Raw genomic sequence first — 57198 nt, forward strand, 5'->3', positions numbered from 1 at the left:
ATGCCGGTGGAGAACACGGCCTCGCCGAAGGTCTCCCCCACAGCGCCGTAGGCGCGGCCCCGGAAGATCCGACCGTCCTCCAGGACGAGAACGGCAGGACTGAGGCTCGTGTGGGTCGTGCGGCTCGGGCGTACGGACGTGGCCATCGTTGCGTTCCTTCCGTCGGGTTCAGGCGGCCATTCGGACGCGGGGGGAAGCGCAAACGTCGGCGAGACGGGTCCGGGGATCGCGGTCGAGCGCGGCCATCACGCGTGCGGCGTCGTCGATCTCCGCCTCGGTGACGTCGTCGACGAACTCTGTGCGGCCGATCCCCGTCAGCAGCGTCAGGTACTGGTGGTTGTCGCGGTGGCGCATGGTGTCGGTCAGGGCCTGCCGCATCACGGCGGGTTCGCCGAACATGGGATGGGACGGTGCCAGGCCGATCCGCCTGACCGTGTTCACGATCCGCTCCAGGTCCCGCAGCCGGAGCCGCCCGCGATGGTGGGCCAGGACCGCGCTGAACACGCAGTCCATCGCCACCGCCTCGCCGTGGCAGAGCTCCGGCCGGGCGGTCATCTCGACGACGGGCGAGAAGGTGTGCCCGTAGTCGACGATCCGCTTCAGATCGGTCTCCCACAGGTTCTTCTGCAGTTCCTCGGCCATCCCCGCTATCGCCCGGTGCATCACCATGCGGCCCGGCTGGAGCGCCCGGGTGTCAGGACCCGAGTCCTGGAGCCGTTCGGCGACCAGCGTGGGGCCGTACTCCTCCAGCAGCTCGAACAACTCCGCGTCCTTGATCAGCGCCATCTTCAGCGCCTCGCCGAGCCCGCTGCGCACCTGCCGGTCGGGCACCGAGGCGATCAGGCTGCGATCGATGAGGGTGAGCGGAGGCGGGGCGAAGGTCCCGAGGCGGTTGCGGCAGCCCTCGTAGTTCACGCCCGTCTTGGCGGACACGCTGCCGTCTATCTGACAGAGCGGGGTGGTGGGTACCCGGACGTACGGGATTCCCCGCCGGTAGAGGCTGGCGGCCATTCCGACCACGTCCTGGACCACGCCGCCGCCGATGGCGATCGGCGGTGTGCCGCGCCGGTTCGTCCCGATGGCGGTGAGGCGGGATGCGATGCGCAGCACCTGTTCGAACGTCTTGTGGGCGTCGCCGCCCGGCACGGTCAGGTAGTCGACGGCGGTTCCGTTCTGCGCGAAGTAGTGGCGGATCCGCTGGCCGTAGATCTCCTCGACCGTCTCGTCCATCACCACGAGGCGGGTGCCTCCGTGATCTGCGTGGTCTCCGCCGTCCCCGCTGTCGTCGGGAAGTCTGCCCAGTTCCGGATTGTCCGGGTCGAACAGGTGTGTGGTCTCGACGATCTCGTAGTCGTAGCGCCTCGTCGCATTCATGGTCCAGCGGTACGGCTCGGTCATGTTCCGCTCCATCCTGTGGGGGAGGGGCCCTCGGGCGGCCACCTCCGTCACGTCTGGACGTGAGTCTGTTGCCGGTGCCGGTCCCGTGTTGTCGACCGAACGGACCAACCGGGGAACTACATCCGCGTTTCACCCCGCCCTTGATGTCCGACGTCCGATGCCGGACGTCCGGCGCCGGACGTCCGGCATCGGACGCCCGACGGCCCGCGCAGCACGGGCGAGGCGCCACGCATGGCCGTCGGGAGCAGCTTGTGCAGTGCCCCTGGTGGCGCGTGGTGGGTACTCCGCCGGCGGCGCGGGCGTCACCGCGTCCGAGCGGGCCCCGACGCGTCGAAGAGGGTCCGCAGTTCCGCGAGCGTCCGGTCCTTCGTCTCCGGCACGTACCGGCGCAGCAGCACCAGGATCACCAGGGTGACCACCGCGAAGAGCAGGAAGGCTCCCGCGAGCCGGCCGGGAGCGGCGGGGGTGCCGACGAGCACCGGGAACAGCAGCGCGATCGCGAGGTTCACCGCCCAGGTTCCCGCGAGCGCCCCGCCCGAGACCCGGGCCCGCAGCTCCGGGGGCAGCACGTCGGCGAACAGCACCCAGCTCAGCGGACCGGCCGAGAAGGCGTAGCAGGCGATGTAGCCGAGCACGGCCGCGACGGTCAGCGCCCCGGCAGCCGCCACGTCCACCAGCTGGAAGCAGGCTGCGGCACCCAAGGCCGCGATCATCCCGGCCAAACCCGCCGACAGCAGCGGCCGCCGTCCGTGGCGCCGGATGAGGCGCAGCGCCACGAAGGACATCACCACGTTCACGATGCCGACGGTCAGACTGGCGGTCCTCGCCCCGGTCCCGCCCGGCAGCCCGGCCGAGGAGAACACGAGGGTCGAGTAGTAGACCACGGCCCCGATCCCGACGATCGGGTTCATCAGCGCCGCCCCGACCGCGATGGCCAGGGGCCGGCGCAGTACGGGGTCGGCCGCACACCGCAGGACGGACCGGTGCGGTGTCCGGCGCGCGCCGGACAGCACGGCGAGCTCGGCGGCCGCCTCCTCGGGGTCGCGCGTGCTGCGCAGGACGGCCAAGGCCTGCGGCGTCCGCCCCCGCGCCACGAGGTCCCCGGGGGCGTCGGGAACCCGTAGGGCCGCCAGGCACAGGGCGACGCAGGGCAAGGCGTTCACGGCGAAGAGCACCCGCCAGCCGCCGTGGCCCATGGGGCCCATGCCCAGGCCGAGCGCGGCCAGCATGGCCACGGCGATCGAGACCTGGTAGGCGGTGACGACGGAGCCGCGGGTGCGCGCCGGGGCCAGGTCCGCCACCAGTACGGGACCGACGGCCGAGGCCACCCCCATGGCCAGGCCGATGAGGAACCGTCCGCCGACGAGCACCGCCGCGCTCGGGGCAGCGGCGCAGAGCACGGCGGACACCGCGCCGAGAGCCCCGGCGAGGCAGAGGATGCGGCGCCTGCCGATGCGTCCGGTGATCACACCCGAGCACAGGCTGCCCACGAGCGCCCCGACCAGCAGGGCACTGACCACGATCCCCTCGTGGAGCGGGGACAGGCCGAACTGCGCGGCGATGTCGGTCAGGCTCTCGTTCATGGTGGAGATCGACACGCCGATCAGCGCGCCCGCGGACACGGCGACCGCGAGCGTACGGCGCTGCGCGCGACGGAGTGCGCGCGGTGGCCGCCCGGTGTCCGGTGCGGTGAGCTTCTCGGCCCGCCGGGCGCGCACGGCCACGGGCCCGTTCACGGGGTGAGCACCAGCTTCACCGCGTCGCCGGACAGGGCGCGCAGCGCCTCGTCGGCCCGTTCCCGGGGGTAGGTGCGGGTGATCAGGCGGTCGAGCGGCAGATCCGGGCGGGAGAGCAGGGCCATCGCCTCGGCGTACGACCGGGGAGGGTTGAAGCTCACGCCGAGCAGCCGCACGTTGCGCTGGCACACGTCGGCGGCCGGATCGACGGGCACCGTCGTTCCGTCCGAGACGATGTTGCCGACCTCGACGACGGTGCCGAGGCGCCGGACCAGCGACATCGCCTCGCTGAACGCGGTGGGGCCGGACGCGGCGTCGACCACGAGGTCCGCGCCGCGTCCGTGGGTCCGGTCGAGGACGATCGCGCGGCGTTCCGCCGGGTCGAGTGTGCCCGTGTCGAGGACCGTGTCGAACCCGAGGTCCCGCGCGGCTGCGAGCCGTGCGGGCCGCGATCCCGTGCCGATGACGGTCCCGATGCCCGCCTGGCGCAGGACGAGCCCGGTCAGCAGGCCGACGGCGCCGAGTCCGAGGACCACGGCGGTGGAGTCGGCGGTCAGGACCTCGTCCCAGGTTCCGGTCGCCGTACGGGCGACGGTGACCGAGCGGACGGCGACGGCGAGGGGGTCGAGCAGGGAGGCGACCGGGTCGCTGACGCCGTCCGGGACCTTCCACAGGTAGGTCCCGGCCCGGACGGCGAGGTGGTCGCCGAAACCGCCGGTGAGTGTGGGCGGCCCGTGCCCGGCGGCGGCGGGGGGCAGGCCGATGGCCTCGGGAGGGATGCCGTAGACGAAGGCGTCCGTGCAGGTCGTCGCCCCGGGGCCGAAGCGCCGGCAGCCCCAGCAGCGGCCGCAGGGGAGCCAGGGGAAGAGCGCCACCCGGTCCCCGGTCCGCAGCGGCCGGCCGTCGGCGTCGGTGCCCGGGTGCCCGGGGCCGAAGGCCAGGATCCGGCCGACGATCTCGTGGCCGAGGACCAGCGGTGCGGTGGGCCGCAGGCCCAGGAAGTGGACGTCGGTGCCGCAGATCCCGTTGGCCGTGACCTCCAGCAGCATCCCGCCCGGCGGCGGGTCCGGCACGGGCAGCCGCGTCAGCTCCAGCCGGCCGCGGTCGACCCACACGTTGGCCCGGGTCGTCTCACCCGCCCGCCCCGATCCGGTCACCGACCCGGTCGCCGACCCGGTCACCGATCCCTTCTGTGATCCGTTCACCGGTCCTCTCGCCGGTCCCTTCACCGAGCCGCTCATACGGGCGGCTCCACGGGCCACAGGGAGGGGAAACCGCGGCCGTCGCGGTGGGCCGCGCCGCCGTCGTCCATCACGATGGGCTGCGGGACGGGACTGACGAATTCCAGACGCACGCCGTGGAGGTCGTCCTTGTCCGTGAACCAGAGCAGCGTCTTGCCGTCCTCGTCCAGGGCGATGCCGTTGCAGCGCATTCCGGCGGCCTCCAGATCCTGCCGCCGCCCCTCCACGTCGGGGTGGTCCATGAATCCCAGGTGGTGGATTCCTTCGCCGTGCGAGGCGGAATGCGTGCCCTGCCCGTGGAATTCCATGAGCTCGATGTAGGGAGGACCTTCCTTGGAGAAGGAGATCCGCGCGTCGTGCGGGTGCGGGTGAGGCGCGCTGTCGTCGGCGTAGGTGTCGGTGCGGTAGCGGCCTATTTCGCTGAATCGGTAGCCGGTGGCCTTCTCCCACTGCACGATCGCGGCTTCGAGATCGGCCACGAGGAATCCGATGTGGTGGATGAGTTCTGGCACGGTGCGTGGTCCTTTCGTACAAGCGGCACGGAGTGCGACGTCGGACGTCGGACGTCGGACGTCGGACCTCCGAGGTCCGGCGTACGGCGGCGTGCGGGCTGCGCGCACCGGGGCGTCTTTCGCCGACGGCGCCGGGATGTGCCAGGACTCTAGGACGGCCGTGATGCCGCCCGTGTCATCCCTTTGGTCCGGGGTGCGGAGGAAAGGGATGCCGGGGGAGGCCGGACTTCGCCCGCCGCGCGGACCTGTCCTCCGGGCTCTCGTCCGCACGGAGGAACCGGCGGTCCGGGGCCGTACCTACGGTGATTGCGCCAGTGGCGCCACGATGCGTTCCGGTGCCCGGATCGACGGCTCCCCGTCGGCCACGTCCACCACGCAAAGAGAGAAATCCATGCTGATCTGTGGAATCAAGATGACCCATGACGGCGGGGTCGCCGTCATCGACGGAAACCGCCTCGCATTCAGCGTCGAGATGGAGAAGATAGGCAATCGGCCGCGCTACAGCCCGCTGGACGACGTGGCGCGCGTGGAGGAGATCCTGACGGCCGAAGGGGTCGACCTCGCGAGCGTCGACCGGTTCGTCATCGACGGCTGGTTCGAGGACCCGGTCACGGGGCGTGCGGAAGTCCCCGTCCGGGACGGTGGCTGCACACTGCGCCTCCCCGTCGCCTCGTACGCCGACGAGATGGTCGCAGGCGGCTTCCGAGGCGAGAACCCGCTCCTGCGCCGCCACCTCACGGACCACAGCTTCTCCCGGGGCGCCGACGGGTACTCCAGCTACCACCACTCCACCGGGCACGTGCTCGGTTCGTACTGCGCCAGCCCGTTCGCCGCCCGGGGGGAGGAAGCCCTCGTCCTGACCTGGGACGGCGGGGCGACCAGCCGCCTCTACCACGTCGCGCCGAACCCGCCGAAGGTCACCCAGGTCGGCGTGGTCCTCCCGTTCTCGGGCCACATGTTCTCGATCCTCTGTTCCGCCCTGGAGCCGTTCCAGATCAAGAACGCCTCCCTGATCGTGGACGACCCGAACGACCCCGATGTACAGCTCGGCATCCTCTCGGTCGCCGGAAAGGCCATGGCCTACGCGGCCCTGGGCACGGTCGACGAAGCCGCGTTCGGCACCTTCGACGACCTCCTCTCGGGCATCACCCCGACGAACGACGCCGTCGCGCTCGTCAAGCAGGTCCTGTACATCAGGGAGCGGCTCGTCGCCGAACGCGCCTCGCTCTTCCCGGGAATGACCAGCGCCGGCATCATCGCGACGCTCCAGTCCTACCTCGGGCAGAAGATCCTCGACGAGGTGTCCGTCCAGGTGCGCAAGCACTACCCCGCCTCCAGGCCCAACCTGGCCCTGGCCGGCGGCTGCGCCCTCAACATCAAGTGGAACAGCAAGCTGCGGGCCTCGGGCCTCTTCGGAGAGGTCTGGGCACCGCCCTTCCCCAACGACTCCGGTGCGGCCATCGGTGCCGCCGCCTGCGCGATGTTCGCCGAGTCCGGCCACACCCGACTCGACTGGGACGTGTACAGCGGCCCGCGCCTGACGACGGCCGGGGCGGCACCGGAGGGCTGGCGCGCCTCCCCCTGCGACGAGGCGCAGCTCGCGGAGCTGCTCGCGACGGAGGGGGAACCGGTCGTGTTCCTGGCCGGGCGGGCGGAGATCGGCCCCCGGGCGCTGGGCGGCCGCAGCCTCCTGGCGCCCGCGACGGACGTGCGTACGAAGGAGCGCCTCAACGAGGTGAAGGGCAGAGCCGGTTACCGCCCGGTCGCGCCGATCTGCCTCACGGAGCGGGCGGCGGAGGTCTTCTCGCCGGGCACCCCCGACCCGTACATGCTCTTCGAGCACCGGGTCCGTCCCGAGTGGGGGGACCGCATCCCGGCCGTCGTGCACCTGGACGGGACCGCCCGCCTCCAGACGGTGGACTCCGATGCCGGAACACCCGTCTCCAAGGTGCTGACCGCCTACGAGCGGCTCACCGGCATCCCGGTGCTGTGCAACACGAGCGCCAACATGAACGGTCGCGGCTTCTTCCCCGACGTGGCCACGGCGGCGGAGTGGGGCCGCCTCAACCACATCTGGTGCGACGGCACCCTTTACACGAAGGCCGACCGGGTGTCCGTCACCGACTGAGCCCCGGCGCCGGGGGCACGGGCGGGCCGCCTGGCCGGCCCGTGCCCCCGCATACCCGTCTCCTCCCCGGCCGGCCTGCGCCGGTCACTTGCAAGGGGGCCGAGTCGGCCATCCGGCCCGGGGGCTTCCGTCACGCGTTCGGGTCGAAGGGGATCCCGGCCGGCTTGGCCTTTGCCAGGTGGGAGGCGAACGAGTCGTCGCGCAGCCCGAAGTGCGCGCTGCCGAAGTCGGCCGAGGCGAGCTTGTCCCGCAGGTTCGCCGGGTAGCCCTCCCAGCCGACGAGCGTGGGGAACTGCCAGGTCCCGCGGTGGTTCTCCGGGGGCTCGTCGTTCGTGTTCGCCGCCCGGAAGCAATGGGTGCCGATACCGTCCTTGTGGTAGACGATCTTCGGGTGGGTGCCGTCCCAGCGGATCCGGTCGCGCGCATGGATCTCGAAGTCGCCGTGCGCCGACGTCGACACGTACTTGGCCTCGCCGCCCTGGCTCCACACCACGACGTGCTCCCAGTCGTGGCGGTGCCCACCGAGGCTGACACCGGCGAGAGCCTGGTCCTTCTCGAAGTAGAGCGCGTACACGACCGCGCACCAGCCGTTGTTGCACTTGGCGCGGGAGTAGCCGTTGGTGTTGGCGAGGTCCGAGGCGTCGCGGCAGCTCCCGTTGAGCGCGCCGGTCGGCTTCAGCCCGCCGTTCAGCTCCCCGTTCGAGCCGATGGCGGGTGTCGGGTAGCAGCCGTCCGTGTCGTAGTCGTAGGCGGGCTGGAACGTCGACTCCAGGGCGGAGGCGTTGCCGGGCAGGCCCGGGGGCGGGGCCGCGAAGGCCGCCTGGGGAACGGCGATGACCAGGGCGAGGGCTGCTGCGACGACAGCCGCCGATCTGCTCAGGCGATGACCCGTTCGCATACGAGGTCTCCTCGGGGGGCGCGGGGGAGGGGCGCACCGGCGGTCTGCCGGTGCGCGCCCGCAGCATCATTGGCCAGCCACGACGAGGCGGCAAGAGGCGGACACCACTGGTTCCGCCGCCTACGCGTGTAACCAACTCACTTTTGCCCGAAGGGAGTTGACCGAGGCGCCGACGGGAGCTGCGCCGCGAGGGCCCTGGCGATGTCGTAGGGCAGCGGGCAGCGGGCAGCGGGCGGCAGCGGGGGCCTTTGGGGTGTGTGCCCTTGCGGTCGACGGGGAACCGGACGGCAGCGACGCCCTCGTCGCATGAGGAAACTCCCGGTACTGGAACCAGTACCGGGAGCCGGAGGTGGCGAGCGCTCTTGTCGCGCTACTCCGCGAGCGTGCCGGCGCGGACGGCACCGAACTCGGCGGCGAGGGCAAGGGCGAGCTCTTGGTCGACGGTCATGTCAGGCCTTTCGTTCGTTTCACGGACGGGGTGTCCGTGCTTGATGTCTCCAGTCCACCAGCCTTGTCCGGGTCGAGGTGTCGTCCGTGCGGACGACCGGGGGGATGACACGCGGCACGGCGCGCCGACCGTGGCTCGTGGCGCCCACATACGGTGTCGCGCGGGGCGTCCGCGTCCGCGACCGCGTCCGCGATGAGCCGGGCCGCCGGGTCGGCGTCGTCACCGGTGCTGGCCCGGCCCACGCCCACGCGCAGGGTGCGGCGGGCGTCGGCGGCGTGGCGGCGTGGTGGTCGAGGTGGCGGGGCCGGTCGTTCATGCGGCCGCCCCCGGCGCCCGGGCAGCCTCCGGCACGGGCTCGGCCGTGCTCAGGAAGGGCAGGTGGGCGCGTACGGTGCGGACGAAGTCGGGGAGGCCCAGGAAGCCGTGTGCGCGGAGCGCCGGCATCAGCTCTGCGGGGCCGGTGACCTGCCAGGCAGCGAGGATTCGGGCGCACTGTGCCCGCGTGCGCTGCTGTTCGGCCGCCGAGTCCGCGGAGTCCGCCGCATCCGCCGGGTCGTCCGGGTCGCTCTCCTCGCCGCAGCGGATCAGGGCTGCCGCCGTCGCGGCGAAGGCGGGGTGGTCGCGCAGTGCGGCGACGGCGGGCGTGGCCCAGTCCAGGCGGGACGTGGTCCGCCACAGCCGTGTCGCCAGCAGGGCGCCGGCCTGCTGCCAGGGCAGTTCGCGCTCGTCCGGCCGCAGCAGCTCCGCGTACGACCGGGCCGCGGCCCGGTCGGCCGGCAGGCCCAGCTCCGCCGAGTGCTCCGACAGCGTGGCCGAGAGGGCGGGCCAGCCGGCCCGGGCCGTCAGCGGCGGCGTGCCGTGCGCGGTGGGGAGCACTGCGAGGATCTCGGCGGCGGCGATGTCGCGCAGGGCGTCCGGGAAGCCGTCCCAGGTCAGTGCCAGCGCCTCCAGGACCTGCTCGCCGGAGACCGGGGTGGTGGCCCCGCTGCGGCATGCCTCCGGCAGCGGGGTGCTGCGCCAGGAGCGCAGGAACACGGTCTCGGCCAGGGGAACCGGCGCCCCGAGGTAGGTGAGGCGGCCGCGCGCCGGAACCTCCGCGGCCGGTGGCTGCTCTTTGGTGAGGGCCAGATGGCGCAGGGCCGTGACGGCGTCGCGCCGCTTGATGCGGGGGCCGCCGCGGGCGTACCCGGTACGGAAGGCGTCCAGCTCGTCCGCGTCGGCTCCCTGTGCGCGGGCGGCGGCCAGGACGGTGGCGCTGTCGCGGGCGGTGAAGGGCATGCGGGCGGCGGTGTCGACGATCAGCGCGGCGCAGTCGCTGCCGATGACGCCGGTGCGCTGGGCGTGGCGGACGGCGTGGCGGAGGTCGACCAGGGCCCAGCTCATGGCGCGGTGGTCGGCCTCGGGGCCGGCGTGCAGCAGGGCGACCTCGTCGTCGCCGGTGATCTCCTGGTCGCGGTAGGCGCGGAAGACGCTGCCGATGCCCACCATGCCGAAGGGCGCGAGTTCGGCGGCGCGCAGGGCGCCCATGCTGGACGCTCCGTAGACCTCGACTCCCGCGTCGATCAGCGCGAGGAGCTCCTTGTGGCGGATGGCACGGGAGTGCAGGAAGAGGCCGTCGATGATCAGGAGCCGGTCGCCGGGCCTCAGGTCCCAGCGCAGGACCTGGTCCGCGGCCACGGGCGGGCGGACCTCGGCGCCGGGCAGGACGAGGCGGATCTCGTCGGGCGTGAGGGTGGGCCCCGCGGTGACGACGGTACGGCGGTCCTCAGGGGTGCGGGTCCTCATGTCAGCTGCCCGCCTTGTGCTCGCACCGGGTGCCGGGTACGACGATCCGGACGACCGGTAGCGGGGAGCCCGCGGGCGTCAGGTCCACGCGCAGGACGCGGTGCCCGGTCCCGGTCAGGCGGCCCAGGAGCTCCTCAAGGTCCGCGTCGAGGTCGCGGCCGGCGGCCTCCGCGGCCGGTGGGGCGTGGTGGCGCGCGATCAGGTCGTCGCTGTCCGGGGCGTCGGGGGCGGCCGGCTCGGCGGCCTCGGGGGCGTACGTGATGAACGGGAGGTCGTCGCGGGCTCCGGCGATGGCGGTGAGCCGGGACTGCACCGCCTCGGTGACGGCCCGGGACAGGGCGACGTCGGCGTCGTGGTGGGTGCCGGAGCCCGAGAACCACGAGGGCACGCTCGGCGACCACAGCCGCGCCTCGAACGTCGGCAGCCCCCAGGGGCCGGTGCGGTCCACGGCCTGCACCACCGCGCCGGCCTCCGCGCAGTGGCGCAGTACGGCGGCCGCCGCGCCGTGGCGGCCGGCGCGCAGCGCTGCGGCGTCCGCCCAGGACCCGCCCGCGGCCAGGGCGAGTGCCAGGTCGTGGCGCTCGACGACCTCCTGGAGGGCGTGCAGGGTGGCCTCGGTGAGGGTGTTGCCGCCGGCGATGCCGTTGCTGGTGACGGCCGCGAAGGTGTCGGGGGCCCACCGGGTCCGGACGCGCAGGTCGGTGCGGACGGCGTCCACCGGGAGCCAGGTCGTGCGGCCGTCGGTGAGGTCCTCGGCCGGGCACCAGGTGAGCGGGGTCCGGGGCGACGGCGTGCGGTCGGCGGAGGGGGCCAGCAGGTACGGGTCATAGGTGAGGGCGTCGGCGAGGTCGGCGACGGACGCGGTGACGGCGTCGGGCCGGGGCTGCTCGGAGACGTAGGACTCGTAGGCCTCCATGGCCGCGGACACCCGGGCGAGGCGGTGGGTGAAGCCCTTGCCCTGGGCGACGGACAGGTTGGCCGCGTTCGGCCGTACGGCCTGCCAGACGGGCAGGCCGATGTCGTCGAGCTTCGTCACGTCGGCCACCCGCGTGATCCCGGCCTGCGGGAAGAGCGGTTCCAGGCGGCGCCAGGTCTCCTCCGCCGCGACGGCCCGGTGGGTACCGAGCCGCTCGACGGTCAGGGTGTGGTGCGGCGCCGGACGTGTGGTGGTGGCGGTCATGGGACGGCCGTCCTTCGGATCGTCGTCGGAGGGGGGCGAACCCGTGGAACGGGCTCGTTTCGACGGTAGGGAAGGAGGGGCGGAGACCGTGTCGTCCGTTCGGTCCGTCCCGGCCAGATTTCCGGGCCCCACGGGGTGCTGCGAGGCCTCGGCGGCGCGGGGGAACGGGGGACCGGGGGGAGCGAGCGGGAGCGGCCGCATACCGCGCACGCCCCTCCCGCCGAGGCGAGGCGAGGCGGTGGCGTGGCCGTGGCGAAGGCGCTGCGCTCCCAGCTGCCGGAATGACCGACGCCAGGTGGCCCGGTGGCCCGGTGGGCGCCCGGCTGCGGACGGCGTCGAGCGATCCTCCCCATGAGGCGGCGCGAGCGGCCCTGGCGGACGCTCCCGGCAGGTCACCCTCCGGGCAGGTGCCGGTCGGTGAACTCGTTGCCGAACGTGCCCCGCGGATCCAGGCGCTTGCGCAGCGCGCAGAAGTCCTCCATGCGGCCGTACGTCGCGGCCAGCGCCCGCGGCGGGGTGGAGAACACCTTGCCCCAGTGGGGGCGCGCGTCCAGCGGGGCCAGCGCCTCCTCGATCCGCGCGACCACCGGGGCGACCGCCCCGGGGTCGCGGACCCAGGTGAAGTGCAGTGCCGTGGCGGGCCGCTGCCACGCGGGGCTGAGCCAGCCCTCGTCGGCCGCGACGGTGCGGATCTCCGAGACCTGCAGGACCGGTGCCATCGTGCCGCGCAGCGCGCGCAGGGCCGTGAGGGCCCGGCCGGTGTCCTCGCGGCGCACGAAGTACTCCGACTGCAGTTCGTTCCCCGTGCTGGGGGTGAACTCGGCGCGGAAGTGCGGCAGGCGCAGGTGCCACGGGCCCGGAATGGCCAGCTGCGGAGTGCAGTTGGCGGCGCAGTGCCCGTCGACGGGGTGCACGGGTTCGTCGGCGAGGATCCCGCCGGTCCAGTCCAGGTCCGGAGCCTCGGTGCCCATGCGGTGCTTGACCCAGATCTGGGTGCGCTCACGCCAGTCGGTGAACACGCTGACGCTGTACGCGCTCCCCGTGATGTCCGTGAAGCCGGCGGCCACCGTCTGCCAGGGGACGTCGGTGTAGACGTACTGCTGGACGTCGTAGGCCGGAACGAGGTCCAGGGTCAGGCTCGTGACGACGCCCAGGGCGCCGAGCGAGACCACGACGCCTGGGAAGTCCGGTGCGGTCCGGTCCAGCGAGAGCAGGTCGCCCTCGGCCGTCACCAGCTCCACGGCCGATACGCCGGCGGCGATGACGGGGTTGTCGTCCCCCGAGCCGTGGGTGGCGGTGGCGCAGGCACCGGCCACCGAGATGTGCGGCAGCGACCCGAGGTTGCGCAGCGCCAGGCCGTGCTCATGGAGGCGGGGACCGAGTTCGGCGAAGGTGGTGCCCGCGCTCACCCGCACCGTGCGCCGCGCCCGGTCCACCTCGACGAGGCGCGGGAGGCGGTCCAGGCGCAGCAACTCCCCGCTGGTGTCCGCACCGGAGTTGAAGGAGTGCCCGGTGCCGAGCACGCCGACGCGGCGGTGGCTGCTCACCAGGGTCTGCACGGCCGATACGGACGTGGGGTGGTGGACCCGGGCGGCGCTGAACGTGATGTTGCCAGCCCAGTTCGTCAGAGGCGTCAGAGGCGTCATGGGCGTCATGGGTGATCCCTTCCTGGTGCGGCGGCCGTGGTCACAGGAGCGCGGCGGTCGAGTCCGTGCCCGGGCTCAGAATTCCTCGTGGTCGTCGGGGTCCATGGCGGTCTGCGTTCCCGCCAACGACGCGAGGGCCCGGTGGTCGTCGCGCGTCAGCCGGAAGTCGAAGACGCCCAGGTTCTCCGCGAGGCGCTGGGGGCGCACCGTCTTGGGGATCGGCACCAGCCCGTGGTCGAGGTGCCAGCGCAGCACGACCTGGCCCGGGGTCCTGCCGTGGCGGTCGGCGACGCGCTCCACCGCGGGTTCCCGCAGGAGGGCCCCGCCGTGGCCGAGCGGCCCCCAGGACTGCAGGGCGATGCCCTTGTCCGCGGCGTACCGCTGCCAGGGCGTCTGCGTCAGGCACGGGTTGATCTGGACCTGGTTGACGGCCGGCACGATGCCGGTCTCCCGCTCCAGACGGTCCAGGTGGGCCGGGGTGAAGTTCGATACTCCGATCGACCTGACGAGCCCCTCGGCGACCAGCCGGGCCATCGCCCGCCACGTCTCCACGAACCGGTCGTGGCGCGGCAGCGGCCAGTGGATGAGGTAGAGGTCCAGGCGGTCCAGGCCCATGCGGCGCAGGCTGGCCTCCAGGGCGCGCAGCGTCGCGTCGTGGCCCTGGTCGCGGCCCCGGACCTTGGAGACGACGAACAGCTCCTCGCGCGGCACGCCCGCGGAACGGACGCCTTCGCCGACGCCGCGTTCGTTCCCGTACGAGGCGGCGGTGTCGATGAGTCGGTAGCCGATCCGGGTGGCCCAGCGGACCACCTGCGCGGCGTCCGCGTCGGGTATCTCGTACGTCCCCAGGCCGATCGCCGGCATCGCGGCGCCGGAGTTCAGGCGCACGGTGGGGGTCTGGCTCACGGTGGTCATGGCGTACCCGCTCCGCGCGTCAGCCGACCCAGCCCGATCCTGCGCGCCGTGCCGATGATCCGGATCAGCTGCACGCGCCGCAGCGTCCCCGCCGCGCAGGACGAGGTACTCCACCGGGGTTCCGTTCTCGGCGAAGCAGCGCCGTACGCGACGGCCTGGTCGTGTGCCATGGGGCGGGCCTTTCCGTGGGGTGCGGTCGTGGGGACGCGCTGCGGCGCCGGGTCCTCCGGGCGCCGGGGGTTCGGGTTCCGGAGAACGCTCCTCACGCTAGGAGCGGACCACCTGCCCGCCTGTCGCACGTTCAGTCCGGTCTCATCGCTCCCGTGTCGTCCGACCGGACGACATGCCCCGGGCCGCACCCGTTGTTCCGCAGGGCGGTACCGGACGTCACCACGGCTGCTCAGGGGCCGGGCGGTTCACGCGGGCCGCAGCCGTGGAAATCGTCCGGGTCGGCTTCACGGGCGGCCTTCATCCGCCCGGTCGTCCGCACGGTCGAAGGCGGGCCGGTGCGCCTGCGGCATCCTCGGAGAAGAGACGGAGAACACGACGTCATCGAGGAAGGGAGCGGACCGTGATCCGCGCCGCGAGTGCAGTGACCTACCGCATCAACCGCATCGCCGACCGTTACGAGGTGCGTACGGCCGAAGGGCGCGTGCTCGCCGAGTACCTCTCCCTCGACTCCGCGGAGTGGGCGGTCCGCCACCATCTCACCCCGGTCTCCACCGAGGCCGTACGGCACTTCGTGCCCGCAGGCGCCCCCACCGCCTGATCCCGCCGGCCGCACCCGGCCCGCCGGCGCCGGCCGGACCCTCGGGCCTCCGCGCAACGGGCCCGGCTGCGTCTTCACGATGCAGCCGGGCCCGCGGCCATGACCTCATGACCTCATCACTTCATGACCTCATGACCTCATGAACCCATAAGGCCCCGCGACAGGTCAGCAGTACTTGAAGGAGCTGATCTTGTCGTTGATCCACGACGGAACGGACGGCCACTTCTCCCGGGGACCGATCCTGAACTGCGCACCGCCGTAGCCGTTGTGCTCGTAGAAGCAGATGCTGTTGCCCGTGTTGTTCACCACCGACGACGTCTCGTCCTGCATCCCCGACCACAGGGATCCGTCCCGCTCCAGCTTGCCCATGTCGCTGATGTTCTGGTTCGACGCGATCGAGCCGAACTTGCCCGACGGGGACCCGCTGATGAAATCACCGTCGGCCCACAGGCAGACGTAGTTGTCGGGGCAGGCTCCCGCACCCGTTCCGAGCCCGAGGATGGTCGCGGCGCTCGCGGACGCCGCCGTCGTCATGACCAACCCGGTGACGGCCGCGGCGCACAGTCCGAGCTTCACGATCTTCCGGCGCATGGTTGTCTCCGTTTGTTTCGAGTGTTTCGAGGAAATCGGTCTGGGGTCGGCAGGTCAGCAGTACTTGAAGGAGCTGATCCTGTCGTTGATCCATGAGGGGAGTGAGGGCCACTGCTCCCAGGGGCCGATCCTGAATTCCGCACCGCCGTAACCGTTGTGCTCGTAGAAACAGACGGCGCTTCCGGTGTTGTTCAGCACGGAAGAGGTGACGTCCTGCATTCCCTTGTCGGCACTGGATTCGCGCTTCAGCTTTCCCATGTCGCCGATGTTCTGATTCGAGCCGAACGAGCCGAACTTGGCCTCGTTGGCGAACGTGCCCTGAATGAAGTTGCCCTCGGACCACAGGCAGACGAAGGCGTTGGGGCATGACCCGGCGCCGTGGCCCATGGAGACGACGCTGGCGGCGCTCGCGGAAGTCGCCGTGGTCATGATCAATCCGGTGACCGCCGCGGCGCACAGTGCGAGCCTGGCCGTCTTCCCCGTCGAAAGCTTCATGTTCCGTTCTCTCTCTTCCGGTTCAGCAGTACTTGAAGGAGCTGATCTTGTCGTTGATCCACGAGGGGACGGAGGCCCACTTCTCCCGGGGGCCGATCCTGAATTCCAGCCCGCCGTATCCGACGTGCTCGTAGAAGCAGATGCTGCTCCCGGTGTTGTTCACGACCGAGGAGGCGCGGTCCGGCATTCCCTTCCAGCGCCAGAGCTTGGACTCCAGGACGAACTTCCCCATGTCGGGAACGTTCGCGTCCGAACCCACGGCCCCGTAGTCGGATCCGTCTCCCGGGTTCCCCCTGATGAAGTCGTTCTCGCTCCACAGGCACACCCAGTTGGCGGGGCACTTGCCGGATCCCGTCTGGATGTCCGTGAGGACGGCGGCATGCGCGGTGGTCGTGCTCGCCGTGACCGCGGCGGTCACGGCGGCGGCGCCGACCGCGAGCCTCTGTGCCGTTCTGCGCAGGTTCATCGTGATCTCCCTTGCTTTCCGCTTCCGGGATGCCGCCTGGTGCGGCGTCACCGGTTGAAGTGGTGACGTCACCATGGCAGGAACACCAGTCACCGGTCAAGCCGGTGACGATCCCTCATGTGGAGAAGCCCTGTGCGGGTCCCTGTGCAGCGAATCGCAGGTATTAAGTCATTCGACTGTCGCCCCCGACCGGTGACGCAGCTCATGCTGGGACGGTCGCCCGGGCGCCAGTGCGTGGGCCGGAGGGCATGCTCGGAGGGAGCAGTGGTGACCCGTACGCCCGTCGTCTTCATCCACGGCGCATGGCTGCGTGCCTCGTCGTGGGAGTCATGGGCGGAACGTTTCGCGAGGCGCGGGTTCCGCACCTTCGCGCCGGGCTGGCCCGGAGAGGGCCCCGACGGGGGCCCACCCGTGGTGCCGGACGTGCTCGGCGGCGTGGGGCTGGACGTGCTGACGGAGCATTACGCCGAGGTCGCCCGCTCGCTCGACGCCTCGCCCGTCCTCGTCGGGCACTCGGTCGGCGCACTGGTGGCGCAGCGACTCGTAGGCGCCGACGTCGGCCGGGCCGCGGTGGCCATCGCCCCGGCCCCGGTGGGCGGCGTCCCCCTGCCGCCCGGCGTGGCCCGGCTGTGGACACCGCCGCCGACGGCCGGACCACTCGTGTCCCTGACGGCCCGCCGGTTCCACCGTGTCCTGGCGAACACCGTCGAAGGCCCCGAATCCGACCGGCTCTTCGCGCGCCACGCGATGCCCGCGCCCCGGCGGCTGCTCGCCGACCTCGCGGCGCCCGCACCCCAGGCCGTCGTCGAGGCCGGCGGGACGGCCCGGGGCCCGCTCCTGCTGGTCTCGGGGCAGGAGGACCGGCTCGTGCCCGACTCCGTGACGCGCGCGGTCTACAAGCGGTACGGCGACTGCACGGCCGTGACCGACCTGAAGCAGTTCGCGGACCGCGGCCACTCCCTGGTCCTCGACGGCGGTTGGCGGAGCGTCGCCGACTACGTCCTGACCTGGCTCGACGAGCACGCCATCCGCGCGCAGTCCACTCGCTGAGGCCGAGGTGCGCGTCCTTGTCCTCCGAACCCCCTCAGCCGCTCTGCCGGCCGGGGAGCCTGCCCAGGGCGTCGCGCAGGGCGGCCCGGGACGTGATGCCCAGCTTGGGGAACACCCGGTAGAGGTGCGAGCTGACCGTGCGCGGGGACAGGTGCATCCGTGCGCCGATCTCCTTGTTGGTCAGACCGCCGGCCGCGAGCTCCGCGATCCGGCGCTCCTGCCAGGTCAGGGTGGGCAGTGGGGCCGCGCTCGCGGCTGCCGCGGCCGCCGCGGACGGCCCGGCCGCGCGAAGCTCGGCCCTGGCGCGCTCGGTCCAGGCGGGGGCGCCCAGCTGTTCGAACGCCTCCGCGGCAGCCGTCAGGGACGGCAGGGCCGCCTTCCAGCCCTGAGTGTGCCGCAGGCGGACACCGTGGGCGAGGCGGATGCGGGCCAGTTCGAAGGGGAAGCGGTCGGCGTCCGGATGTCCTGTCGCGCGTGTGTACAGGGCGTCCGCCTGGGCGGCGTCCGGGGCGGTCATGGCCAGGGCGCCGTACGTCAGCAGGGCCAGCCGGGGGGAGAGCTCAGCGAGGCCGGCCTCCTCCGCGGCGAGGGCGTGTCGGCGTGCCTCCTCCGCGCGGCCGGTTCGCAGGGCCGCCTCGACGAGATCGAGCAGGGTGCGCGAGGCCTGATGGACGCAGGGTGCGAAGGTCCCGGGCAGTGTGATGCCGATGGCGTGCAGGTAGGCGGCCTCGTGGTCGCCCTCCCCGAGCGCGGCGGCGGTACCGATCGCGTCGGCGATCTGCGTGAGGAACCCGACCCCGCGCGGACGCGCCCAGGCGTCCACCGTGGCCTGCAGCCCGCGGGCCCGGTCGGCCTCCCCGCGCAGGGCGGCCAGCAGCCCCAGGTAGGCGTGCGTCTGATGGGTGAACAGGTCGTACCCGTGCGAGGTCGTCAGCTCCAGGCAGCGGTGCCCGGTCAGCCGGGCCTCCTGCCACTCGCCGGCCGCGATCTGGTCGAGCATGATCAGGTGCAGCATGGTCATGCCGGTCGCCGCGGCACCCGTCTCCACCTCGCGGTCCACGGCCCGCTGCAGGTGGGGCCGGAACCGGCTGAGCGTGTCCACGTGGTAGGCGGCGACGGACAGCCGGGTGAGGTCCCAGGGTTCGAGGTCGCGCAATCCGGTGAAGGCCCGCTCCAGCCGCTCGCGCGCGCCACCGCCGCGACGTACCACGTCGCTCCACGTGTCCTCGTAGAGGAGGGAGTTCTGCGGAACCAGCCCGTCCAGGGAGCGGAGCAGCCCGTGGGTGCGCCGCCACAGGACTTCGTCCCCGGCGTACTGGCTGATGGCCAGCAGCAGGTTCACCAGGCGGGCGGGCGTCCCGTCCCACTCGGGGGCTCCTGCCTCCGCCCCGTTCCCGCGCAGCTCCTCGATGGCCGCCAGGACCTGGCGGTGCGAGGAGCGCACGTCCCCGTCCTCGTACAGCGCCGTGTAGGCCGACGTGACCACGGAGGCCGGGGACTCGGGCGTGCCGGACGGGGTGCCCGTACGGACCAGCTTGCGGGCGTGGTCGAGGAGCCCGGCGTGCCCCGCGACGAACGCCGCGTCGCCCAGCAGCCTGGACCGCTCCTGCGGGGTCTCGCTCAGTTCGGCGGCCCGGGACAGCCAGGTCACGGCGGTCACCGCGCCGCCCCGCCGGGTCGCGGACTCCGCCGCCGCCTCCAGCGCCGCCGAGGCCCTCGCGTCGGGGTCGACGGTCGCCGCCGCCAGATGCGTGGCGTGCCGTTCCACGTCGTCGAGGTGGACCCGGGCGAGGTCCGCGTGGGCCGCGCGCCGCTCGTTGGGGGTCGCCATCTGGACGACCGTGGACCGCACGAGGGGGTGCCGGAAGACGAAGTCGCCGCTGACCGGGTCGTCGTCCAGCAAGCCGCAGGCCGCGGCCTCGTCGACGTCCCGCATGCGGTAGCGCGAGCCCTGCGGGAGCGCGGTCGCCGTACCGGCTCCCACACCGTCCAGGGCGCCGCGCAGCAGCTCCGCCCGTACGGCGTCACCGAGCGAGGCGATGCGCGTACCGTAGACGTGCTGGAGGCGCAGCGGCAGCTGGACGCCCGTGTACCCGAACAGCTCCTGCGGGGTGCGTCCCGCGCGGCCGGCCCGCACGTGGGGCGGAAGCTCCAGCAGGGCCAGCGGATTGCCCCGGGCCTCGTCCAGGACGAGCCGGCGGATCCGCGGGGCGAGACCGGGATGACGCAGGTCCAGCAGCTCCTCGGACGCCCGGGCCGACAGCGCGGTCACCGCGAGCTCGGGCAGCGCGGCGGAATCGAAGGCGGACCGCACGTCCGAGCGCAGCCCGACCATGAGCTTCGTCGCACTGCCCGTGAGGCGGCGCCCCACGAATCCGCACACTTCCGTGCTCGCGGCGTCCAGCCACTGACCGTCGTCGAGGAGCAGCAGAACGGGCTGCTGCGAGGCCACGAGCGAGAGCAGGTCGAGAACCGCGATGCCGAGCGTCATGACCGAGGGCGGAGTGCCTTCGCTCTTGCCGAAGACGACGTCGAAGGCCTTGCGGTGAACCTCGTCCAGCCGGTCGAGGAAGGGGAGGAGCGGATACAGGAACTGGTGCAGACCGGCGAACGGCAGCTGCGACTCGGCCTCGACACCCGCCGCCCTGATCACCCGGTGCCGCTGCGACGCCAGGTCCGCGACGTGGTCGAGCAGCGCGCTCTTGCCCACCCCCGACTCCCCGCGCAGGACGAGCGCCTGCCCCTCGGGGGCTGCCGCGAACGCGGACAGGTGCTCCCGCTCGCCGTCGCGACCGATTATCGACCGAGCGCTCAACTCCACCGTTCCTCTGCTCCGTTCACCGCCGCCGCGGCGACCTCGGCCGGACTTCGTGATCAAGAGATTAGATGTCCGTCCGGGGTGCCGTCACACGGAGGCCGCGCGGTCGGCGTCCTCACGGTCCACGTGCGCGTACGCCGTTGTGTCGGCGGCGGGGCGGCGGGGGATGGCGCATCACCGTTTTGGTCGGTGACGGAGTGGGTGAAGTCGTGGTGCCGCCGGCAGCCGGCCCTGGGCCGGTCGCTGTGCACGCGTGAGGAAGGGCTTCGTGCTCGGCGGGCGGACGTTCGCTGCAGGGCATCGGGCCACTCGGGGCCGGGCCGGTGGGGGCCGGACGGCTTCCGGGCGTGCGTCGCCCCGGTCAGGGTCCGGCCGGTTCCGGTCAGTGTCCGGCCGGGACCGGCGCCGCCTTCTTGCGGGCGCGGTAGGCCGCTGCCTTGATCTTGTTGCCGCAGGAATCCATGCCGCACCACTGCCGCCGCATCCCGCGGGAGCGGTCGACGTAGACGCGGGTGCACTCCGGGTTCCCGCACTCCTTGAGGAGGGGGGCGTCGGGCCCGCTGAGCAGTTCGACGGTCTGCCGGGCGACGGTCGCCAGGGCCTGCGCGGGCGTCGCGTCGGTGTGCCGGCCCGCCGCGGTGAGCTGGGGGGTCGCCGGGACCTGTCGGGCGGCGGCGTTGAGTACGCCGAGCGCCTGCCGGTCGAAGTCCTCGCCCAGACGCCGGTTGGTGACGAGGGCGTACACGGCCTCGCGCAGCGAGATCGCCTCCCGGACGTCGCCGTCCGTGCCGGGGGTGACCGTGTCCACGAGTCCGGACTCCAGGTACCAGGCGTTGAGCCGGTCGGGAGTCACGAACATCTCGAACCGGGTCGAACGCCGGGCGCGCAGCGTCGCCGCGAAGTCGAGCACCGGGTGCCCGCACACGAAGACATGGTCAAGGTTCACATCACCATCCTGACAGGTGACTGTGGCGGCGTGCAAGGCTGGTCACGGTACGTGCGGGTGCGGGTGCGGGTGCGGAGGCGGCCGGGGCGGGGCGACCGGGGCGGGGGTCCGGACGCGGGTCCCCGCCCCGGGACGGCTCACGCGGCCGACGCTCCCGAGTCCTCCAGCTTCCCGTCGGCCAGCCGCAGCCGGCGGTTCACCCCGATCCCGTCGAGGAACCGCTCGTCATGGCTGACCACCACGAACGCGCCCCGGTAGGAATCGAGCGCGCTCTCCAGCTGGGCCACGCTCACCAGGTCGAGGTTGTTGGTGGGTTCGTCGAGCAGCAGGAGTTGTGGAGCCGGTTCGGCGCACAGGACGCAGGCCAGGGTGGCGCGCAGCCGCTCACCGCCGGAGAGCACGCCGACGGGCAGATGGGCCCGGGACCCGCGGAACAGGAAGCGAGCCAGCAGGTTCATCCGCTCCGCCTCGGGCCGCTCGGGCGCGAACGCGGCGAAGTTCTCCGCCACGGTGCGTTCCAGGTCGAGCAGGTCCAAGCGCTGTGAGAGATGGGCGACGGGGACGTCGCCCCGCTTGATCTCGCCGGTGTCCGGCACGAGTGCGCCGGTGATCAGGCGCATCAGAGTGCTCTTGCCCGCACCGTTGGGTCCGGTCAGGGCGATGCGCTCGGGTCCGCGCACGGACAGGTCGACACCGCCCTCGGCGAACACGTCCCGGCCGTCGTGGCGGACCTGCATCCCCGTACCGAGGAAGAGGTGGCGTCCGGAGGGCACCCGGGTGTCGGGCAGGTCCAGGACGATGCGCTGCTCCTCGCGCAGCGCACGTCCTGCCTCGTCGAGGCGGGCCTTGGCCTCGCCGGCCCGGGCGGAGTGCAGCCGGCCGGCGCGGCCCGCGGACTCCTGGGCGCCGCGCTTCATGTTCCCGGCGAAGATCCGCGGCAGCCCGGCGTTCCCGAGGTTGCGGGCGGCGTTGCTCGCGCGTCGTTCGGCGCGTTCGCGGGCCTGCTGCATCTCGCGCTTCTCCCGCTTGAGCTCCTGCTCGGCGTTGCGGACGTTCTTCTCGGCGACCTCCTGCTCGGCGCGTACGGCCTCCTCGTACGCGGTGAACGTGCCGCCGTACAGCCGCAGCCGGGAGCCGCCGAGCTCGGCGATGCCGTCCATGCGGTCGAGCAGGGCCCGGTCGTGGGCTACGACGAGCAGGAGGCCGGGGAAGTCCGCCAGTACGTCGTACAGCAGGTTCCGGGCGTCCCGGTCGAGGTTGTTGGTCGGCTCGTCGAGCAGGAGCACGTCGGGGCGCTTGAGCAGTTGCGCGGCGAGGCCGAGCTGGACGATCTGGCCGCCGCTGAGCGTGCCGAGGCGGCGGTCGAGGGAGAGGCCGGCCACGCCCACGCGCTCCAGCTGGGCGCGGGTGCGCTCCTCGATGTCCCAGTCGTCGCCGATGGTGGTGAAGTGCTCCTCCCTCACGTCACCGGACTCGACGGCGTCCAGGGCGCGGATCACCCCGGCGACACCGAGTACGTCGGCGACGGTGAGGTTCCCGGTCAGGGGGAGGGACTGCGGAAGGTGGCCGAGCGTCCCGCTGACGGACACCGAACCGGTGGCGGGCCGCAGTTCTCCCGCGATCAGCTTGAGGAGGGTGCTCTTGCCGGACCCGTTGGGCGCGACGAGGCCCGTGCGGCCGGTGGTCAGGGTGAAGGACAGGTCCTGGAAGACGGGGGTGTCGTCGGGCCAGGAGAAGGACAGGCCGGAGCAGACGACGGTGGCGTCGGACATGGATGTGACCTCGAAAGGGCTGGGGGCGCAGACAGCTCCGCCCCGGGCAGACGTGCGGGAAAGGGGTACGACGACGAGGCCACTCCGGCGGCGCTTCTTCAGCACGCCCGGCGGCCGTCAGATCCGGATCTCACCCGGAGATGTCGTCTTCACCCACCACGTCTGCGACTCCTCGCTCCAAGATCAATGTCCCGGTCAGGCTAACAGCCCGTCTCCCCGCCGTCGCGGAGTTTTCGCGACGGCCGTCAGCCGTCGGCCGTCACACCCGCGGCCGACGGAGCCGGGGACGGGGATCCGGTGCCGTGCCGGGGATCCGGTGCCGGACGTGCCGGGGGCAGGTCAGGGGGACCCCGCGTCCGGCCCGTCGAGGAGTTCCATGAGGAAACCGTCCCAGTTCAGCCCACCCCACTCCGCCTCGGCCGGAACCAAGCGGTAGGTGGCTTCCAGCCACGCCGCCAACCGCCGAGTCGGCACCTCGAACAGGGCCTCCACCTCGGAAGCCTCCAGGAGCAGCCAGGACGACGGCCGTTCACGGGGCAACGCGGGCCACATCCGCACCTCACCGCACCCGCTCATCGCGGTGAGCCCACCGTGCAGCAGCTCCCGGCCGATCCGCCGTACGATCCGGCGCCCGCGGTCCGTCGTGAACTCGACCGTGATGACCGACGGCAAGGACGAGTCGAACCGGAAGGTGGCCCGCATCGGCAGCCGGGTGAACTCGTCGAGCATCCGGTCCACGTCCAGGCGCAGCGGCGGCACGGGCTCGGCCTGTGAACGCACCGGCGCGTGCGGCTGATCAGCATGCATGACGAGAGTTCCCCTCCGTAGGACGAAGCCTGCACCGAGAACTCTCCGCCGGGTGCCGGAGCCGCGCATCGGTCACTTGACGGTGGAAGAAGGGCCGAGTCGGCCGCAGTTGTCCCCGCACCCGTGACGGCCGAGCCGCCTCAGCCCCGGTCCGAAGCGAGCATTCCCGCCTGCGGACCACCGCCCCGGCGGCGTGACGTAAGTGATGCAGGCACGATCCCGGCCACGGCCGGTACCGCACCGGATGTCCTTGCCGCTCGCACGCCAGGGGCGCGGCGCGGTGGAAGAATGGCGCCGGTGACGACGCGAACGACTGACATCGAGACGGCGGCGGACGTGCTGCGCGCCGGTGGCCTGGTGGCGCTGCCGACCGAGACCGTCTACGGGCTCGGCGCGAACGCCGAGGACTCCGCAGCGGTGGCGCGCATCTTCGAGGTCAAGGGACGCCCCTCCACCCACCCGCTGATCGTCCACATCGGCGGCGCCGGGCAACTGGACGACTGGGTCGCCGAAGTACCGCCCGCCGCGCGGCTCCTGGCCGAGCGGCTGTGGCCGGGACCGCTGACGCTGGTGCTGCGGCGGGGCTCCCGGGTCCCACTGGAAGCGACCGGCGGGCTGGAGACGGTTGCCGTGCGCGTGCCCGACCATCCCCTGGCGCTCGCATTGCTGTCGGCTTTCGGCGGCGGCGTGACGGCCCCCTCCGCCAACCGCTTCGGATCGGTGAGCCCGACCACCGCGGACCACGTCCGGGCGGAGCTCGGGGACGCCGTCGACTTCGTGCTGGACGGCGGTCCCTGCCAGGTCGGCGTCGAGTCGACGATCGTGGACGTCACAGGCGAAGCCCCGTGCATCCTGCGGCCCGGCGGTGTGACGCGGGAGGACCTGGAAGCGGTACTGGGCCGCCCGCTCGCGGTTCCCGCGAGCAGCCCTGTACGGGTGCCGGGCCAGCACCCCTCGCACTACGCACCGCGTGCCCGGGTCGTCCTGGTGGCGCCCGAAAGGACCGCCGCCGAGGCGGAGCTCGCACAAGGGCTCGGGCACCGGGTGGGCGTCCTGCTTCCCCCCGCCCTCGCCGGTTTCCCGGTGAAGGCGCACGCCGTGGTCGAGGTCCCCGCTTCGCCGAGCGCCTACGCGCGGGCGCTGTACGGCTACCTGCGCGAGCTCGACCGGCGGGAGTGCGACCTCATCGTCGCTTCCCTGCCGGCGGAGGAAGGGCTGGGACTGGCGATCGCCAACCGGCTCCGCCGCGCCGCGGGACCCCGTACCTCCTGAGCGGACGGCCGGGACGCCGTACGGACGCCGTACGGCCCGCCGTGCGGGCGTGCCGTACGGCGGCGCCACATCCGGCCGTCACGTAGCCGCGCCGGCGGCCGCCTCCAGTCCGCGGGTGGTGACCAGGCGGGCCGTGCCGTCGGCGAGCCGGTACGACAGTCCCACGACGGCGGTCCGGCCGGCCTCGACCGCCTCGGCCAGGACGCGGGAGCGCTCCAGCAGCAGATCGACCGTGTGCCTTATGTGCTCCGCGATGTACTGCTCGTCCTCGGTGTGTCCGGCTGCCCGGGAGGCCAGGACGCTGGGGGTGACCCGCTCGATCACGTCCCGCACGTATCCGCTCGCCGCCGCGCCGTTCTCGACGGCGGAGCGTGTGGCCGCGACCGCGCCGCACGCGTCGTGCCCCAGCACCACGACGAGTGGGGCACCGAGCACGCTCACCCCGTACTCGATGCTGCCCAGGACCTCCGGCCCCTGGACGTGTCCGGCGGTGCGGACCACGAACAGGTCGCCCAGCCCGCGGTCGAAGATGATCTCGGCCGCCAGCCGGGAATCGGAGCACCCGAACAGCACCGCGAACGGGTTCTGCGCGGGTACCACCTCGGTGCGGCGCGCGGCGTCCTGGTTCGGGTGCTCGGTCGACCCGGCGACGAACCGCTCGTTTCCGGCCAGCAGCATGGCGAAGGCTTCACGGGGCGCAAGCGCCTGGGCATCGGTCATGGTCATCAGATTAAGGCCGCTCCCCGGCCACGGCTCAGCCGGGCCGGGAGGATGAGGCGGGAGCGGCCGGAGGAAGCGGTCACCAACGGACACGGTGTCCGGGAGGCGCTCTGCCGTATCCGGTGTTCCGGTTCTACCGTTGTTCTTCCGGGTCCGACGGGTCCGACAGGTCCGACAGGGAGGGGTTGCCGTGGCTGGGATGGTGGAGGGCAAGCACCGGTCGCCGATCGGCGACGACGGGCATCAGCCCAACCGGCCTGTCCCCCCGCCCCCGCCTCCGCCCCCACCGCCTCCGCCGCCCACCGGTACCGGCCCGGAGAAGTAGCCCATGCCCGGTACCGCGGATCCGTCGGCCGACCACGCCCAGGTCGGCGGACTCCTCGCGACGGTGGCCGCCCAGCTCGGCCGTCCGCTGCCCGACCGCCTGCGGGATGCCTTCCACCGCGTCCCGCGGCACGGGTTCCTGCCCGACCGGGTCTGGCGGCGCGACGGGGCCGGCGGCTACACCCCGGTCGACCGTACGACGGACCCTTCGTACTGGCTCGCGGCCGCCTACGCGGACGAGCCGCTCGTCACCCGGTTCACCGACGGCCTGCCGTCGTCTTCGGCGTCCATGCCGTCCATGGTCGCCCGCATGCTCCTCCTCGCCGGCCTCACCCGACCCACCGCCCGTGACAGACCTCGGGTACGAGTCCTGGAGCTGGGGGCGGGCACCGGCTTCAACGCGGGTCTGCTGTGCTCGTTGGCGGGCGACGAGCACGTCACCACCCTCGACCTCGACCCCACCCTGACCACCGCCGCGCACGGCAATCTGAAACGGGCCGGGTTCACGCCCGCGGTCGTCACCGGCGACGGCGCTCTCGGCTGGCCGCCGGCCGCCCCCTACGGCCTGGTCCTCGCCACGTTCTCCGTCGACCACATCCCGCCCGCCTGGCCGGCCCAGGTCCGGCCGGGCGGCCGCATCGTGACGCCCTGGACCTCGGCCTGGTGCTCCTACGGCACCCTCGCGCTCACCACCACGGAAGGCGGGCACGCCCGGGGCCGCTTTCATCCCTTCGCCTCCTTCATGCCGATCACCCGCCCCGATGCCGGCGGCTCTGCTGCACCGCCGTTTGTGCGGGAGGGCCGCGCCACCGGTGCCGCGCGCTCGTCGACGCGGCTGTCGCCCTGGGCGGTCGCAGGCGGAGACCTCGATGCCGAATTCCACATCGGGCTCACCGTTCCCGGAGCCTCCTTCGCCTGGGACACCAGCGGCGAACACGCCCACACCCGCCTCGTCATCGAGGACCCCGCCACCGGCTCGTGGGCGAACATCGACTACGACGGGCACACGGCCGCCGACTTCACCGTCACCCAGACAGGGCCCCGGCAGCTGTGGCACGAGGTCAGCGCGGCCTTCCGACGGTGGGAGGACCTGGGTAGGCCGGATGTGGCCCGCCACGGTCTGACCACGTCGCCGAACACCACCACGGCGTGGGTGGACACCCCCGCGACCGTAGTCCGCACCATAGCGGCCCCTTAGCGACCGCCCGCGAGCGTTCACGCCGGACCTCACCCGGCAGTTCGAGATCTCCGACAGCGACGGTGATCACGATCATTACGTGCAGGCCCACTGCGAGCTCGCGTACCGCCTCAGGGCTGCGGCAGCGGCAAGCGGGGGTGCCCACCGGGGCGGGTTCGCCAGAGCCTGGTGGAGGGAGCGGGCTTCGCCGGGCCGAGGACGGACAGGGACTGCGGCAGAGGGGAGTCAGGCGGTGAATCTCCCGGCGTCCAGGGGGTAGGCGGCAGCTGCGCAAGAGCGCACTGTCGGGCGGCGATCCGTTGCAGCCGCTCGATCGCCGTACCCGGTCACCGGCAGTGGGTTCACCGCCCGCGGCACTCGATGCACAGACAGGTGGAGCATGACTCAGACGATCGAAGGAACGGCGCTGGACGGTCAGGACCGGCCGGGCACAGACCTCTGCCAGGAGCGTTCACTGCGGCTCAGACGCAGACTGGAGCGGCTCATCGGGATCGCGGCGACCGAGGGGAACACTCTCGTTCCGCTGCGCAACGGCGATGAGATCTTCGATGCGATGCTCGGTGCGATCCGGCGGGCGGAGCACACCGTGGACATGATGACGTTCGTCTACTGGCGTGGCGACATCGCGCACGCGTTCGCCGCGGCGCTCGCCGAGCGTGCCCGAGCCGGAGTGCGGGTGCGCCTCATGCTGGACGGCTTCGGCAGCCGGCTCATCGAGAAGGACGAGCTGGACCTGATGGACGAGGCCGGTGTGGACGTGGCCTGGTTCCGCAAGCCGCTCTACCTCTCGCCCCTCAAGCAGAACCACCGCTGCCACCGCAAGGTCCTCGTCGTCGACGAGCGAACCGCGTTCACCGGCGGCGTCGGGATAGCGCAGGAGTGGTGCGGCGACGCCCGCAACGAGAACGAGTGGCGCGATACCCACGTCCAGGTCACCGGCCCCGCCGTCGACGGCCTGGCCGCCGCCTTCGCCCAGAACTGGGCCGAGTGCCACGACGAGCTCTTCGACGACCGCGACCGGTTCGTCAGCAGCGAGCAGCACGGCAACTCCGTCGTCCAGGTCGTCCGCGGCTCCGCCTCCTTCGGCTGGCAGGACATGCAGACCCTGATCCGCGTCGTCCTGGAGTCAGCCGAGGAGCGTGTCCGCCTCACCACCGCCTACTTCGCCCCCGACGCCTACTTCACCGGGCTGCTCTGCGACACCGCCCGCCGCGGGGTCGAGGTGGAGATCCTGCTGCCCGGACCACACACCGACAAGCGGGTCTGCCAGTTGGCGGGGCAGCGCTACTACGAGGATCTGACGGCCTGCGGCGTGAAGATCTACCAGTACCAGCCGACGATGATCCATGCCAAGACCCTCACGATCGACAGGGTCGCCTCGTTGGTGGGCTCCACCAACTTCAACCGGCGCTCGCTCGATCACGACGAGGAAGTGATGCTCGCCGTTCTCGACGGCGATTTCACGGCCGCTCTCGATGCGCACTTCGATGAGGACCTGGAGGAGAGCATGCTGATCGAGCCCGGCCGCTGGAAGCGTCGTGACCTTCTGCAGAGGGCCCGGGAAGCGGCCGTCCTGCCGATCCGCCGCTTCTTGTGAGTACCGAGCGGGCACCGCACCGCCCCGGCGGTGCGGAAAATCGGTTGGTCAAGGGCGTGTCCGGCGCGGCAGGATGCTCCGCATGACCTTGCCCACGCCCGAGTTGCGGACTGCCCGCCTGCGGCTCCGGCCGTTCGCCGACGCCGACGCGGCGCCGCTGTACGCGCTGCACAGCAACGCCCACGTGCTGCGATATTGGGACTCTCCGCCGTGGACCGAGCCCGCCCGCGCGCAGCGTTTCCTCGCGACCTGCCGGAGGATCGAGGAGGAAGGCTCGGGAGCGCGGGTGGCCGTCGACCGCGTCTCCGACGGCGCGTTCATCGGCTGGTGTGGCCTGACCAGTTGGAACCCTGACTTCCGCAGCGCGTCCCTGGGCTACGTCTTCGACGCCGCCGCGTGGGGCCACGGCTACGCCACGGAGACCGCGCACGCCGTCCTGGGGTGGGCGTTCGACAGCCTGGACCTGAACCGTGTCCAGGCCGAGACCGACACACGCAACGTGGCGTCCGCGGGGGTTCTGGAGAAGCTCGGCTTCGTCCGCGAAGGCACTCTCCGCGAGGACTGCGTCGTCAACGGCGACGTCTCCGACTCCTGGGTCTTCGGCCTCCTGCGCCGCGAGTGGAACCCGACGGCCACGCCGGTGGCCGGCCGTTAGCACCTGGCGGCCATGCCGCCGGCGAGCCCGACGAGGCGCGCCTGCGGGCCTGGTACGACTCCCGCTGCGTACGGGATGACCGCCTGGATCTTGCCGTGGCGGAGCAGTTGACGCGCGTATTGCGCGACGCACTGCTGTGGGAGGGGGAGCGGGCGGACGCGGTGCCGATGCCGATTCCGGCGCCGGAGTGGTTCCGGCACCGTGGGCGGCCAGAAGCAGCTCGTCCTACGTCAGTCCGACCGTGCCCCGTGGGGCCGGGGACGCGCTCCCGGGCCCTCGGCCGGGCGGACTGCATTGGGCCGGATTGAAACGGCTGGGACCAGGTATCTCGGGGGTGGGACGTGGCGACGGTCGCCGTCACCGGGCACATGCGCATCGAACCGGAGAGGTCGGCCGCCATCGCGGATTCCCTCCGCTCCGTCCTCGCGTCCTCGTCCGCCGGCGGGCTGACCGGTCTCTCCTGCCTGGCCGAGGGGGCCGACGCCCTGTTCGCGGACCTGGTCCTGGAGGCCGGGGGCCGGCTGGAGGTCGTCCTCCCTTCGCACGACTACCGCGCGCGCATGGTGGCCCCGCACTTCGCCGCCGACTTCGACCGCCTGCGCGGCGCCGCCGCCGCGGTGACGGTCATGCCGTACCGGCAGGCCTCCGTACGGGCCTACACAGCCGCCAACCGCGTACTCCTGGGCCGCGCCGACCTGTTGGTGGCGGTGTGGAACGGCCTGCCGGGCCGCCCGGGCGGAACCGCGGACACGGTCGCCGCGGCACGCGCCGCCGGGCTCCCCGTCAAGGTCGTACCGGTGTGACGGGTTGAGCAGAAACAGCCCATGAACCCGACCGTGCGCCGGGTTAACGTCGGCGCATGCGTGCGGAATTGCTGAAAAGGATCGAGTTGCCCGGGCCCACCGGCCAATGCCACTCCGTGCCGGGCGGAGGCTGGCTGCTCGTCATGCGCGGGAGCCCACCGCGGACCACCTTGCTCGACGCCGCCCTCCACGTCGTGGGCGGCACAGGCCGGGCGGTCCCCGCCGGCTCGGGCTGCGCCTGGTACGGCGACGCCCTGGCGGTGGCGGGCCCGGACACCCTCGTGCTCCACCGGGGCGGGGCCCGGCTCTGGTGGCGCGAACAAGGCTCCTGGGACGAGGCGCCGAAGGGTGAGGGCTCCTGCGCCTTCGCCGCCGGTGGCACAGAACTCTGGGCCGTCGTCCGCACCGGCCGCACCGACGACGAAGCGTTCGACGGCGGAGGCGAAGGCGAAGGCGACAACGACAACGACGGACCGGACACGGAGGGGGCGGACCCGGATGCCTCCGAGGTGGAGTGCCAGGTACGGGACGCGAGCACCGGGGCGCTGCTGGCGCGCCGGACGCTGGGCGGCGAGGTCACCCACTCACGCATACTGGCCCACCCCGACGGCCGGCACATGGCCGTCATCACGGACGACGGCCACAGCGTCGACGGCCACTGGATGCGCCGCGCGGGCAACCGCCTGCAAGCCCGCACCCTGGCCCCCGACCCACACCGAGAGCCCTGCGCCCTGGCCCTCTCGCCCTCCGGCGACCAGTACACGCTGCTCGATACCACCGGACTCGTCACGCTGGACTTCCCCACGGGAGAGCCGATCGCCGAACGGGAGGCCCCGGGCCGCAGCGGCACCTCCGCCTTCGACCGATCCCTGGGGTACTGCGCCGAACACCTGCTGCTCGACACCTACGTCGGGGACGACGCACCCCCGCACACCGCGGTGTACCGCACCCCGGTGCTCCGTGGACCGCTGGAGCAGGTGGGGGAGATCCGCTACGACGCGGCCGCGCCTCCCCGCGCCGTGGCCGTGGCCGTGGCCGGGAACGGCACCTGGATCACCGCGGACGACACCGGGGTCAGCCTGTGGGCACTCCGGGACTGAACGCCGACGGGGACGGCGCGAGGGCCTCGGCCAGTTCCCGCCGGTTCGTCACCCCGAGCTTGCGGTAGACCCGCTGCAGCGTGTTGTCGACGGTCCTGACGGAGAGCACCAGCTCGCCCGCGATCTCCTTGCTGGTCATCCTGTGAGCGGCGCGCAGGGCGATCTCGTGCTCGCGGGAGGTGAGTTCGCCCCCTTCCGTCGGCACCGGCAGCAGGTGGGGCGTGTGCGCTCCCTGGAGGTGCTGTCGCTCCCGGACCGCGAGGAGCTCCGCCTGCCGGGCGTGGCGGGGACCACGGGCACGGCGCAGCAGCCGGGCGGCGAGGGCCGCGGCGTCGGCGGCCACCGCGTGCACGCCGAGCTCGGACAGGGTGTGGGCGGCGGCCACGAGGAGCACGTGGTCCTGGCGGGCGACCGCGCGCGCGTACAGAGCGCGGGCCCGGGACAGCGGCCCCTGAACCCCCTCGGCGAGTTCGCGCAGCGCGTCGGCGTGCTCGTGCCCGCCCAGCCGGAGGAGATCGGTGAGCAGCAGCATGTGGGAGCCGTGCTGTCCCGCGCCGCGGGCCTCGCGACAGGCGGTCTCCAGCACGGCGCGGGCTTCGGTGATGCGGCCTTCGACAGCGTGCAGCCAGGCCTCTCCGAGCAGGTCCTCACCGGCCATGAGACCGAGCGCCGGTCGGGTACGGGCGGCGGCCGCGGCGCGCGCCGCGGCCGCCCGGTCGCCCAGCACGGCCAAGGACGCGGCAAGACCGGAGCCGGCCAGGCGCAGGACGCGCGTGTACCCGATCCGCTCGCTGATGGCGATGGCGTCCGCGTAGTGCAGCCGCGCGTCGGCGGCCCGGCCGGCGATCCACGCGCAGCGTCCCCGTCGGAAAGCCAGCCAGGTGTCGCGCAGCGGGGCGGACACGCCGGTCGAGGCCTGCTCGCTCGCTTCGGCCTCGGCCCGTTCCAGGAGGCCCAGTTCGGTCAGCGCGGCCACGTCGAGCACCCCGAGGACCGACGGGTGGAAGATGTACGGCGTGGTGCCCCTGACGAGCCGTTCGCGCAGGCGCTCGGTCTCCTCCAGCGCGTCCTGGGCCCGGCCGCCCGTGATGAGCCCCAGCAGCCGCATGCTGTCGGCGACGAACCGCGAGTGCGGGGTGCTGGGGAGGGCGGCGAGCCTGTCCAGCCAGGAGAAGCCGAGGGACGGGTGGCCCGACAGGAGCAGCACTCCGGCCGTGGTCTCGTCCAGGGCGCGCCGCGCCGTGTCGGACGTCAGCGCCGGGCGTGCCTGCCGGGCCAGCCGGAGGATGTCGCGGATCGGTGCCCCCGACCAGAAGAGGTTGACCATGCCGACCACCACTGCGGTGACGACCGCCTCGGCGTCCTCGGACCGGATGAGCAGCCGGAGCCGGGCGTCCGCGGCCTGCCAGTCGCCGCGGTAGTACAGCGCCTCGGCCCGCAGAAGTTCGCTGGCCGGAGTGGCGAGCGTGGCCGGCAGGGCGTCCAGCAGCGCGAGGACGGCCGTGTGGTCGTTGCCCTTCCGCGCCACCTCGGCCGCCTCCAGGAGCAGGGCCGGTTCGGCGTCGCCGGCCATGGCCCGCAGCCTGGCGGTTGTCAGGAGGTCGCCGCTGCGGCGGGAACCGTGTTGCCGGATGCGGTCGGCCTGACCGCGAAGGATCTCCCTGCGGCGCAGCAGCGGGATGCTCCGGCGCAGGACGTCCGCGAACAGGGGGTGGGCGAGCCGGGCGTCGGCCCGGCGGCCGTGCAGACGTATCTCGATCAGGCCCCGGTCCTCCAGCATCGCGAGGAGGGAGGGACCGTGATCGCCGTCCTCGCCGCGATCTCCGAGACCACGCTGCTCGCCGAGACCACCGTCCTCGCCGAGATCCCCGAGGCCACCGTCCTCGCCGAGGTCATCGAGGTCGCTGACCGAGACGCTGCCGACGAGCGCGAGGACCTCCAGGACCCGCCGCGCCCGCGGGCCGGCGCGGTCGAGGAGGTCCTCCGTCAGGACGGCCAGCCGGGGCGTGAGGACCACGGGGCCGGTGGCGCGCCACAGCTGCCCGTCGTGCTCCAGGTGCCCGGCATGGTGCAGGCCGTCGACCAGCTCCGTGAGGATGCGGACGTTCCCCCGGGCGAGCCGGTCCAGCAGCCGCAGCGTCCCGCTGTCGACGTCCGCCCCCAGCAGCCCGCGCAGCAACAGGGAGGTGTCCTGTGTGTCGAGCGGGGCCAGGTGCAGGTGCAGGATGTCGTCGCGGCGCGCGAGCTCCACGGCGAACGGGGGTCTCCCCTCGCCCTCGCGGACCGTGGCGAGGAGGAAGAGGCCGGGGTGGCGCAGGCCTGCCCGGAGCACGTCCGCGTCCGAGGGCTGGAGGTGCTGGAGCTCGTCGACCAGCAGCACGGTCCGAGGCCGAGGTGCCGTACGGGCCGCCGCTGGGCCCCCGGCGCCCTCCGAGGCTCCGAAGACCTGCGCGAACTCGTCCTGGCCGGGGCCGGAAGCGCTGTGGCCGAGGACGATCCGCGCGGTCGGGTGGCGCCGCTCCGCCGCCAGGCGCACCAGGTGATCGGCCAGCCGGGACGTACCGCTTCCGGAAGCACCCCGGACGACCACCCCCCGGACCCGGGGATCTGCCAGAGCCCTGTCGAACGCCTCGATCTGGGCGAGCCGTCCGATCAGCGGGCGCGCCCACGGCAGGGCGGACCGTACGAGCCGTTCGCCGCTCATGCGGAGCGTCCGCGGGCTGCGGTGCCGTGGGCGGGGAAGATCGGGAGCGCAACGGTACGCGGCATGGGCAGGTTCTTTCGTCGAGCGGTTCCGGTCCCCGGTCCGCAGGAGCGGGTCCGTACGGCACCGGCACCGGCAGCGCCGGCGGTGCACGGGACGGGGCAGGTGAGAGCTGCCCGCCAGCGGTACGGGGGACCGCCGCAACGGTAGGGCGACCCGCCGCCGACCGCTTGAGCAGGACTTACTCCATGGTCGGCGGCGGACCGGCGCCGCACGGCGCCGTGGCCTGCGAGGGGCGGTGCGCTCTCCGTCATGGCGCCACGGTGCCACCGGCCCGGTACCGAACCCGTCATCCGTTCGGGCGAACCGCGGGTGCCACGGCACCGGGATCACGCCGCGGGCGGGCGCCCTGCGGCGGCGTGCTGACGAGGCGCCCGCGGCAGGGGTGGAGCGATCCGAATCCGCTGTCGTCAGGCGGTGCACGCATAGGCGAAGGACACCGAGGCCACCTGCGGCTGCGGATCCGATACCTCCAGCGTCACCTCGGGGCTGAACGTACCGGGGCCGCTGATGCTCCAGGTGGTCTCCAGCGCCGCGCTCCGCTGCCCGGTGGAGAGCCGCTCCTCCAACAGCCCCGACGAGCTTCCGTCGCTGCGCCGCCACCGGTACCGCAGCGTGCCCGGGGCTCCGTTCGTCAGCACGGTCGCTGCGATGCGCACGGTCTCGCCGCAGCGCACGGCCGCGGCGGAGGGCGAGAGGGTCACCCTCGCCACCGACAGGGTGCGTTCCCAGGGCGGGTGTCCGGCGAGGTACGTGACGACCGCCGCCGCGACTGCGCCGAGCACCGCCCAGCCGATGCGCGAGGGGAGTCGGCGTGACGGGGCGGGTGGTGCGGGAGGCACGGGTGACACCCCGGGGCCGAACCGCATGGTCTCGGAGAGAGGAGCGGGCGGAGCGGGCAGGCACGGGAACGTGACGGCTTCCGAGCCGCCGACCGGCGCCGCCGGAACGGGGTGCACCTCGTGCGTCCGCGCTTGCGGATCGACGAGGCCCCATCCGTCGTCGAGGATCGTGGGCACGGTGTGGTCCTGCCACTCCGGTGGGAGCGGCGAGGGGCCGGCGCCGCTCATCGAGGTGTCTCGATGCACCGGGCGGCGGTGGCCCTGCGGAGCCGAGACCGTTCGGACCCGGCTTCCGGCGCGGCGTGGGCGTCGACATCGACGTTCCAGAGCAGGGCATGGCACAGGAGGTTGAACGTGTGGACCGGACGGATCACGTAGTCGGTCCGTCCTTCGAGGACGAACGTCTCGACGGGCCCCTCCGGTTCGGATTGCGCGTCCCCCGCGGTGCTGTACGAGGAGGACCACCGCACGGACACGGTCACGGGGCCGGTGCCGTCGGTGACGACGGTGACGGGCGCGGTCACCCGGCCGTCCTCCGCGACGTCCAGTCGGCCGATGTCCACGCGCACGACCCGTGTCGGTGCGGCGACCACCGGATCAGGCCCCGGATCCGCGGGCACTTCGGGGTCGGGTACGACGGGATCCGGGAGCACGGGGTCGGGTACGACGGGAATCGGGGCCACGGCGTCGGAAAGGACCGGTGGGGCGGCCGCCTGGCTCGGCGCAGGCGGCGCGGGCTGCGGCCGGTCCGGAGCCGGGCTTCCTCCCCGGTTCGGGGACTGCCACACGGCGGGACGCACCGGGCCCGGATCGGCCGACAGAACAGGAGACGGCCCTGCGGCAGCGCCACGGTCGACCGGGGCCGGCGCCGCCGGTGTCGCCGTGGGCGAGGGCGTGGGCGTGGGCAAGCGGATCCCTGGCTCGTCGGCGTCCTTCTCGGGCAGGTCGGGAACGTTCGCGACCGCCTCCCCGACCCGGTTCGCCGAGCCCTGCGAGCCGAAGACCCCGTACGAGGCCATGCCGGCCAGGGCCGCCACCACCGCGGCCGCGCGGCGGCCGCGCAGCGCGGCGGTCCAGCGCACGCCGGCGGACGTCCTCCGGTGCCGCGCCGGGCCCGACAGACGTGTGCTGGCCGCGTCGGAGGGGCCCCCGCCGGAGTCGGAGATCCCGTGGCCGTCGATGAGGACGGCCGCAGCCAGAGCCGCCAGGCGGCGGCGCCCCCGTTCCTCCCAGTCGGTGCCGAAGCACGCCTGCGCGGCGGCCTCCAACGACTCCAGGAACCGCTCCGCGTCCCGGGGACGTGCCCCGGGGTCCTTCGCGAGGCCCCTGAGGATCAGGTCGTGCGCGTAGGCGGGCGCCTTCCCGTAGGGGATGGCCGCGGTGCTGTGCTGTACGGCGAGTTCCATCAGCGTGGGCGCTCCGTAGGGGCGCTCTCCGGTGAGGCACTCGTAGAAGGTGGCCGTCGCGGCGTACACGTCGGCGGCCGGCCCGACGCCGCCTCCGGTCCACTGCTCCGGGGCCATGTAGGACGGCGTACCGGCGGGGGCGGCGTCGGTGCCGTTCGGTACGGCGATGCCGAAGTCGATCAGCTTGGACCGCCCTTCGGGTGTGACGATCACGTTTGCGGGCTTGTAGTCGCGGTGCACGACCCCGACGCGGTGCGCCGCCGACAGCCCGAGCAGGGAGCCCTTGAGGACGAGCAGCGCCGCCTCGCCCGGCAGCCGCCCTTCCCGCTCCAGGAGCGAACTCAGGGAGGCGCCCGCCACGAGTTCCATGACGATCGCCGATCCGCCGGGCTCCTGGACGTACTGGAAGAGGCGCGCCACGTACGGACTGCGCAGGTTCCCCAGGAGCACGGCCTCGGCGCGGAACGACGCGCGGTGGTGCGGCTCGCTGCGGATGCGGTCGCTCAGGTACTTGATGGCGACCTGCTGCCCCGTCTCCAGGTGCAGGGCCCGGACGACCGTGCCGCTGGCGCCGTGGCCGAGGTACTCCAAGGGGCGAAAGCCCGGGAGCGCGCATATCGCGCGGGTTTCCGAGCGGTTTTCTGAGCGGGTGTCTGAAGGGTGCACGACGTTCCCCGTACTGGTCGGTTCAGATCGTCGGCAGTCGCCGCCGACCGATGTGCTCGGAGGCTACGGAGAGCTGTGTGCGAGGGGCAGAGTATTGGCTGCTCAACGGCGCCCGGCGACCTGGGCCGGACCATCAGTACGAATTGCTCGTGACCGCCGCCTCGTCCAACTCCTTTAATCACGTCATCACTTGCAGTTCCAGTCCGCGATGAAAGGACCTGACGTGAACCTTCGATCATGGATGAGGAAAGCGCCCGTCGTCGGAGCGCTCGCGGTAACGGCCGCCACCACAGCGGTCATTGCCGCCCCGGCCGCATCCGCAGCGACCACGCCCGTGTACCACATGAACTGCACGACGGGGATCTCGGGGAACAAGGGCTGGGGCACCTGTTCGGGAACGGGGAGGTGGACGGTCCGGGCGGAATGCGCCTGGAGCCCGCTCTATTCCGTGAGCGGCGGAGGGTGGACCGACGGAACGTACACGAAATGGACGAGTTCCTGCACCTTCGGTGTCGAGTCCGTGTCGATCGTGGAGTACTAGCCGGCGGTCCGAGTCCGGCGCCCGTGAATCGTTCCCTCGTCGGAAGCGGGCACCGGTCCCGCTCCGGGAATCCCTCTCCGGTTCAACCCACAGGAGTCAAAGTGCTACGAACGCGTACGACTGTCGTGGCGGGAATCGCCGCAGTTCTGCTGGCCTGCACCGCGGCCACGGCCTCGGCGGCATCGGATACGCAGGTGCCGCAAGCCTCCGTCTCGGCGCCCTCGGCGCCCTCGGCCGCCGCGCCCTCCGGCGCATCCCTGCAGCAGACGTTCCGGTCCTGGTACGCCGGTTACTACGACTGCGAAGTGGCGGGAATGGCGGGCGTGGTGAGCCGCCAATGGTCGAGCTACACCTGCTTCAACTATCCGCAGTATCCGGGCTGGTGGGCCCTCTGGGCAGCCTGAGCCCCTCCCGGACGGCGCGGAGCGCAGCCTTTGCCGCTCCGCGCCGTCCGGCATGTCCCTGAAACCCGACGACCGAGGGGGTTCCCCATGCCTTTCAGCCCATCGATCAGCCGTTCCCTGCGGGCCGGACTCGCGGTAGGCGCCGTGATCTGCGCACTGTCCTTCGCCGCACCCGCCCAGGCCTCCGCGGGCAAGCTCTGCAGCGGAGCCGTCTCCCTGAACACCACCAGCCTTCGGAACGTGGACGTCAACGTGTGTGTCACGGAACGCGCAGGCCAGGTCAAGACGTCGAGCATCGAGATCACGAACCTGACCGCGAGCAACGTCTTCATCGACGACGTCATCCTGTTGACCACCGTGCTGGGCGGCCAGGTGAACTGTGCGCCTCCGAACACGGACATCACGATCCGACCGGGAACGGCGAACAAGCTCACCTGTGCGAGCAGCCCGGTCAGCGATACCAACGGTGAACTCCTCGCGGAGGGTGCTGCGGCATCGGTCGGCTACTGGGATCCGGGCCAGAGGACCTGGACCTACGCAGCCTTCGTCTCCCCCCTGATCAACTGAACCCGTGCGCCCCCGGGCCGCCGCCGTCAAGGAGGCGGTCCGGGGGCGTCGCGCACGACGTACGGCCCGATCGGGCGTCGAGCGGCGAGGAAGAGGAACGCGGCCGAGCCCGGCGAGCACATCGTGCCCGCCGGGCTCATCGCGCCCCCTCCGTCGTCAGCCGACCGGGGAACTGACGACCGTCCACTGCCAACCGGTGCCGGACCAGTGGTCGAGCGTGGCATGCCCGCGCTCACCAGCCGAGTCCCAGTCGACGAGCCAACTGCCGGCGTCGTAGAGTGCCGCCCCGGGCGCGACCCATCCCTCGGTCGCACCGTTGGCCCCGCCGTCGTCGGTATGGGCATCCGCTTTGACGTACACGTACGCGGTACCGGCGTTCTGCACCCATACCACCCCCCGGGCGCTCTGCCCCGAGCGCTCGATGCAGACGGTGGCCGTCAGGCCCGGGGCGGAGGCCCCGACCGGCACGCCGTAGCTGCAGACCGGGCCCGCGGCATGGGCGGGACCGGCCGCCAGCAGTGGCGCCGCCGCGACGAGGGCCGCTGTCGCCAGCGGCGCCAAGACCCTCGCCCTCCGTCCGGCGGCAGTCAGCGGGCTGACCCGCATGCCGCTCACGACACCCACACCCACGGCGGAGTGCTGCCGGGGAACGAGGTCCAGCCGGAGCACGTCGACTGCGCGGTCTGAGCCGCTCCCGCTCCGCCCGGCATGAGCGCCGAGGAGGCCGGCATCAACGCGGTCGCGCCGGCCAGGTTTCTGATCTTCATTCAGTGCCTCCGTGGTCCTAGCGCAGCTTCCATACCCTGAAGTCGCTCGTGAATTGGGACTCGTCCTGTCCGGCCCATCCGACCGGCCCGAGGGTCTTCCGGGCGATGTGGCCCGAGGTGACTCCGGCTTCGCCGAGCTGCGTGGGGTCGTCGGGTGTGAACACGGTGTGGTTCTCGCCGTCCAGGTCCATGTTCGTCGGAGTCGTCCTCTTGTAACTGACGCTTGAGGTGTCCCCGGAGAGGATGATCGGATCGTTGATCAGGACCTCGGTGGAGCCCGTGAGGATGTCGCTGCCGCTGCAAGAGCCGCTCACGTCCTCGTAGAGGAACTCCCTGATCCTGGACTGCAGCTTGCCCTGTCCGTCGACGAAGAAGATGACGATGGCCTCGGCCCACACCTCTCCGTTCCCGTTGTCGCTGCTGCAACCGCTGATCTGGAATGCGCGGGGACTGGACTGGCTGACGATCCTCGCCGTTTGCGCGCCCCGAGTGTGCGTCATGGTCTCGGAGGATTTGACCGTCGGACCGAAGAGGAGCCCCCACGAGTCGTCGTCGATCACTTGGAGCTTCATTGAATCGATCTGGACCATGTAGACCGCATTGCTGGGGGATGCCTGAGCGATACCCGCGGTGCTGAGCGTCAGAGCCGCTGCAGCCGTGCCGGCCGCCGCGGCAGCGGCCGCATTTCTCCACCTCACTGGCATGGGCGAACCTTTCCACTGCTGATGCCTTCGCCGGTGCACTGCATTTCGCGGGTGCTGCACCGGCCGGGGAATTCGTTTCCCCATGCTCGGCAGTCGAGGCTCGGGCGGAGAGAGCAGCGATTGCTTCATACGATCGCCGAGGCGTCGTGGGCGCCGGACACGACCCTCCCACAACGGCGCCCTCGCCACCACGTCCCCACCAGCGCGCTGTTCGTCGTCTCCGGACTCGTCGCGCTGGTCGGGGGAGGCTGCGCGACGGCACTCGCCGTGATGGGTCGGAGGGGGCCGGGGGGGGGCTACCTGTTCGGAGCTTTCAGCGGCGCGGACGTGATGTGTTCCATGGGCGCACAGCGAACTCGGTAGCGGCCGTTGGGGATCCGTTCGGCCGCGTCGAGCCGCACGGTGAGCGGCCCGGCCCATTCGTAGCCCCGGCGCCGGCCATGGCGCTCCAACCGGTCGGTCAGTTCCTGCCCCACGAGGGTGAGGTGCGGGCCGATCTCGGTGAACACCGCTGGAGGCAGCTCGACCGAGTACACGTTCGGCACCACGATACGGCGGGAGCTACAGACGACGGCCCGCTCGTCGCAGGTTCGCAGCAGCGCCCGGACCACCTCCGCCTCCGCCGCCTCCATGCCGAACAACCTCTCCACCAATGCCCGCTCGGCCTGCTCGATCGCCCGCTCCCAGCCTTTCAGCGTGTCCATGCACCGCGCCTGCCCGGCTTCCGAGACGTCACGCGGGGGCCGGGAGGAGTCACCGACGCGCAACGCCCTTGGCCTGAGCGGACACGGCGGGTCACGCTTGACCGCGGTCCACCGCTCCGCGAGCGTGGTGCTTACGCGCAACCGCAGGCAACCGCGGTCCGGAACGGAGGCCACCCGGGTGGGAGAGAATCAGCGGCGCATGGAGGCGGGGGAGTGGTTCCGCCCCGACGATCCCCAACTCGCGGCCGACACCCTGCGCAGGGTCGAGCTGTGCGCGCGGTACAACGACACGCCGACCGGGCAACCGCGCGAGGAGCGGGACGAGATCCTGCGGGAACTGCTGGGCTCGGTGGGTGCCGGGGTCCGGATCCGAGCCCCGTTCCACTGCGACTTCGGCCGGAACATCCGGATCGGCGCGGGTACGTTCGTCAACTTCGGCGCGGTCTTCCTCGACACCGCGCCGATCACCATCGGCGCGGACGTCCAGATCGGTCCCAACGTCCAGTTGCTCACCCCCACGCACCCTCTGGACCCCTCGGCCAGGCGCGCGGGCTGGGAGCGCGGACTGCCGGTGACCCTCGGCGACAACGTGTGGCTCGGCGGCGGCACCATCGTCTGCCCCGGCGTGACCATTGGCCCCGACACCGTGGTCGGTGCCGGCTCCGTGGTCGTCAAGGACCTCCCCGCGGGCGTCCTCGCCGTCGGCAACCCGGCTCGTGTCGTCCGCTCCCTCGGTCCGGCCGAAGCGGGCCCCGGCCAGCCGGACGACGAGGTTCCGCAGACCCCGTAGCACGGGGGCGCAGGCGGTACGGACGCCGCCGGAGGCGTTCACCGGCGGCGGACCGGTCTCTAGCCGGTCACCAGTGGGGCCCCTACTGTGAGGGCATGGCGACGCGGAGGCCGGGGATGCCCGGCGAGGTGGAGCGGGGAGCTGCGGGGACGACCGATGTGGTGCTGCGGGAGGGCGGGGGTTCCTGGCTGACGCTGCCGCGTTCGGTGGGCCGCGCCGCGACGACCGGCCTGTTGGCGGGGCTGGCCGGGCTCGTTCTCGCTGTGCCGACGGCGGCCGTCGTCCTCCTCTCCGGCAGGGGATGGGCGGCGGTGTGGGTGGTGGTGTCGTGGATGGAGTCGGCAGCGGTGGCGCTGGGCTTCACGGGCGCGCTTGCCGCGGCCTGTTTCCGGGTGTACCGGATCACGTTCTCGCCTTCCTCCGACGGCCCCCTCATGGTGCGGGTCGTGCGGGGCCTTCGGGCCGGCCCGTGGAGGGTGGGGGAGGGGCCGATCCGGGTGCGTCTGGAACGGGTGATCGAGGAACCGTGCGGCGACGATCCCAATCCGGCCACCACTGTCGTGAGCTTGCGGGTGATCCGGGACGACAGCGACATCGGCCGGTCGGTTCTCCCGCCGGGCACCGACATACCCCGGCTCGGAGCGGCTTTGGAAGAGGCGCTGGGATCGTCCGTCGTCATCGAACTCCACGTCAGGCGCAAGACCCGCCCCAGGGTCACGCGCCGAGCGAACCGCGGCGGATTCACCGGCATCAGCGGCGCCGGGGGATACAGCTGCGGGGGCGGCAGCGGCGGAGGCTAGGCCGTGTCCGGCCGTGTCTCTCGGATCAGGGCGGGTCGGCGCACACGGGCCCGGGAGTCACCGGCCTGAGGATCACGCCGTTTTCGTCGCGGAACGCTCTGCGGTCCTGCTCCTGCCGGTCCCCGGGCTCTTGCGGCTGGTTTTGGCGGCGGCAGTGCTCTTGCGCCGCGGGGTCGTCTCCTTGTCCGCGACGGCGCGGGGCGCAGACGTCCGGAGCCGCGTGACCGGCCACTTGAGCTCGATCTCCAGCTCGATCCGGCCGTCACTCACCTCGACCTCGATCTCACTGTGCAGGTCGTCGGGGATCCGCAGGCTCAGGGTCCCGGAACCGAGTTCCAGTTCGCCGTCCCCGCCCTCTCTCAGCACTGCCGCCAGTGCCGTGAGCTGGTCGGCCGCTTCAAAACGCGACAGCGAACGCTTCTGTTCAAACTTGAGGTCGGCCATGCTCGTTTCCCATCAGGGCGAGAAGGTGCACAACGTCCATTTTGAGGCCATGAGGGGCATCGGACATCCTCATGGTGCTGCACCCGGCCCCTGAGCGCCCGTCCGCGGGCGCCGGAGTCGGCGGCGCCCGGTCAGCGGATGTTTACGGAACGTGAGCCGAGGCGTGTCGGCGGCGGGCCCCGTTCTCCCCGGTCTACGGTGGATCCGAGGTCCGGCGTCACCCTTCGAGGAGCAGCAGATGAACCCGACGACAAGGACGCCCGGCGCCATCAGCGCCTCCCGGCACCGGACGACCTTGACGGCACATGCGATCTGAGCTGCGACCGGACCCGGGGAGCGGTCGGTCGTGACCGGACAGAACCCTTCCGGCGCGGACCGGACGAGCCCGCAGGCGCCGGGGCGGAAATCCGCCGTCCACACCGAGAGCCGCTGGCCGATGGCCGCAGCGGTCATCGCTTCCGCGGTGCTCACCCTGCTTCTGCCCGACGACCTGCGTCTCGGGCCCCGATGGGCGCTACCCCTCGCCGAAGCCCTGCTGCTGGTGGTGCTGATCTCGGGAGACCCCGGCCGGATCAGCCGCCGCTCCACCGCCTTGCGCTCAGTGGCGATCGCCCTGGTCGTCGTCCTCGTGGGCAGCTCCATCTGGTCGACCCTCCAACTGATCGACGACCTCATCCACGGAGGCCACGAGACCAACTCCGCCAATGCCCTCCTTCTGGCCGGCGGCAGCGTCTGGGCCACCACCGTTCTGGCCTTCTCCCTCCTGTACTTCGAACTGGACAGCGGTGGGCCGGCGGCACGGGCCCACCACATGCCCCCCACTCCGGCGCTCGCCTTCCCCCAACACCTCAGCCCGGAACTGAACGCCCGGCACTGGCGCCCCCACTACATCGACTACCTGTACCTCGGGTTCACCAATTCCACCGCGCTGAGCCCCACCGATGTCATGCCGCTCGCCCCCTGGGCCAAGAGCGTCATGACGCTCCAGTCGATCCTTTCCCTCATGATCCTGGGACTCGTCGTCGCCCGGGCCGTGAACGTCCTGGCGTGAGACGAGGAGGCTCCCGGCGCCGCCCTTCCCTCGGAGGCAGGGCCGCTCACTTCACCGAGCCCGCCATCACGCCTTGGACGAAGTGCCGCTGGAAGGCGAAGAAGACGACGAGCGGGACCACCAGGGAAAGGAAGGCACCCGGCGCGAGGACGCCGATGTTGCTTCCGAACTGCCTCATCTGGGACTGCAGTGCGACCGTGAGGGGTTGCGACCCGCTGTCTGCGAACAGCAGGGCCACGAGCATGTCGTTCCAGACCCAGAGGAACTGGAAGATGGCCAGACTCGCGATGGCCGGGCGGCCGAGCGGCAGCACGAGCCGGAAGAAGATCCGCCACTCGCTGCCGCCGTCCATCCGGGCGGCTTCCAGCATCTCGCCCGGGATCTCGGCGAAGTAGTTGCGCAGCAGGAACACCGCGAACGGCAGCCCGTAGGCCACGTGGAACAGGACGACGCCGGCGATCGTGCCGAACAGCCCCACCGCCCCGAAGAGTTTGGCCACGGGCAACAGCCCGATCTGTACGGGTACCACCAGCAGCCCGACGACGACCAGGAAGATGCCGTCGCGGCCGGGGAAGTCGAGCCAGGCGAAGGCGTAGCCGGCGAGTGCCGCGATGCCGACGACCAAGGCGGTGGTGGGAACCGAGATCAGGACGGTGTTCCCGAAGGCCTCCGCGATGCCCGAGTCCTTCAGCAGGGCGCTGTAGTTGTCGAGGGACAGCTGCGACGGATCGGCCAGAGCCGTCCACCACCCGTCGGAGGCGTTGTCCCGCTCGGAACGCATCGAGGAGAGGAACAGGCCCGCGAGCGGCGTGATCCATACGAGGGCGACCAGGACCAGCAGCCCCTGGACGACCGAACTGCCCAACAGGCGGGACGTGCGGCGCCGTTCGACGGCGCTGTGGCTGCTCATGCTCCGCTCCTTCGGAAACGCCGGATGTTGAAGACCATGGCCGGGACGACCAGCAGGAGGAGCACCACGCTCAGCGCGCTGCCGAGCCCCTGGTCGTTGCCGCCTCCGAAGGAGACCAGCCACATCCGGGTGGCCAGTACGTTCGCCTCTTCCTGGACCGGCCCCGGAGCGATGATGTAGACGAGGTCGAAGACCTTCATCACGTTGATGACGAGGGTCACGAACACCACCGTGAGCACGGGCGCGAGCAGGGGGACGGTGATCCTGCGGAAGATCTGGCCCTCACTGGCCCCGTCCATCCGGGCCGCCTCCAGCGCGTCGCGGGGGATCGCCGCGAGTCCGGCGCCGATCAAGACCATCGCGAAACCGGTCCACACCCACAGGTAGGCGCCGATGATGGCGGGCGTCACCAGCGCCGGGCCGAGCCAGTTCACGCCCTGGTACGGGGCGGCGAAGTTGGCCGCGGGCAGCCGTACGGTGTACTCGCCGTCGGCCAGCCCGGTGAAACGGAACGACCCGTCGTCGGCGGCGGTCGCGGTTGCGGCCACCCGGCCGTCCCGTACGGCCTCGACCGTCATGCCGGGCAGGCCCTTCTCACCCGGATCCACCCTGCCCGGTGTACCGGCGCCACCGGGGGCGAAGTCGAGGTACACGACGCCCCCGATCCCGTCCGCCGCCGCCGGGGCCGCCGCGGCAGCGGCCTTCGCGCCGGCGGGTATCGCGTCCGGCGCCACCCCGACGAAGCCGAGACTGACCGAGCCCCCGGTCCGTACGGTCTTCTCGGTGCTGTACGGGCCGCCCGCCCCGCCCGTCAGGCCCTGGCCCTCCCGGATGCGGGCCGTCGGATAGGCGGGGTCGTCGACGAAGGCGTCGTGGACGCCGACGACGGCCGCGTTGAGCACGCCCCGGTTCGGGTCCTGCTCGTAGGCGAGGCGGAAGACGATGCCCGCGGCGAGGAACGAAACGGCCATCGGCAGGAAGAGCACCAGCTTGAACGCGGTCGCCCAGCGCACCTTCTCCGTGAGCACGGCCAGCATCAGCCCGAGCCCGGTCAGCAGGAGGGGGGCGACGACGACCCAGATGGTGCTGTTGCGGATCGCCTTGAGGGTGGCGGGGTCGTGGGCGATCGCCGCATAGTTGCCGACCCCCACGAACCGGTCGCCGTCGGCGTCGAAGAGGCTGCGGCCGACGGAGAAGACGACCGGGTAGACGACCAGCGCACCGAGCAGCAGCAGGGCGGGCAGTACGAAGACGATCGCGAGGCGGCGCCTTCTCCGCCGGGCCAGGCGCCGCGGATCCGCGGGGCGGCAGGCGGCGCGGGCGCCGGCGGTGGTGCTGCTCTTGGCAGTCCCGCCGCCGGCGGCAAGAGTCTCAGCCATGGCGGACCGCCTCAGTTCCCGTACGCCTTGGCGGCTTCGGCCTCAAGTTTCGCTGCCGTGCCCTGCGGGTCCGACGGGTCGCGCAGGAAGTCCTGGAGGAGCTTCCACTCGCCCGCGCCCTTGGTGCCGCCGAACGCGGCCGGGGCCTGGTCCGACATGTCGAAGCGGACCGAATCGCCCGCAGCGATGAGGGACTTGGCGGTACTGCGCGTGGTGTCGTCGCCGTACGCCGCGAGATCGACCTTGGTGTTGGGGGACAGGAAGCCTCCCGCGCCGGCCCAGACCTCGGCCGCGTCGGGGCCGGCCAGGAATTCGACGAGCTTCATGCCGGCTTCGGCGTTCTTGCCGTTCTTGAGGACGACGGCCGCGTCACCGCCGCTGACGACCGGCGCGGTACCGCCGTCGACTGCGGGGAACGGGAAGAACTTTGCGTCCGTCCCCGGCTTCTTGCCGAACTGGTCCTTGGCGATCCCGCCCACGAAGTCGCCCTCGTAGACCATGCCCGCTTTGGGCTCGGGGCCGAAGACCTGCTCGACCGAGGAGGGGAAGTCGGTGCCGAGGGCCGCCTGGGAGCCGCCGGCCACGAGCTGCTTGTCCTTGAACAGTTCACCGAGCGTGGTCAGCGCCTTGACGACGCTGTCGTCGGTCCAGTTGAGCTTGTGCTGGGCGAGCTGGTCGTACTTCTGCGGCCCCGCCTGCGAGAGGTAGACGTTCTCGAACCAGTCGGTGAGGGTCCAGCCGTCCTCGCCGGCCACGGCGAAGGCCGGCCGGCCCGAGTCGGCGAGGTTTCGGCCCGCCTTCAGCAGGTCGGCGTAGCTCTTCGGCTCGGCGGCGACGCCGGCCTGCGCGAAGGCCTGGGGGGCGTACCAGACGGTCGACTTGTGGGCTGCCTTGAAGTAGAGGCCGTAGTACGTGCCGTCGACGCTGCCGTAGTCCTTCCACACCGGGGCGAGGGAGGAGCCGGCCGTCCGGGCGGCCCCCTCGGACAGGGGCTTGAGCCAGCCCTCCTTGGCGAACTGCCTCAGCACGCCCACCTGGGGGACCATCACCACGTCGGGGGCGTTGCCGCCCTCGATCTTGCTGCCGACGAAGGTGGACACGTTGTCGCCGGAGGGGACGAAGACGGTCTTGGCGCCGGTCTTCGCGGTGAAGGCGTCCAGGACCTTCTTGAAGTTCTTCTGCTCGCTGCCGGTCCAGACACCGGCGACGGTGACGGTCTGGCCGCTCAGTTCGCCGCCGCTCGCGGGGCCGGTCGTGGTTCCGCAGGCGGTGGCGCCGAGCGTGAGGGCGAGGGCCGCCGAAGCGGTGGCCGCGGTACGCCGGGTCGTCTTGCCGGTTCGTCGCATGATGAAGTCCTTTTCGTGCGGGAAGGCGTCGGGAGGGGGCAGGGGCAGACGGACGGGTTCGTCGCGGCCGCCCGGGTGGTCAGGGCGCCGGGCACGCCGCCGTCCACCAGGCGGCGGTCGCCGCGGGGAGCACCCCGTCGGGGCAGGGGCCGCTGGCGAGCAGCGGGGTACCGGCGACGGGGGCGGGCACCGGCTCCGTACCGAAGTTGACCGCGCAGACCAGTCCGTCACCGCGGGTCATCGCGAGTACCTGCGCGGGCGCGTCCAGCCAGCGCAGGGTGCCCTCGCCGAGCTGCGGCAGACTGCGCCGCAGCTGGAGGCCCTCGCGGTAGAGGTGCCAGAAGGAACGGGTGTCGGCCAGGGCCCGGTCGGTGGAGTGCTCGGCGAACCACTCGGGCTGCGGCAGCCACGGTCTCGCACCGGGCACGCCCTGGCTGAAGCCGAACGGGGAGGCGTGCCCCGACCAGGGCAGCGGCACGCGGCAGCCGTCCCTGATGTGCTTGCGGCTGCCGGTGCGGTGGAAGATCGGATCGGTGAGGACCTCGTCGGGGAGGTCGAGGACCTCGGGCAGTCCGAGCTCCTCGCCCTGGTAGACGTAGGCGGCACCGGGCAGCGCGAGCATCAGCAGGGCGGCGGCGCGGGCGCGGGCCGCTCCCAGCCCGCTGCCCTCCACCCCGGGCTCGCCCGCGTAGCGGGTGACCGTACGGACCTGGTCGTGGTTGTTGAGCACCCAGGTGACGGTGGAGCCGGTACCGGCGATGTCGCGTATCGCGTCGGTGATCGTCGCGCGGAACGAGTCGGCGTCCCAGGGCGCGCTGAGCAGGTCGAAGAAGAAGGCCTGGTGCAGTTCGTCGGGACGGACGTACGCGGCGTGCTCGCGCGCGGTCGGCACCGACACCTCGCCGACCAGCAGCCGCTCCCGGCCGTCCCGCACGCCGTACTCCTCGCACACCGCGCGCCAGCGGCGCCACACGTCGTGCACCTCGGGCCGGTTCCAGGCCAGTTGGTTGACGGCGTCGCGGGCGCGCTCGTCCGCTCCGGGGTCTTCGGAGTCGGGCAGATCGGGATGCTTGAACAGTCCCGCGGCCACGTCGATGCGGAAGCCGTCGACGCCGCGGTCCAGCCAGAAGCGCAGCACCCGCTCGAACTCGTCGCCGACGGCCGGGTCGCGCCAGTTCAGGTCGGGCTGTTCCGGCGTGAACAGGTGCAGGTACCACTCGCCGGGGGTGCCGTCGGGTTCCGGGACGCGGCTCCAGGCGGGACCGCCAAACATCGCGCGCCAGTTGTTGGGCGGCTCGGCGCCGGACGGTCCGCGTCCGGGAGCGAAGTGGAACCGGGAGCGCTGCTCGCTGCCGGGCTCCCCGGCGAGCGCGGCGCGGAACCACGGGTGCTCGCTCGAACAGTGGTTGGGGACGATGTCGAGCAGCAGCTTGAGACCGAGCCGGTGGACGTCCGCGACCAGCCGGTCGAACTCGGCGAGGTCGCCGTACACGGGGTCGACGCCGCAGTGGTCGGCGACGTCGTAGCCGTGGTCGTGTTGCGGGGACGGATAGAACGGGCTGAGCCAGATGCCGTCGACGCCCAGCTTGCGCAGGTAGGGGAGTCCGGCCCGGACGCCCGCCAGGTCGCCGATGCCGTCGCCGGTGCTGTCGAGGAAGCTGCGGACGTAGACCTGGTAGATCACCGCGTCGCGCCACCAAGGGGCCGGTGCGGGGGCGGTGCGGGAGGGCTGGCCGGAGTCGGCCGGAAGGGTGCTGAGCATCTCGCGTCGACCTGTTCTGCTGAATGCGAGGGCGCCCCAGAGCGGGTGCGCTGTTATGCATGCATGTTAAGTAGCAGCGACTGGAAGGTGTCAACGGTGTGTCCAGAAACAGCGAGAGACTGGGGTGATTTGTGCATGTATCTGCCCGTGCACGACGAAGGGCCTCTACTTAACATGTAAGTAGAGGCCCTTCGGAATGGCCGCGAAGCGGGGGCGGTCAGTCCCTGCGGGAGAGCGGCCCGAGCTCGCGCGCGAGCCGCGCCACGCCCTGCTCCGGCGTCTGGCGCAGCGCCATCACGTCCTGTGCCACGGCCTGCACGGTCAGGCTCACCTGGTCGTAGAGCGGACTCTTGGGGCGCGGAACCGCCGCCAGCACGCTCTGGCGGAGCGTGGGCAGGTAGGGGTGCGAGCGGACCAGCTCGGGGTCCTCGTACAGCGCGGCGCGCACCGGTGGCAGTGAGCCCTTGGTCAGCACCTGCCGCTGGACCCGTTCACTGGTGAGGTAGGAGATGAGATCGGCCGCGGAGGCGGGATGCCGCGTATGGCTGCTCACGGCGAGGTTCGAGCCCCCCAGCACGCTGGTGCCGGGCCCGGCGCGTCCGGGCAGCGGTACGGCGCCGAACCTGCCCGCCACGTTCGAGCCGCTCGCCCCGGCGTCCGCGTACACGTAGGGCCAGTTCCGCAGGAAGAGCAGCCGGCCGTCCTGGAAGGCCTGCCGCGACTCCTCCTCCTTGTAGCCGAGCGCGTCACGGGGGATCCAGCCCTCCCGTACGCCGTCCGCGAGGAAGCGCAGTCCGGAGCGCGCCGCGTCCGAGTCCACCGTCACCCGTGCCCCGTCGTCGCGCAGGATCGAACCGCCCGCCGAGTGCACGGCCTCGGTGACGTTGACGGTGAGGCCCTCGTACGGGAGGAACTGGCCGGCGTACCCGTCCAGGCCGTACTTCGGGGCGATCGTCCGCGCCTGACGAGCCAGCTCGTCCCATGTGCGCGGCGGCTGCTCGCCCTCGCGGTCCAGGATGTCCTTGCGGTAGTAGAGCAGTCCCGCGTTGGTGACGTACGGGACCGCGTACAGACGGCCGTCGAACGTCGCGGTGTCGACGACCGGGCGCAGGAAGGCGTCCAGGGGGAACCGGCCGCGGTCGAGCGGGGCGATCCAGCCGGCCGCGGCGAACTCCGAAGTCCAGGCGACGTCGATGTTCAGCACGTCGAACCGGTCGCGGCCCGATCGCAGTTCGCTGATCATCTGCGCCCGGCTCTCGTCGGCCGAGTCGGGCAGCTCGACGAGCGTGACGCGCTCGCTCGCGTGGGCGGCGTTCCAGTCGTCCAGGAGCGGGGAGAGGTAGTGGGTGAGATCGCCCGCCGTCACGAGGGTGAGGGGGCCGCGGCTCGCGGAGGCCGCGCCCGCGTCGGAGCGGACGCCGAAGCCGGCATGGCCCGCCAGTACCACCGCCGCCACCAGGAGAGCTCTACCCGCGGCACGTGTCCACCGCATAGATTCCTCCCAGCGCACCACTCAGAGCACGATCCGGCTGCGCCGCCGACCGCAGTGGCCTATATATACCCGTTAGGCATGGGCGATACTAGACGTCCAGGCAGACGGGACGGGCGACGGCGCATTCGGCCCGCTGCCGAGTGAACCGTTGACTACGGAGCGGGAAGGGGGAGGGCGAGTGCGACTGGCGCTCCTTGCGCTCCTCACCCGTAGCCCCGCGCACGGTTACGAGCTGAAGCAGGACCTTGAGAAGCTCTTGGGCGCCGCGTACCCTCAGCCCAACGTCGGCCAGATCTACGTCACCCTCGGCCGACTCGAGAAGAGCGGCCTCATCGAAGGCGAGGACGTCGAGCAGTCGGGCCGGCCCAACAAGCGTACGTACAGGCTGACGGACGCCGGGCGCGAGGCCGTGCTGGCCTGGTTCGAGGAAACCGCCGAGGAACCCCGGGTACGGGACGAGTTCTTCATGAAGCTGGCACTCGCACCGCGGTCCGGCCTCGCGGACCCCATCGCCCTGATCAACAGGCAGCGGCGGCAGTACCTCAACACCATGCGGGACCTGTCCAAGCTGGCCGCGGCCGAGGACCGCGACAACAAGATCTCCCAACTGCTGATCGAGGGAGCCATGCTGCACTTGCAGGCCGACCTCGACTGGCTGGAACGCTGTCAGGAGGAGCTGGAATGAGCGACGATGCCGCCACGGCTCCGGTCGTGTCCGCCGATATCGTCGCCGCCGGTGGTGCGGTGCCCATCGTGCGCGCCGAAGGCCTGACCAAGACCCATCACGGCGAAGGCCTGCCGGTGCAGGCCGTGCGCGGGGTGGACCTGTCCGTCCGGCCGGGCGAGTTCGTCGCGGTCACCGGACCTTCGGGAGCGGGCAAATCCACCCTGCTGCACCTGATCGGCGGCCTCCAGCGGCCCGACAGCGGGAAGCTGTGGCTCGCCGGAGAGCGGGTCGATCAGTACCGCGAGGCCCGGTGGGCGGTCCTCAGGCGCCGCAGCATCGGCGTCGTCTTCCAGTTCTTCAACCTGGTCTCCAACCTCACCATCGCCGACAACGTCGAGCTGCCCGCCCTGCTCGCCGGCGCCTCCCCGAAAGCCGCCCGGGCATCCCGCGCCGAACTGCTCGCGGAACTGGGACTGGAAGGCCGCGAGCGGTCGATGCCCGGCGAGCTGTCCGGAGGCGAACAGCAGCGGGTCGCGCTCGCCCGCGCACTCGTCAACCACCCCGCGCTCCTGCTCGCCGACGAACCGGCCGGCAGCCTCGACAGCAAGGGCACCCGCGAGGTGTTGCGGCTGCTCTCCCGGTTCCACCAGCGCGGCCAGACCATCATGATGGTCACCCACGACGCCCGGATGGCCAGTGCCGCCGACCGCGTCATCAGCTTCTTCGACGGGCGCATAGCCGACGACGCACACCTCGACGGCGGACGGCGCGGGCCCCTCCGCGGCGTCTCCGGGGTACTGGACCTGGAACCGGGTCCCGAGCGGTGACCGTGCGGGCCACCCTGCGCTGGGCACACGCCGACTTCCGCGCGCACCGGGGCGAAGCACTCTTCGTCGTCCTCGCCAGCGCCGGGATCATCGCGTCGCTCCTGTTGGCCGGCGCACTCTTCGGCTACGCCGCCAACCCCTGGCAGCGGATCTTCAACCGGTCCCACGGCGCACACATCTGGCTGCACACCCGCGCCGGGGCGGACACGGACGCCCTGGCCGGCCTCGACGGGGTCGCGGCGGTTTCCGGGCCCTACCGCACGACGGCGACGACGGTCGAGGCGCACGGCGCGCGGGCCGGGGTCACGCTGCGCGCGGCATCGGCCTCGCCCCCGGAGACGGGCCGGCCGCTCGTGACCGCCGGCAGCTGGCTCACCCGTCCGGAGGGCGGTACCCGTCCGGGCGCGGGCGCTGGAGCGGAGACCGGCGCCGGTGCGAAGGCCGGTGCCGGAGCCGTCGTACTGGAGGACTCGGTCGCGCGGGCGCTCTGGATCGAGCCGGGCGACACCGTACGGGTCACCGGGGCGGACGGCGCCCCGCACGCACTGCGGGTGAGCGGCATCGCCGAGGCGGCCGAACCCCGCTACCACCCGGGTGGCGCGCCCGGCACGGGCTGGGTGCTCGACACGGCCCTCGACGAGATCGCCCACGGGGCCACCGGGCAGAGCGTGGGCCTGCGCCTGGCGGATCCCGACGACACCGACTTCATCGTCCAGCGCGCCGTGACCGTACTCGGCGCCGACCGGGTGGCCCAGGTCACCAAGTGGCAGCAGGCACGCGCCGAGGCGGGCGGCGACGACCGGCTCCTCGGGCAGGTGTTCGGCGTCTTCGGGCTCGGAGCACTGCTCGCGGCGGCTCTCGCCGCCGCCGGCGCCATCGGCGCCCGCATCCGCGGCCAGCTGCGCGACATCGCGATCCTCAAGGCCGTCGGCTTCACCCCCGGCCAGGTGGCCCGCGGATTCCTCGTACAGCACCTGGCCTTCGCCCTCCTCGGCGTGACCCTCGGCACGACGGCGATCGCCCTGCTCGGCGCCCGGATACCGGGGCGCATCGGTGAGGCGGCGGCGCTGTCGCAGGACCTCCCCGGTCACACCGGACTCATGATCGCAGTGCCCTGCGGTGCGCTGCTGCTGATCGCGACCGCCACCGGTCTGTCGGCCTGGCGGGCCGGACGGGTGCCTCCCGTTCCGGTGGCCCATGCCGCCCTGTCGTCCGCCGCGCCGATGACCGCGCTCGGCAGGCGGGCCCTCGGAATGCGGGTGCCTCCCGCGCTGGTGCTGGGATGGCGCGCCGCCTTTCCGCGCCGAGGCCGGACGCTCGTACCCGTGGCCCGCCTCGCCCTGCCCCTGGTGCTGATCACCGTCGCGCTCGTCGCCTGGTCGACACTGGACCAGTTCCGCAGCCGGCCCGCACTGATGGGGTTGCCCGCAGCACTGACCGTACGCGCCGAACAGCCCGCCGGAGCCTCCGACGCGGAAGTGGAGAAGCTCCTCGGGGCCAACCCGGACGTCGCGGAGGTCCATCCCGGCGTCGAGGTGGCGGCGCTCGTACCGGGCCAGACCGGCACCATCACGCTGCGCGGGCTGGGCACGGCCGGTTCCCCGTACCCCTCGGCGGTGGTGGAAGGGCGCGCGCTCGCAGGCCCGGACGAGGCGGTGGCCGGCCAAGGGCTGCTCGATCTCCTCGGGGTGCGCGTCGGTGCCTGGGTGCGGATGACCGTGGAGGGACGGCCGCAGATCCTGCATCTGGTCGGCCGCTCCATCGAACCCGAATCCGGGGGCCGGGTGATCACCACGACGCTCGACGCACTGCGCGAGCGCGATCCGGCGCTGCGGCCCGGCTTCCACGCCCTGGTGCTGCGCGAGGGCGCGGACCCCCGGGCGGTCAGCGCCGCGCTCGCCACAGCGGCGGGCGGGACGCTGGAAATCCGGCAGACCGCCAATCCGGCCGACCGGCTGGAGCCCGCGCGAGCGGTGATCGCCGCCCTGATCGCCGTGCTGGCGCTGATCGGACTGACGGAACTGCTGACCCTGATCGGCACGGGCGTTCGCGAGCGGGGCCGGGACCTGCTCGCACTGAAGGCGATCGGACTGACGCCCCGGCAGATCGGCTCGACGATCGTGACTGCCGCCGGACTGACCGCGCTGGCCTCGGCCGTGGTGGGGACGGTGCTGGGAGTGCTGTCCGGCGGCTGGCTGGTGGACGCGCAGGGCGCATCGAACGGGATCGGCGCGGGCATCGCCCGGTTCCCCTCAGTGACCGTGCTGTCGGTGGTGGTCGCCGCAGCGGTGCTCGGAGCGGTGGCGGCGGCGCTCGTACCGGCGACCCGGACCGCCCGGCGCAGGCTGGCGGACTCACTGAGCGAGACCCTCTGACGGACGGGCACGGCGGTCCCTGACCTCGCGGCAGCCCGCCGGTCGGGCACGGCGGCGTGCGCGCCGATCCGCCGGGGAGGAACGCGGCCCCGCGCGGCCCGGCGGCCCGGGCGGGGTGGGACCTTCACCATTTCACGGCGATTTCATCGCTCCCCCGTAGCGTCCGGTCGACGTGTTCGCGGCGCCGCGAACCTGCCGTGAACTGCCCAGCTGAGTGGAGTATGGCGTGAGCGAACCGCTGCCCCGACCCGTTCCCGAGGCCGATACCGGGCCGCCCGGCCGTCAGATCCGGGTGGTGCTGGGCGCCGGGCTCCTCGGGACGGTGCTGCTGGCCGCCTCGCTGGTGATCGACCTCTCGGGGGCCAACGACGTGAGCGTCCCGCGGCTGCCCTCGCTGCCGACCGTGCTCCCGAACGGCTCCCCGACAGGGCTCCCGTCGGGCTTCCCGACGGATCGTCCGACGGGCTTCCCCACGGGCTTCCCCACGGGATTCCCCACGAACTTCCCCACCGGCTTCCCCACGAACTTGCCGACGAACTTCCCGAGCGACCTACCCGGGCTCCCCACGTCCTTGCCCAGCTTGCCCGTCGTGCCGGGAGGCGGCTCGTGAACGGACGCGTTTTCCAAGACCTCCGGGACGACCGGGCCGCCACGGCGAAGGCGCTGCTGATCGCCCGCGGCGCCGTCGCGCTGTACGTGGTCGAGCTACTGGGAAACCTGACGCGGACCCGGCTGCTGCCCGACGAACCGGCCCTGTCGATCTTCTACGAGCTGCCGTCCGACCTCGCCGGCATGCCGGGATTCCCGGGCTCGCTCGACCGCCTGCTGTCCATGCCGCGCGCCGTCTTCTGGGGCGTGCTGGCCGGCATCGTGGCGGGCGTGCTGATCCAGGTGTTCATCGCCGTCACCCGGCAGCCCGACCGGCGGGCCGCGGTACTGACATGGGTGACGCTGGGGCTCCTGCTGCTGCCGTTCGGGCTGATCCCGCTGATGGTGCTGGTCGAGTACTTCCCGGTGACACTGGCCTGTCTGCCGAGCACCGTGTTCGTGCTGCTCCTGCTGCGCGCCGGGGTACGGTTCGCCCGCGTGCCGCTCGCGGCGCTGCTGGCCGCGTTCGGTTGGGGCGCGCTGATCGTCTTCGGCCTCGGCCGCGCCTACACCGGCCTCGCGTTCGCCACCATCAGCGGCCACCTGGGCAGCAGTCCCGGTGGCGACCTCGGCCAGTTCACCAGGAACCAGTTCCGCACCATCGACCTGGTGATCGTGCACCTGGGCGTCGTCAACGCCCTCGTCGTCGCGGCCGGCGTGCTGCTGCTCCTCGTGCTGTTCCGGTACCGCGTGACCGACGCGGTCACCGGCCTGACCCTCGGAGCCGCGGTCGGGCTGGGATACAGCTTCGTGGAGAGCATCCTGTTCATCAAGATCTACGGCTCGCTCGGCTCCTTCTTCGGGACGACCGGCGGCTTCGAGTACTGGATCAGGCAGTCGATCGGCCTGCTCGGAGGGCAGGTGGCCTTCGGCGCGCTGCTGGGAGCAGGTCTCGCGCTTGCGACCCGGGCGCGGCGTCGCGCTGCGGTCGCCGCGGCAGCCCTGGCCGCGGGCGCCGGCGGGGCGACGGCGGCCGAGGTGCTGTCCGGGTGGCTGTCTTCCCGGCTGCGGGGCCAGGTCGAAACCGGCAGCACGCTTGACACCCTGGTGGTCTCACCCCTGCTCTGGCTGCTGCCGCAATTGCCGTTCATCGCCCTGGCCGTGGTGCTCCTCGTACTCGGACTGCGCGAGCGCGGTCAGGCCCTGCGGGCCGCGACGGCCGCAGAGGCCGCGACCGGCCACCCGGCCGTCACGAGGGCGGAGGAGACCGTGCTGGTCTCGCCCGCGCTGCGGTTCTGGGCGTTGGCGCGCACCAGCCGCCGGTACGGACGGCGGGCGGCCCTGCGGCTGCACCGCCTGCAGACCGCCCAGTTGGACCTCGTCAGCCGGTGGGTGCGGGAAGACCCGGACCTCGAACCACAAGGAGACGTGTTGCGCGCGCGAATACTGCGGCTGAAAGGCGGACGGTCGGAGGCCGGCTCATGACGGGCCGCCGCACCGCCGCCGTGGTTGCCGCACGGATCACCGGGGCCGCCGCCCTGCTCGCCTGCAGCATGCTGCTGTCGGCCCCGTCCGCCTCGGCCTGTGTGGTCGGCATCGGATACAAGCCGTCCCTGGACATCGGGGGGCCGAGCCGCCACAGCAGCTGTTCGACGGGCACCTCGCTCGCAGGAGCCGGCGGGGTCGCCGTCCTGGTGCTCGGAGCGCTCGGCGTGGCGGGCCGCCGCGCCTACCGGCGGGGGGAGGAGGCCATGGGTTCGGACCCGGCGCTGACCGGATACCTGGAGGCCGCGGGTGTGGTCCCGCCGGAGGAGGGAGACGGCCATGCCGGGCAGTAGCGCCGGCCCGCCGGGGGCGGGCCGCCGGAGCCGCACCGTGCGCGCCGTGGTCCTGGCCGTCGCACTGCTGATCGCCGGTCTGCCGGTGCCCGCGGCGGTGCCGGCGGCGGTGGCCGCGCCCACGCCGTCTCCCGGCCAGTCCGAGGTGGCGGGGGAGTTCGCGGACATCGCGCGCGAACTCCTGAAGAACCCGATCAGCCGGGCCGGGATCGAAGCCCACGACAAGCTCAAGATGACGGACGGAGCCCGCAACCTTGCCGTCATCTGGTTCGACCTGACCGGCTTCCGGCCGTT

The 57198-nt window shown here is 72.3% G+C and carries 51 protein-coding genes and 1 pseudogene (1 of these 52 only partly in view); 21 read left to right on the top strand and 31 right to left on the bottom strand.

The window, feature by feature from the left end; genetic code table 11:
* The 5 genes and pseudogenes from ACFYXV_RS28170 to ACFYXV_RS28190 form a co-directional block, all read right to left on the bottom strand.
* A pseudogene (locus ACFYXV_RS28170) lies at positions 1-146 on the bottom strand (carbamoyl phosphate synthase small subunit); the annotation flags it as partial.
* A 22-nt stretch (positions 147-168) separates the two neighbouring features.
* Positions 169-1398, bottom strand: coding sequence for a sedoheptulose 7-phosphate cyclase (locus ACFYXV_RS28175; RefSeq protein WP_385474351.1), 1230 nt, complete (start codon positions 1396-1398; stop codon positions 169-171).
* Positions 1399-1700: 302 nt separating this feature from the next.
* The gene (locus ACFYXV_RS28180; RefSeq protein ID WP_385474349.1) at positions 1701-3134 is read right to left on the bottom strand and encodes an MFS transporter; all 1434 of its coding nucleotides are present in this window, start codon (positions 3132-3134) and stop codon (positions 1701-1703) included.
* Entirely contained in the window at positions 3131-4339 is a 1209-nt protein-coding gene (locus tag ACFYXV_RS28185; protein WP_389384335.1) for a zinc-binding dehydrogenase, read from the bottom strand. The genes ACFYXV_RS28180 and ACFYXV_RS28185 overlap by 4 nt, the downstream gene beginning before the upstream one ends.
* 32 nt (positions 4340-4371) lie before the next feature.
* Positions 4372-4887, bottom strand: coding sequence for a VOC family protein (locus ACFYXV_RS28190; RefSeq protein ID WP_385474345.1), 516 nt, complete (start codon positions 4885-4887; stop codon positions 4372-4374).
* A gap of 391 nt (positions 4888-5278) precedes the next feature.
* Here ACFYXV_RS28190 and ACFYXV_RS28195 point away from each other — a divergent pair, with 391 nt between their 5' ends.
* Entirely contained in the window at positions 5279-7015 is a 1737-nt protein-coding gene (locus ACFYXV_RS28195) for a carbamoyltransferase N-terminal domain-containing protein (RefSeq protein WP_389384336.1), read from the top strand.
* Positions 7016-7145: 130 nt separating this feature from the next.
* Here ACFYXV_RS28195 and ACFYXV_RS28200 read toward each other — a convergent pair whose 3' ends face one another.
* From ACFYXV_RS28200 to ACFYXV_RS28220, 5 genes are all read right to left on the bottom strand, one after another.
* Entirely contained in the window at positions 7146-7913 is a 768-nt protein-coding gene (locus ACFYXV_RS28200) for an NPP1 family protein (RefSeq protein WP_385474341.1), read from the bottom strand.
* 760 nt (positions 7914-8673) lie between these two features.
* Entirely contained in the window at positions 8674-10146 is a 1473-nt protein-coding gene (locus ACFYXV_RS28205) for a TfuA-like protein (RefSeq protein WP_389384337.1), read from the bottom strand.
* A gap of 1 nt (position 10147) precedes the next feature.
* Positions 10148-11326, bottom strand: a complete 1179-nt coding sequence (locus tag ACFYXV_RS28210) for a YcaO-like family protein (protein ID WP_389384338.1) — start codon at positions 11324-11326, stop codon at positions 10148-10150.
* Between the two features lie 392 nt (positions 11327-11718).
* Positions 11719-12981 (bottom strand): FAD-binding protein, encoded by a 1263-nt coding sequence (locus tag ACFYXV_RS28215; protein WP_389384339.1) that lies wholly within the window; start codon positions 12979-12981, stop codon positions 11719-11721.
* A 66-nt stretch (positions 12982-13047) separates the two neighbouring features.
* Positions 13048-13887, bottom strand: a complete 840-nt coding sequence (locus ACFYXV_RS28220; RefSeq protein WP_385474333.1) for an aldo/keto reductase — start codon at positions 13885-13887, stop codon at positions 13048-13050.
* 571 nt (positions 13888-14458) lie between these two features.
* Here ACFYXV_RS28220 and ACFYXV_RS28225 point away from each other — a divergent pair.
* Positions 14459-14656 (top strand): hypothetical protein, encoded by a 198-nt coding sequence (locus ACFYXV_RS28225; RefSeq protein ID WP_383350039.1) that lies wholly within the window; start codon positions 14459-14461, stop codon positions 14654-14656.
* 165 nt (positions 14657-14821) lie between these two features.
* Here ACFYXV_RS28225 and ACFYXV_RS28230 read toward each other — a convergent pair whose 3' ends face one another.
* From ACFYXV_RS28230 to ACFYXV_RS28240, 3 genes are read right to left on the bottom strand one after another with little or no spacing between them, the layout of a single operon-like run.
* Positions 14822-15247, bottom strand: coding sequence for a peptidase inhibitor family I36 protein (locus ACFYXV_RS28230; RefSeq protein ID WP_385474331.1), 426 nt, complete (start codon positions 15245-15247; stop codon positions 14822-14824).
* Between the two features lie 54 nt (positions 15248-15301).
* Positions 15302-15742 (bottom strand): peptidase inhibitor family I36 protein, encoded by a 441-nt coding sequence (locus ACFYXV_RS28235; RefSeq protein WP_385474329.1) that lies wholly within the window; start codon positions 15740-15742, stop codon positions 15302-15304.
* Between the two features lie 22 nt (positions 15743-15764).
* On the bottom strand, positions 15765-16208 hold the full coding sequence (locus ACFYXV_RS28240; protein ID WP_389384340.1) for a peptidase inhibitor family I36 protein: 444 nt from the start codon (positions 16206-16208) through the stop codon (positions 15765-15767).
* Between the two features lie 267 nt (positions 16209-16475).
* Between ACFYXV_RS28240 and ACFYXV_RS28245 the strand changes: the two genes are divergently transcribed.
* Entirely contained in the window at positions 16476-17258 is a 783-nt protein-coding gene (locus tag ACFYXV_RS28245) for an alpha/beta hydrolase (RefSeq protein ID WP_389384341.1), read from the top strand.
* Between the two features lie 34 nt (positions 17259-17292).
* Here the strand turns inward: ACFYXV_RS28245 and ACFYXV_RS28250 are convergent, their stop codons facing one another.
* The 4 genes from ACFYXV_RS28250 to ACFYXV_RS28265 form a co-directional block, all read right to left on the bottom strand.
* Positions 17293-20073, bottom strand: coding sequence for an AAA family ATPase (locus ACFYXV_RS28250; protein WP_389384342.1), 2781 nt, complete (start codon positions 20071-20073; stop codon positions 17293-17295).
* 385 nt (positions 20074-20458) lie between these two features.
* A complete protein-coding gene (locus ACFYXV_RS28255) occupies positions 20459-21022 on the bottom strand; it encodes a CGNR zinc finger domain-containing protein (protein WP_383350051.1) in 564 nt (187 codons plus the stop codon).
* A gap of 137 nt (positions 21023-21159) precedes the next feature.
* The gene (locus tag ACFYXV_RS28260) at positions 21160-22794 is read right to left on the bottom strand and encodes an ABC-F family ATP-binding cassette domain-containing protein (protein WP_389384343.1); all 1635 of its coding nucleotides are present in this window, start codon (positions 22792-22794) and stop codon (positions 21160-21162) included.
* A gap of 339 nt (positions 22795-23133) precedes the next feature.
* A complete protein-coding gene (locus tag ACFYXV_RS28265) occupies positions 23134-23601 on the bottom strand; it encodes an SsgA family sporulation/cell division regulator (RefSeq protein WP_389384344.1) in 468 nt (155 codons plus the stop codon).
* A gap of 288 nt (positions 23602-23889) precedes the next feature.
* Between ACFYXV_RS28265 and ACFYXV_RS28270 the strand changes: the two genes are divergently transcribed.
* On the top strand, positions 23890-24873 hold the full coding sequence (locus ACFYXV_RS28270) for an L-threonylcarbamoyladenylate synthase (RefSeq protein ID WP_385474318.1): 984 nt from the start codon (positions 23890-23892) through the stop codon (positions 24871-24873).
* Positions 24874-24951: 78 nt separating this feature from the next.
* Here ACFYXV_RS28270 and ACFYXV_RS28275 read toward each other — a convergent pair whose 3' ends face one another.
* Entirely contained in the window at positions 24952-25593 is a 642-nt protein-coding gene (locus ACFYXV_RS28275; RefSeq protein WP_389384345.1) for a carbonic anhydrase, read from the bottom strand.
* Positions 25594-25921: 328 nt separating this feature from the next.
* Here ACFYXV_RS28275 and ACFYXV_RS28280 point away from each other — a divergent pair, with 328 nt between their 5' ends.
* From ACFYXV_RS28280 to ACFYXV_RS28300, 5 genes are all read left to right on the top strand, one after another.
* On the top strand, positions 25922-27115 hold the full coding sequence (locus ACFYXV_RS28280; RefSeq protein ID WP_389384346.1) for a methyltransferase domain-containing protein: 1194 nt from the start codon (positions 25922-25924) through the stop codon (positions 27113-27115).
* Positions 27116-27494: 379 nt separating this feature from the next.
* Complete coding sequence (locus ACFYXV_RS28285; protein ID WP_385474304.1) at positions 27495-28712, top strand: phosphatidylserine/phosphatidylglycerophosphate/cardiolipin synthase family protein; 1218 nt, start codon at positions 27495-27497, stop codon at positions 28710-28712.
* Positions 28713-28794: 82 nt separating this feature from the next.
* Positions 28795-29367, top strand: a complete 573-nt coding sequence (locus tag ACFYXV_RS28290) for a GNAT family N-acetyltransferase (protein ID WP_389384347.1) — start codon at positions 28795-28797, stop codon at positions 29365-29367.
* A 341-nt stretch (positions 29368-29708) separates the two neighbouring features.
* The gene (locus tag ACFYXV_RS28295) at positions 29709-30170 is read left to right on the top strand and encodes a hypothetical protein (protein WP_389384348.1); all 462 of its coding nucleotides are present in this window, start codon (positions 29709-29711) and stop codon (positions 30168-30170) included.
* Positions 30171-30226: 56 nt separating this feature from the next.
* On the top strand, positions 30227-31270 hold the full coding sequence (locus tag ACFYXV_RS28300; protein ID WP_389384349.1) for a hypothetical protein: 1044 nt from the start codon (positions 30227-30229) through the stop codon (positions 31268-31270).
* On the opposite strand, the gene ACFYXV_RS28305 is transcribed toward ACFYXV_RS28300, so the two are convergent.
* From ACFYXV_RS28305 to ACFYXV_RS28315, 3 genes are all read right to left on the bottom strand, one after another.
* Positions 31245-33974: a LuxR C-terminal-related transcriptional regulator gene (locus ACFYXV_RS28305; protein ID WP_389384350.1), complete on the bottom strand. Its 2730-nt coding sequence runs from the start codon at positions 33972-33974 to the stop codon at positions 31245-31247. The genes ACFYXV_RS28300 and ACFYXV_RS28305 overlap by 26 nt on opposite strands.
* Before the next feature lie 470 nt (positions 33975-34444).
* Positions 34445-35053, bottom strand: a complete 609-nt coding sequence (locus ACFYXV_RS28310; protein WP_385466009.1) for a hypothetical protein — start codon at positions 35051-35053, stop codon at positions 34445-34447.
* A 47-nt stretch (positions 35054-35100) separates the two neighbouring features.
* The gene (locus tag ACFYXV_RS28315; RefSeq protein ID WP_389384351.1) at positions 35101-36873 is read right to left on the bottom strand and encodes a protein kinase; all 1773 of its coding nucleotides are present in this window, start codon (positions 36871-36873) and stop codon (positions 35101-35103) included.
* Between the two features lie 741 nt (positions 36874-37614).
* Between ACFYXV_RS28315 and ACFYXV_RS28320 the strand changes: the two genes are divergently transcribed.
* Positions 37615-37893, top strand: a complete 279-nt coding sequence (locus ACFYXV_RS28320; RefSeq protein ID WP_389384352.1) for a hypothetical protein — start codon at positions 37615-37617, stop codon at positions 37891-37893.
* A gap of 87 nt (positions 37894-37980) precedes the next feature.
* Positions 37981-38460: a hypothetical protein gene (locus ACFYXV_RS28325; protein WP_389384353.1), complete on the top strand. Its 480-nt coding sequence runs from the start codon at positions 37981-37983 to the stop codon at positions 38458-38460.
* A 156-nt stretch (positions 38461-38616) separates the two neighbouring features.
* On the opposite strand, the gene ACFYXV_RS28330 is transcribed toward ACFYXV_RS28325, so the two are convergent.
* From ACFYXV_RS28330 to ACFYXV_RS28345, 4 genes are all read right to left on the bottom strand, one after another.
* Positions 38617-39021, bottom strand: a complete 405-nt coding sequence (locus ACFYXV_RS28330; protein WP_389384354.1) for a hypothetical protein — start codon at positions 39019-39021, stop codon at positions 38617-38619.
* Between the two features lie 50 nt (positions 39022-39071).
* On the bottom strand, positions 39072-39227 hold the full coding sequence (locus ACFYXV_RS28335) for a hypothetical protein (RefSeq protein ID WP_385465995.1): 156 nt from the start codon (positions 39225-39227) through the stop codon (positions 39072-39074).
* 17 nt (positions 39228-39244) lie between these two features.
* The gene (locus ACFYXV_RS28340; RefSeq protein WP_389384355.1) at positions 39245-39931 is read right to left on the bottom strand and encodes a hypothetical protein; all 687 of its coding nucleotides are present in this window, start codon (positions 39929-39931) and stop codon (positions 39245-39247) included.
* Positions 39932-40227: 296 nt separating this feature from the next.
* On the bottom strand, positions 40228-40635 hold the full coding sequence (locus tag ACFYXV_RS28345; protein WP_389384356.1) for a DUF3662 domain-containing protein: 408 nt from the start codon (positions 40633-40635) through the stop codon (positions 40228-40230).
* A 178-nt stretch (positions 40636-40813) separates the two neighbouring features.
* On the opposite strand from ACFYXV_RS28345, the gene ACFYXV_RS28350 reads away from it, so the two are divergent.
* Positions 40814-41425, top strand: coding sequence for a sugar O-acetyltransferase (locus ACFYXV_RS28350; protein ID WP_389384357.1), 612 nt, complete (start codon positions 40814-40816; stop codon positions 41423-41425).
* Positions 41426-41541: 116 nt separating this feature from the next.
* Positions 41542-42225, top strand: a complete 684-nt coding sequence (locus ACFYXV_RS28355) for a hypothetical protein (protein ID WP_389384358.1) — start codon at positions 41542-41544, stop codon at positions 42223-42225.
* A 72-nt stretch (positions 42226-42297) separates the two neighbouring features.
* Here ACFYXV_RS28355 and ACFYXV_RS28360 read toward each other — a convergent pair whose 3' ends face one another.
* Positions 42298-42669 (bottom strand): amphi-Trp domain-containing protein, encoded by a 372-nt coding sequence (locus tag ACFYXV_RS28360; RefSeq protein WP_389384359.1) that lies wholly within the window; start codon positions 42667-42669, stop codon positions 42298-42300.
* A gap of 346 nt (positions 42670-43015) precedes the next feature.
* Here ACFYXV_RS28360 and ACFYXV_RS28365 point away from each other — a divergent pair, with 346 nt between their 5' ends.
* Positions 43016-43720, top strand: coding sequence for a hypothetical protein (locus ACFYXV_RS28365; RefSeq protein ID WP_389384360.1), 705 nt, complete (start codon positions 43016-43018; stop codon positions 43718-43720).
* A gap of 46 nt (positions 43721-43766) precedes the next feature.
* Here the strand turns inward: ACFYXV_RS28365 and ACFYXV_RS28370 are convergent, their stop codons facing one another.
* From ACFYXV_RS28370 to ACFYXV_RS28390, 5 genes are all read right to left on the bottom strand, one after another.
* Positions 43767-44630: a carbohydrate ABC transporter permease gene (locus ACFYXV_RS28370; protein ID WP_389384361.1), complete on the bottom strand. Its 864-nt coding sequence runs from the start codon at positions 44628-44630 to the stop codon at positions 43767-43769.
* The gene (locus tag ACFYXV_RS28375) at positions 44627-46009 is read right to left on the bottom strand and encodes an ABC transporter permease subunit (protein ID WP_389384362.1); all 1383 of its coding nucleotides are present in this window, start codon (positions 46007-46009) and stop codon (positions 44627-44629) included. Before ACFYXV_RS28375 ends, ACFYXV_RS28370 begins: the two co-directional genes overlap by 4 nt.
* A gap of 11 nt (positions 46010-46020) precedes the next feature.
* Positions 46021-47355, bottom strand: a complete 1335-nt coding sequence (locus tag ACFYXV_RS28380; RefSeq protein WP_389384363.1) for an ABC transporter substrate-binding protein — start codon at positions 47353-47355, stop codon at positions 46021-46023.
* A 79-nt stretch (positions 47356-47434) separates the two neighbouring features.
* Positions 47435-49117 carry a glycoside hydrolase family 13 protein gene (locus tag ACFYXV_RS28385; RefSeq protein WP_389384364.1) on the bottom strand — a complete coding sequence of 561 codons (1683 nt, stop codon included), beginning with the start codon at positions 49115-49117 and terminating at the stop codon, positions 47435-47437.
* Positions 49118-49334: 217 nt separating this feature from the next.
* Positions 49335-50609 (bottom strand): ABC transporter substrate-binding protein, encoded by a 1275-nt coding sequence (locus ACFYXV_RS28390; RefSeq protein ID WP_389384365.1) that lies wholly within the window; start codon positions 50607-50609, stop codon positions 49335-49337.
* 178 nt (positions 50610-50787) lie between these two features.
* Between ACFYXV_RS28390 and ACFYXV_RS28395 the strand changes: the two genes are divergently transcribed.
* The 7 genes from ACFYXV_RS28395 to ACFYXV_RS28425 all read left to right on the top strand — a co-directional run.
* Positions 50788-51294, top strand: coding sequence for a PadR family transcriptional regulator (locus tag ACFYXV_RS28395; protein ID WP_383352242.1), 507 nt, complete (start codon positions 50788-50790; stop codon positions 51292-51294).
* Positions 51291-52103, top strand: coding sequence for an ABC transporter ATP-binding protein (locus tag ACFYXV_RS28400; protein WP_385465959.1), 813 nt, complete (start codon positions 51291-51293; stop codon positions 52101-52103). Before ACFYXV_RS28395 ends, ACFYXV_RS28400 begins: the two co-directional genes overlap by 4 nt.
* Before the next feature lie 2 nt (positions 52104-52105).
* Positions 52106-54478: an FtsX-like permease family protein gene (locus tag ACFYXV_RS28405; RefSeq protein WP_389384517.1), complete on the top strand. Its 2373-nt coding sequence runs from the start codon at positions 52106-52108 to the stop codon at positions 54476-54478.
* A 226-nt stretch (positions 54479-54704) separates the two neighbouring features.
* Positions 54705-55088, top strand: a complete 384-nt coding sequence (locus ACFYXV_RS28410; RefSeq protein ID WP_389384366.1) for a PT domain-containing protein — start codon at positions 54705-54707, stop codon at positions 55086-55088.
* Positions 55085-56551, top strand: a complete 1467-nt coding sequence (locus ACFYXV_RS28415; protein ID WP_389384367.1) for a PrsW family glutamic-type intramembrane protease — start codon at positions 55085-55087, stop codon at positions 56549-56551. The genes ACFYXV_RS28410 and ACFYXV_RS28415 overlap by 4 nt, the downstream gene beginning before the upstream one ends.
* Positions 56548-56904 (top strand): hypothetical protein, encoded by a 357-nt coding sequence (locus tag ACFYXV_RS28420; protein ID WP_389384368.1) that lies wholly within the window; start codon positions 56548-56550, stop codon positions 56902-56904. Before ACFYXV_RS28415 ends, ACFYXV_RS28420 begins: the two co-directional genes overlap by 4 nt.
* On the top strand, positions 56891-57198 hold the 5' end (the start) of the coding sequence (locus tag ACFYXV_RS28425) for a hypothetical protein (protein WP_389384369.1). Its footprint extends 1822 nt past the window's final position; the window shows 308 of its 2130 coding nt (coding positions 1-308); its start codon is at positions 56891-56893; its stop codon lies beyond the right edge, outside the window. Before ACFYXV_RS28420 ends, ACFYXV_RS28425 begins: the two co-directional genes overlap by 14 nt.

It is taken from the genome of Streptomyces sp. NPDC002181 (assembly GCF_042890485.1).
Lineage (GTDB): Bacteria > Actinomycetota > Actinomycetes > Streptomycetales > Streptomycetaceae > Streptomyces.

Coding starts and splice junctions, on each gene's coding strand:
- ACFYXV_RS28175 (WP_385474351.1), bottom strand. CDS start 1,398: ATGACCGAGCCGTACCGCTGGACCATGAATGCGACGAGGCGCTACGAC.
- ACFYXV_RS28195 (WP_389384336.1), top strand. CDS start 5,279: ATGCTGATCTGTGGAATCAAGATGACCCATGACGGCGGGGTCGCCGTC.
- ACFYXV_RS28200 (WP_385474341.1), bottom strand. CDS start 7,913: ATGCGAACGGGTCATCGCCTGAGCAGATCGGCGGCTGTCGTCGCAGCA.
- ACFYXV_RS28205 (WP_389384337.1), bottom strand. CDS start 10,146: ATGAGGACCCGCACCCCTGAGGACCGCCGTACCGTCGTCACCGCGGGG.
- ACFYXV_RS28210 (WP_389384338.1), bottom strand. CDS start 11,326: ATGACCGCCACCACCACACGTCCGGCGCCGCACCACACCCTGACCGTC.
- ACFYXV_RS28215 (WP_389384339.1), bottom strand. CDS start 12,981: ATGACGCCCATGACGCCTCTGACGCCTCTGACGAACTGGGCTGGCAAC.
- ACFYXV_RS28220 (WP_385474333.1), bottom strand. CDS start 13,887: ATGACCACCGTGAGCCAGACCCCCACCGTGCGCCTGAACTCCGGCGCC.
- ACFYXV_RS28230 (WP_385474331.1), bottom strand. CDS start 15,247: ATGCGCCGGAAGATCGTGAAGCTCGGACTGTGCGCCGCGGCCGTCACC.
- ACFYXV_RS28235 (WP_385474329.1), bottom strand. CDS start 15,742: ATGAAGCTTTCGACGGGGAAGACGGCCAGGCTCGCACTGTGCGCCGCG.
- ACFYXV_RS28240 (WP_389384340.1), bottom strand. CDS start 16,208: ATGAACCTGCGCAGAACGGCACAGAGGCTCGCGGTCGGCGCCGCCGCC.
- ACFYXV_RS28260 (WP_389384343.1), bottom strand. CDS start 22,794: ATGTCCGACGCCACCGTCGTCTGCTCCGGCCTGTCCTTCTCCTGGCCC.
- ACFYXV_RS28265 (WP_389384344.1), bottom strand. CDS start 23,601: ATGCATGCTGATCAGCCGCACGCGCCGGTGCGTTCACAGGCCGAGCCC.
- ACFYXV_RS28270 (WP_385474318.1), top strand. CDS start 23,890: ATGGCGCCGGTGACGACGCGAACGACTGACATCGAGACGGCGGCGGAC.
- ACFYXV_RS28275 (WP_389384345.1), bottom strand. CDS start 25,593: ATGACCGATGCCCAGGCGCTTGCGCCCCGTGAAGCCTTCGCCATGCTG.
- ACFYXV_RS28280 (WP_389384346.1), top strand. CDS start 25,922: ATGCCCGGTACCGCGGATCCGTCGGCCGACCACGCCCAGGTCGGCGGA.
- ACFYXV_RS28285 (WP_385474304.1), top strand. CDS start 27,495: ATGACTCAGACGATCGAAGGAACGGCGCTGGACGGTCAGGACCGGCCG.
- ACFYXV_RS28290 (WP_389384347.1), top strand. CDS start 28,795: ATGACCTTGCCCACGCCCGAGTTGCGGACTGCCCGCCTGCGGCTCCGG.
- ACFYXV_RS28300 (WP_389384349.1), top strand. CDS start 30,227: ATGCGTGCGGAATTGCTGAAAAGGATCGAGTTGCCCGGGCCCACCGGC.
- ACFYXV_RS28305 (WP_389384350.1), bottom strand. CDS start 33,974: ATGAGCGGCGAACGGCTCGTACGGTCCGCCCTGCCGTGGGCGCGCCCG.
- ACFYXV_RS28325 (WP_389384353.1), top strand. CDS start 37,981: ATGCCTTTCAGCCCATCGATCAGCCGTTCCCTGCGGGCCGGACTCGCG.
- ACFYXV_RS28335 (WP_385465995.1), bottom strand. CDS start 39,227: ATGAAGATCAGAAACCTGGCCGGCGCGACCGCGTTGATGCCGGCCTCC.
- ACFYXV_RS28340 (WP_389384355.1), bottom strand. CDS start 39,931: ATGCCAGTGAGGTGGAGAAATGCGGCCGCTGCCGCGGCGGCCGGCACG.
- ACFYXV_RS28345 (WP_389384356.1), bottom strand. CDS start 40,635: ATGGACACGCTGAAAGGCTGGGAGCGGGCGATCGAGCAGGCCGAGCGG.
- ACFYXV_RS28355 (WP_389384358.1), top strand. CDS start 41,542: ATGCCCGGCGAGGTGGAGCGGGGAGCTGCGGGGACGACCGATGTGGTG.
- ACFYXV_RS28360 (WP_389384359.1), bottom strand. CDS start 42,669: ATGGCCGACCTCAAGTTTGAACAGAAGCGTTCGCTGTCGCGTTTTGAA.
- ACFYXV_RS28370 (WP_389384361.1), bottom strand. CDS start 44,630: ATGAGCAGCCACAGCGCCGTCGAACGGCGCCGCACGTCCCGCCTGTTG.
- ACFYXV_RS28375 (WP_389384362.1), bottom strand. CDS start 46,009: ATGGCTGAGACTCTTGCCGCCGGCGGCGGGACTGCCAAGAGCAGCACC.
- ACFYXV_RS28380 (WP_389384363.1), bottom strand. CDS start 47,355: ATGCGACGAACCGGCAAGACGACCCGGCGTACCGCGGCCACCGCTTCG.
- ACFYXV_RS28385 (WP_389384364.1), bottom strand. CDS start 49,117: ATGCTCAGCACCCTTCCGGCCGACTCCGGCCAGCCCTCCCGCACCGCC.
- ACFYXV_RS28390 (WP_389384365.1), bottom strand. CDS start 50,609: ATGCGGTGGACACGTGCCGCGGGTAGAGCTCTCCTGGTGGCGGCGGTG.
- ACFYXV_RS28400 (WP_385465959.1), top strand. CDS start 51,291: ATGAGCGACGATGCCGCCACGGCTCCGGTCGTGTCCGCCGATATCGTC.
- ACFYXV_RS28420 (WP_389384368.1), top strand. CDS start 56,548: ATGACGGGCCGCCGCACCGCCGCCGTGGTTGCCGCACGGATCACCGGG.